This window comes from Roseofilum sp. (assembly GCF_982964205.1).
Map to the genome: position 1 here is coordinate 1 of NZ_CEZBFX010000026.1, position 48690 is coordinate 48690.

The window sequence follows — 48690 nt, forward strand, 5'->3', positions numbered from 1 at the left end:
CTGTCGCTTCAGGTATCTATTTCGTTTATGTTTGTATAGCTTAAACTTTAGGGTTTTCATGATATTATTATAACACAAGGAGTCAGGAAAAAGCCGCCCTGGAAGGGCGTTGCTCTAGACCCATCTTTTTGGTAAACTCCGATCGCCAATTCCCTATTACCAGCGCCCAGTTCTAGTAGAAATTCTCAAATCCGATCGCAAACGTAAATCGAGATCCGTATTGGGATCGATCACAAACACATCACTTTTTCCACCGCCCAAAAACACCCCAGTTAGCGCTCCTAAACCTGCACCCCCTAAGATTTCTTCCGTGGCGATCGCGCGATCGCCAGTTATCCCGGCTAAAATAGTTGCTGCACCCGCACCGATAGCCGCACCTCGGAGAACTGAAGTAGCTCGCGATCTGCCAATTTGCTCGGTTTCTGTAAACCGTCGTGAAACCGCATCCAACGGCAAACGAGAACCATTCACCAAAATCAACTCCTCAGCCACAAACCGAGTCCCTACCGTATTGCCAGCGATTGGTTGTAAAGCTCCCCTCACCTGAGATCCCTTGGGAATCAACAACTGTCCTTGACGGGAGGTAATATTATCGGGAATCGTCAACACTAACTCAAATGTTTCATCAGGAGCAATCACTACTGTTTCTGCGCGATCGTAAACCATCGGCAGAATAACCCCCTCTGGAATCACCACATCATTGGCATCCGGGAACAATTGGCTCACCAGAGGACTGGTTTGGGCGATAACAGGAAGCACTCCCACGGACAAATTCACCGTTAATAAACTGACCAAACTTAGACCCAAGCCTACTTGAGAGTGTAGTGATTTCTCTCTAAAACCGATCATATTCCCATCATCCTTTACTTAACAGCATCACCTCCATGACTGAACACGCTTTCCTCAAGTTCCGGGAATTACAGCGCTTCGCATGGTAATGGGTAATTGGAAAACCATGAATTCTACTTAATGCCCTATTCTAGCTGAGACAGTCCACTACTGAATCTCTTTTCTCTCTCTCTTAATACAAAGACGAAACTAATTTTTTCCGATACTCTTGAGTCAAAGGATGAGTGTTTCCCAAATACTCAAATAATGCTAACATCCCCTTGCGGCCAGCATCCTGCTCATAGGAGCGGTGTTGCTCGACAAAATAGAGTAAGCCTTCGAGCGCTCCTTGATAATCGAGATCTAACACTCGACGACAAGTGTCTACATATTCGCGATCTAACTCTGTTTCTACTGACAAACTCACTTGACGTTGGAAATATAATAATCCCTTCATCGACTGGGCTTTGGAAAATAATTCTATATTCTCTTTACCTACAGTCATCAGCATTTTTTCTGCCTCTTCCAATTGACCCAAATGAGTGAGAAATTCAGCTGCTACTAACACCACTCTTGGATCTTGAGGATAAGTCTCAAACAGCCGATCTAAAACGGATTTGACTTGGGGATACTGTTTTTGGGCGATTAACCCTCTAATGCTTTCCAAATCTCGTTCTAAGGAAGATTGCAGATTAAATTTAGACAACATTTCTCGGATTTGCACCTCTGGTAAGGCTCCGACAAAACCGGGAATCACATCTCCCTGATGCACCATGCGAATATCAGGGACTCCTTCCACGTGGTAGCGGTTAGCTAACTCTGGATTTTGATCGATATCAACCTTGGCTAAAATAATCCCATATTCAACAGCCAGCTTCTCCAAAATGGGCTTAATCATTTGACAAGGACCGCACCACGTAGCAAAAAAATCGAGTAATACGGGGTGTTGATAGGAAGCTTCTAAGACTTCTGGGGTAAAGTTGTCTGTGTTAATCACCATAGCGTGTTCCATATTTTTGTTCTCCTGGGTAATCGGTTATTGTCTTAGGTGCTAGTTCTCGATCTATAGATTATATAGATCATTAAGTGTCCTGAATCCCAATTTTTAAGAGAGACTTGAGACTGGAGGCGATCGCCATACCCCAGAAACCGAAAAGGAGGCTGCTACATGAGTGAAACTGCGATAGGACTTACACAACGACTCCATATATAGGAGATTGATGTCCTGTGCTTCACTAACACACCATACCGATAGAGTGAATGAGTAAGTTCTGTGCGATCGCTATTTATATCGGCGATCGCTTAAAATCACATAAGGACAACTTAAGCTCTTGAGAGCTGTAATTCATATCAGATAGGACTTTCAGGTATTTCATTACGTCCCTAATTTAGAAAATTTTGCTGGCCAGTCACATAACGATCACATAAGGATTATTTATGCAGACAATAGAAACGATAAACAACTACGCCCAGTAAGGGATGTACTTAGCGTGTTTCTTCGATTTGTTTTCAGGGTCGTAAGGTTTAATGAATCCTTCGTTAATCGTATCCGCAATAATTCGTGAAGCTGTAGAATAGTTTTTGTCATCAATCACAAATCTTTTCCGTAAGGATTCATTGGTCATTTGCTCGCGACATACATAGCGCAAACAGGCGTGTTGATAACATGCTCTAATGCGATCGCTTTTATCCATGTCCTTTAGCTCTTTGTAACTGAATAGAATCGCCTCTGTATGTTTGTCCTTGACATTAAATTCTGGAGCAGGTAATTGAAATACTTCTACGAAGATTCTATCGTGCGAGAGTTAGAACAATTTCTCCTTGAACTCGGAGCGGGCTTTACATTCGTTGCTCCTCAGAAAAAACTGGACATTGACAATGATGACTTTTACCTGGACTTATTATTTTATAACCGCAAACTCAAACGCCTGATTGCGATTGACTTAAAACTGGGTAGCTTCAAAGCGGAATACAAAGGACAGATGGAACTGTACTTGCTGGCTGGCTAAATATGAGCAAGAGCCTGACGAAAATCCTCCCCTGGGTATCATCCTCTGTGCGAGTAAAAAGCCGGAACAAATCGAACGGCTTGAACTCGATCGAAGCGGGATTCATGTGGCCGAATATCTAGCGTTTCTTCCTCCTAAAGAGGTATTGCAAAGCAAACTCCAACAAGCGATTACCAATGCCCGTAAACGAGTGCTTGGCTGAATAGGGGCGCGTTTCAAACCCGTCCCTACACGATCGCTAGACATGCCCTAGAGCGTTTACCGTTCTTTCGTTTTTAACGTTCCCCGTATTCACCGTCGAAGCAGGCTCAAAGAGCATAACGTGAACTTCTGCTGCGGCAACCGGCTTATGCTCAACGCCTCTGGGAACAATGACAAATTCTCCTGGTTTTACAACAACCTGGCGATCGCGAAACATCATGGTGAACTGTCCCTTGACGACAAAGAACAGCTCATCTTCATTGTCGTGATGGTGCCAGACAAACTCTCCCTGAAACTTAACCAGCTTCACCTGTTGTCCATTGAGTTCTCCTACGATTTTAGGATTCCAATAATCTGAAAATTGCTCAAATTTCTCAGTTAGATTAATTACTGTGCTATCCATCAATCTACTCCTTTGATGTTCTCCATTAAAATTTTAGGGGTGTGAAGGTGATGGGAAACCCAACCATTAGCCAGCCACTAGAACATCTTTAACGATGTCTGGAACCTGTTGAATTTGTTCTCGGCTCACCATTAAATTGGTTACAGCTCTAATGGAATAGGTTCCAGTAGCCAGTACCAAAACACCTTTCTCTCTGAGCTTTTCAACGAGCATTGAAGCCGGAATCGATAGGGTTTTGAATTGTATGATATTGGTTTGAATTGCTGCCGGATCAATCTCAATACCCGGAACGGTTTGTAGGCTCTCGGCGAGGAGGCGAGCATTGTCGTGATCGTCTTGTAATCGCTCTCGATGATGCTTGAGGGCATACAATGCTCCAGCGGCGAGAATACCTGCTTGACGCATGGCTCCGCCAAACATCTTGCGAAACCGCCGAGATCGCGCAATAAATTCGTTAGAACCTACCAGAGCTGAACCCACAGGTGCGCCTAATCCTTTAGAAAAGCAGACACTGACGGAATCAAATGAGCGAGCATAATCTCCTTCAGAAATGCCCGTAGCAATGCAGGCATTCCACAATCGTGCCCCATCGAGATGTAATTGCAATCCCTGCTCTTGGCATACATGGGCGATCGCCTTAATATCTTCAAGAGGATAAATATGTCCGCCCCCTCGATTGTGAGTATTTTCTAGGCAAACCAGTTTCGTTCTGGGAAAATGATCGTCAACGGGACGCAGTACTGCCTTGAGAGCGTCGGCGGTAAATACACCGCGATCGCCATCAATCAGACGGCACATCACGCCTGAGAGTGCGGCTGGGGCACCTCCTTCGTAATAATAGAGGTGGGCGTTGGCATCAAAAATGACTTCATCACCCGGTTCTGTATGGGCACGCAGAGCCACCTGGTTAGTCATTGTACCCGAAGGCATAAAGACAGCCGCCTCTTTACCGAGTAGCTCTGCCACGTAAGATTCTAGAGCTTGAACTGTTGGATCGTCACCCAATACATCATCACCCACCTGGGCATTGGCGATCGCCTGTCGCATTTGAGGGGTGGGCTGAGTTACTGTATCGCTTCTTAAGTCAATCATCATAAGCTTTAGAGAAGATGTTAGGGTTTACTCAGAAGTTTTTTACTGACTATGTCGAACCAGATGTTTAACCCAATTTTCAAGAATAGTCAAGAATTCAATACTGCTCAGGTGGGTTAACCTCCCCTATCTCCCCACCTTCTCACAGAGATTGCATCACTTGCACGAACAGAATAGTATTGAGGATGAACTAGCTTGAGAATACAACAGTATAAGGGTGTCCTTTTGGAATGATACCGCTACAATTGACGCTGAAAAACTTTCTGAGTTATCAGGAGGCGACGCTAGATTTTAGTCAACTCCATACCGCTTGCATCTCTGGTGTAAATGGATCGGGGAAGTCGTCTTTACTTGAGGCGATCGCCTGGAGTCTGTGGGGCAAAAGTCGCGTGGGTAGCGAAGATGACTTGATCCACTATGGAGCGGCGGAAGTTCGGGTTACGTTTAGTCTTATTCAGCATCAACAAACGTTTCGCGTCATGCGCACTCGTCAACGGGGACAAAGTACGAGTCTAGAGTTTCAGGTGCAGACGGAAAGTGGGTTCCGTTCGCTGACGAGTCGGAATATGCGCCAAACTCAGCAGCTTATTATTGAGAGTCTGAAATTAGATTACCATACGTTTGTGAATTCGGCTTATTTGCGCCAGGGAAGAGCGGATGAGTTTATGCTCAAAGGGGCAATGGAGCGGAAACAGATTTTGGCGCGGTTATTGAATTTGGATCAATACGATCGGTTAAGCGATCGCGCCAAAGAAATTTCTGTCCAGCATAAAGCGACTGTGGGAGTCCTGCAACCGCAACTTCAGGCAATTGAAAGCCAACTGACGACAGAAGAGGCGATCGCCCAGCAATTGCAAGAAGTAGAGCAACATCTGCACCAACTGCACCAGACGCAAACGAGAGCAAAACAACAACTGAGTAGTTGGCAAACTCTCCAACATCAGCAACAAACGCTACAGCAACAACTCCAGTGGCATGAAAGTCAACAAGAAAGCTTGGAGCGCGATCGCCAGCGTTTGCACCAGGAGCGAGACACGGCTCACACCCAAAAAGAGCAACTCGAAAGCCTTTTAGCCCAAGAAAGTGATATTACCACGGCTTACAACACCTTCCAGAACCTGCAAGCGAAAGAAGCTCAACTTGCTGCCCAATTTAGCACCTATCAAACCACCCAAGAACAGCTTAATCACTTGCGTCAGACGCAAAAAGAGCAACAACAAGCCTTAGAAGATCAACTACGTCTGATTCAAATTCAACTGGATCATCTGCAAACTCAAGAAAGAGAACTACAAGCCATCCTCGATCGCCAGCCAGAAATTGAAGCAGCTCAAGTTAAACTACAACAAGCTCGCGATCGCCTCAATTCCCTCGATCAACTTCAATTGCAAGTCTCTCCCCTGCTTCACCATCGCCAAAATCTGCAACGGAAAATTGACCAAGCCACTGCCCAATGTCGAGCTAAACTCGAAGAATTACAAAGTTCTTGGAAACAACTGCAAACCGAACAAGCCCAAACCCCTTTATTAGAACAAGCGGCTGAAGATTTAGCCGGTGAAATTGCCCAATTGGAGAAAAAACGCATTTATCAACAGCGCGTCTTAGAAAAAGGGCAAGAACGGCGTAATATGATGGAGCGGTTGCAGGCACAACAGCGCGGCTACGAAAGCCAACTCGATGCCATTAGTCAAAAATTACAATTGCTGAAACAGCGATCGAGTCCAGAAAATAGTGACGATCGAATCTATCCACCTTGTCCATTATGCGATCGCCCCCTGGATGAACACCACTGGCACTTAGTGCAAGAAAAACACACGTCCGAACAACAACAAATCCTCAATCAAATCTGGGTCATTCGAGATCAGCTTGCCACCTCTGAATTAGAAATTAAAGTGTTCCGCCAAGAATACCGAGATTTGGATCGCGAACTGGCTAGGCTCAGTCCCGCTCTGGAAAAGCGAGGACAACTCAAAGCTGTCTTAGATGTCACGGAGCAAAAACTGGAACGCCTCCAACAGTTGCAAACGGAAATTTTGGAGCTAGAGGACGCTTTGCAAACTCGCAGCTATGCCCAGGATCTCTACATTGAACTGGAAACAATCGATCGACGGATTCAGCAACTCAAATATGATGAAAAAGATCATGTCCTCGCTAGAGGTCAAGTCGAAAAATGGCGCTGGGCAGATATGAAAAAAGGAGAAATTAAATCGGCTCTCAAACAGCAGAAAAAACTCCAAGAAGAGCGTCCAGAATTACAAGATCAAGATCAACAACTGAGCCGCCGTTTAGAGAAATTACAGACAACCTCTAGCCTCCAGCGCCAAATTCAAACATTAGAAACCCAGTTAGCGGAAATTGACTACGATCCAGAGAGCCATCAAAGATTGATCGATCAGTTGAGGAAGGCTCAAAGTGCCCAATTTCGTCATCAACAATTGGAACAAGCCCAAGAACAGTATCCCCAAGTTGGTCAGACTTGTCTAGAGTTAGATCGTCGCTTAGAGGATCATCAATATCGGACGCAGGAATTGGGCGAAAGTTTAGCTCAGTTGCATAAAGTTCTGCTACAAAATCCGGATGCTACGCCTCAAGTGAGAGCTTTAGAGTGCCAACTTCAGGACGGGCAAAATCAGCGAGAAGAGTTATTGGCTCGTAAGGGTAGATTGCAACAGCAGCAGCAACATTTAAAAAGCCTCAATCGGCAGTATCAAACGATTAAACAACAACTGGAAGTTGCTCAGAGAAACTATCGAGTGTACGCTGAGTTAATGTATGCTTTTGGTAAAAAAGGGATTCAATCTCTAATGATTGAGAACATTTTACCAGAGTTAGAAGCTCAAACGAATCGGGTGTTAGCACGGTTGAGTTCTCACCAGTTGCATGTGCAGTTTATCACGCAAAAATCCCAGAAAACGAAGAAAGATAAATGGGTGGAAACCCTGGATATTTTAATTGCCGATTCCCAGGGAACTCGTCCCTATGAAACTTATTCGGGGGGGGAAGCCTTTCGGGTAAACTTTGCCATTCGTCTAGCCTTAGCGAAACTATTGGCGCAACAGTCGGGAACCGCCTTACAAATGCTGATTATTGATGAAGGATTTGGCACACAAGACGAGGAAGGGTGCGATCGCCTGATCGCGGCGATCAATGCCATTTCTCCTGAATTTGCCTGCATCCTCACTATTACTCACCTGAATTTCTTTAAGGAAGCGTTTCCGGTGCGTATCGAGGTGACGAAAACGGCGAATGGTTCGCAACTTTCGGTACAAAGTTGACGATCGATACCTGAGTCATAGAACCCCGGTTTCTTGAAGAAACCGGGGTTCTACCAGCAAGCCATCTATTCTATACTGAGGAAGCTAGCGTTTTCAGGGATTGTTTGATGCGATCGCCATCTTGTCCTTTCTGATTCCAGAGTAACCAAGATTGGATCAAGTCGGGGCCGTGGACTTCACCCGTTAAGGCGGCACGTAGACTCCGCATGACTAAACCTTTTTTCACCTTTTTCGCTTTGGTGACGGCTTTGATGGCATCTTTGAGGGTGTCTTCAGTGGCGCTTTGCCCTTCGACTGTAGCTAAAAGGGACTCTAGAATCTCTTTTACGCCCTCTTTTTGCAGTTGTTCCGTTGCTTCTTCAGAAAACTCGATCTCTTCAGTAAAGAACATTTGTGCTAATTCCACGGCTTCCGGCAAACGGGTTAAACTAGGGCCGATTAAGGCAACAATTTGTTCTAACCAGGGACGCTCTTGGGAGTCTGTGGCAAAACCGGCTTCTTTCCAGACGGGAAGGATCAGATCGGTTAATTCAGGGATGGGAAGATGATGGAGATATTGGCTGTTAATCCAGTTGAGTTTGTCCCAATCAAATTTAGCACCGGCTTGATTGACGCGATCGAAGGTAAAGGTTTTGGCAGCTTCGTCTAGGGTAAAGATTTCCTGCGTCGCATCGGGAGCCGTCCACCCCAACAGGGTCATATAATTGGCTAAACCCGGAGCAATATAGCCCATCTTACGGAAGTCGGAAATGGAGGTTACGCCATCGCGCTTGGAGAGTTTGCGCCCTTCTTGATTTAAGATGAGGGGCGTGTGGGCAAATTCAGGAACCTGTCCGCCGAAGGCTTCGTAGAGTAAAATCTGTTTGGCAGTGTTGGCAATATGATCTTCGCCGCGAATGACATGGGTAATGGCCATGTCCATATCATCAACGACTACAGCTAAATTATAGAGGGGTTGGCCGACTCCTCCGGCTTCGGCAGCACGAGCAACCACCATATCCCCCCCTAAGTCGCTGGCTTTCCAACTGACGGTTCCTCGGACTAAATCTTTCCAAACAATGGTGCGATCGTCGTCTATTCTAAAGCGAATGACGGGTTTGCGACCTTCAGCTTCAAAGGCGGCTTGTTCGTCTGCCGTCAAATTGCGATGGCGGTTATCATAGCGGGGAGCAAGTCCGGCGGCTTTTTGCTTGGCTCGCATGTCGTCGAGTTCTTCGGGAGTGCAATAGCAGCGATAGGCTAATCCTTGATCGAGTAAGGTTTGTACGGCTTGTTTATAGAGATCGAGCCGTTGGGACTGATAAAATGGGCCTTCATCCCAGGTTAAGCCTAGCCAATTGAGGCCTGCGAGGATATTATCGGTGTATTCGGGGCGCGATCGCTCCCGATCCGTATCTTCAATTCTGAGAATAAACTGTCCTCCTAGATGGCGGGCGAATAACCAGTTAAATACAGCCGTCCGTGCTGTACCAATATGGAGGTTTCCAGTGGGACTCGGTGCAATTCTAACTCTGACGCTCACAAAAGTTTTCTCTTTCGATACAACTTTTTCTCATTCTAACCCTTGAAATGCTCTTAAATCCCTATAAGGATTGAAAACTAACTCGCCAAAAGACACTTCAGGGGGGAAATCAGCCAAGAATATTGACAAAATAAGACCCAACCTTTACCCATGGAAATCAAGGCTTTCCAGAACCAAGGGGTCGTTAACACTTTAGGATTTTGAGTTAAGAAAACGCCAGTTAAATACATAGTCAGCCGCTACTCCAGATGAGGTGATGAATGACAAATCATGGATGGGAAAAACAATCGCGTGAAGTAAGCAGCGCGTTAACTTCCCCTATGCTTTACACCATAAGGAAATGCTGGAACTCGATCTATCCCGATTGTGCTAGTCTCTAAACCGCACAAAGCGCTTTGCGCTAGGGAATGGGGAATAGGTTACGGTAGCGAACTTTTTCTCTGCTATAGGACAGGGAGATCGTGTCGTTCCTGATGGGTAAGACTAGAGACACCTGGGTAACTGGCAACTTTGCTCACCAGTGGTTTCGGCATCAGAAATCCAGATTTCTGGCAATCTTCGATCAAAAATTGAGAACTCTGGGCAGACTGGTGTAGAATACTAAGAAATGTTACAGAGCGAAAAAGAAACTAAATGCGAGTTGCGATCGCTGGAGCTGGATTAGCAGGACTCTCCTGCGCCAAATACCTCACCGATGCGGGTCACACCCCCATTGTCCTAGAGCGTCGGGATGTCCTAGGAGGAAAAGTAGCCGCCTGGAAAGACGAAGACGGGGACTGGTACGAAACCGGATTGCACATCTTTTTTGGGGCTTATCCCAATATGCTGCAATTATTCAAAGAACTCGACATTGAAGACCGTTTGCAATGGAAACAGCACACGATGATCTTCAACCAGCCAGAACAACCCGGAACCTACTCCCGGTTTGACTTTCCCGATCTTCCCGCTCCCATTAATGGTCTAATTGCCATTCTCCGCAATAACGATATGCTCACCTGGGGCGAAAAAATCCAATTTGGCATCGGACTGCTTCCAGCTATCCTTAAGGGACAGAGCTATGTAGAGGAAATGGATCGATATTCCTTTAGTGAATGGCTCAAAAAACAAAACGTACCGCCTCGCATTGAAACCGAAGTCTTCATCGCCATGTCCAAAGCGTTGAACTTCATTAACCCCGATGAAATTTCTGCCACCATTATCCTCACAGCTCTGAATCGATTTCTCCAGGAGAAAAACGGCTCGAAAATGGCCTTCCTCGATGGCTCTCCCACAGAAAGACTGTGCCAGCCTTTAGTCGATTATATTAGCGATCGCGGTGGCCAAGTTCGACTCAACGCCCCCATCAAACAATTCCTCCTCAAAGACGACTACAGCGTTGGCAGCTTTTTACTGCGCGGACTCGACGGTCAACCCGATGAAGAGCTAACCGCCGATGTCTACGTTTCTGCCATGCCCGTAGATCCCCTGAAAACCATCCTGCCCCAACCTTGGCGAACCATGCCCTACTTCCAGCAACTCCAAGGACTAGAAGGGGTTCCCGTCATCAACCTGCACCTGTGGTTTGACCGCAAACTCACCGACATTGACCATCTGCTCTTTTCCCGCTCTCCCCTTCTCAGTGTCTACGCAGACATGAGTAACACCTGCAAAGAGTACGCTAACCCAGACCGCTCCATGCTGGAACTGGTTCTAGCCCCCGCTAAAGACTGGATCTCGAAATCCGATGAAGAAATCATCGCCGCCACTTTAGCCGAACTGAAAACCCTATTTCCCCAACATTTCACGGGCGACAACCCGACAAAATTACTCAAATCCCACGTCGTCAAAACCCCTCGCTCAGTCTACAAAGCCACCCCCGGACGGCAAAATCATCGCCCTTCCCAAGAAACTCCCATTCCCAACTTCTATCTCACTGGAGATTACACCATGCAGCGCTACCTCGCCAGCATGGAAGGAGCAGTCTTATCCGGCAAATTAACCGCCCAAGCTATTGTCAGAAGTCAGGAATTAGGAGAAACTCCAATAAAGTCCCCGGCTAAATCTGAGTCTGCCCTCTAAATTTCCCACCGCCGAATCTCTCTGTAACCCATGCTGCAATTACCGAAGCCTGCTCGCATGAGACCGCTTGTCTCCCTAGAACAATCCTATGAACTCTGTCGTCAAATTACGGCAACCTACGCTAAAACCTTCTATTTAGGAACCCTGTTGATGCCAGAAATCAAGCGCCGCGCCATCTGGGCCATTTATGCTTGGTGTCGGCATACCGATGAATTGGTAGATGGTAAGGAAAGTGAAATTACCACTCCAGAAACCCTTGACCATTGGGAACAACGCCTAGAAGAAGTGTTTGACGGACGTGCCATCACCGATGAAGAAGTTGCCCTAGTGGATGCCCTACACCAGTTTCCCCTAGACATTCAGCCCTTTCGCGATATGATTGCCGGGCAACGAATGGATTTATTCCAAAGTCGGTATCAAACGTTTGACGATCTGTATTTGTACTGTTACCGAGTTGCGGGAACCGTGGGGTTAATGTCTACGTGTGTAATGGGCGTAGATGAGTCCGGTTCTGTTGCTCCTTGGCATAATCGCCCCTATGTACCGATAGAAGAGGCGGTAGCCCTAGGTATTGCCAACCAGTTAACAAATATTCTCAGGGATGTAGGGGAAGACATTCAGCGCGGCAGAATTTATTTACCCTTGGAAGAGTTGGCTCTGTTTGACTATACGGAAGAGGATTTACTGAACGGGGTGATTGACAAGCGTTGGCGCGAGTTTATGCGCTTTCAAATTCAACGAGCGCGGAAGTTCTACAAACAAGCAGAACGGGGGGTACGCTATCTGATTCGGGATGCTCGATGGCCAGTTTGGTCAGCGTTGATGCTCTATCAACAGATTTTAGGAGCGATCGAACGCAATGATTATGATGTATTTAGCAAACGCGCTTATGTGTCTTTACCGAAGAAATTGGTGACTTTGCCTGTGGCTTATATGCGATCGCAAATCTTCTAATCCTATCCAATTACTTTAAGCAAGGGGCTGAGGGTCCCTTGTTTAGTAGCACTTCATCCAGTTTTGTCCTATTCTGAGATTCTTGGCGATCGTGGTAGGGCGGGCAGTTGATTCAAATAAGATTCAGATATGATTGTAGGGGCAAACAACCATTTGCCCCTACAGATCCCATTTTTGCAGATAGATCTTAATGACTATAACCCTTCTTTTCTTTTACACCTTATCCATTTTGGCGACGACGAGTACCAACTAAGGCTGCACCAACTAGACCAAGACCCAGGAGAGTTGCAGGTTCAGGTACAGCAGTAAATACAGCACCACTTAGAGCCATATCATCAATTGAACCACCAGAATTGAGAATAGCCCAAGCCTCATCAACCGTCATATTGTTCTGTTGGAAAGTCAGGTTACCTGCCCCCTTCGTTGTTTCCCCACTAATGTCAAAGGTACCAAAAAGTGCTACATCAATAGAAATATTAGCACCACTTTGCTTAATATCATATTCAGCATTCTCTAAGATGAAGACGTTAGCTCCGTCAGTAATTTCCCCAACATCACCCATGGCCACCTCAAAAGGATTTTTCGTCCCGAAATCTAGGAAAGGATTTTCATAGATATCACCACTAAAGCTAACGACTTCCTGGATTTGTGCAGTTTGGAATGGAGCAAAAACACCTTCCTGAGTTGTCAGAGCCACAGGAGTGAAGGGTTCATTATTAAAGTCTAGTGCATCTTTAGTTAAGGTAACACTCGTTAGACCGTCGATACCAAAACCACCGCTGAATTGAGTAGAGCTGAAAGCCTTGGCAGCACTGGAAGTAGCCATAACACCAGCAACGGTTAAGGGAAGAACAGCGATAGAAGCAACGAGTTGGTTTTTCATGACTTATTAGGACTCCAAATAACTTGAATGAGTGTTTGTTTAGTATTGAGCTTAGACCAATATCTTTTCGAGCTTGTAGAAACAACATTGTGAACACCCTGAGTAAACATGTTCAGTAATGTTCCTGAGTGTTTTCCTCTCATGACTCTAAGCTAGCAAGAACTACGGCGTACTTACAAGCATTTCCCGAAACTTCACGGAAACTTTAAAAAAATAGGTTCATCATGAAGGATCTGTGAAGTTGATCTGGGATTTCCCGGATCTGGGTCACGAGAGAGCTATCTTTGCCTGGATTGACCTCGTCTAAAGCGATACTGTGTATTCTTCTAGTATAATACCTTTGTCTTTATACTTTATGATCTTAAAGAAAATTTTTGAGTTTGTCTTTGATTTTGCCTCGGTTTATTGCGTAAAATTTGGGTTGTGAGTCCATTAACGTGGACCACGTGTGGAAAGATTGCTTACGAGTAGGGAGAGTGGGAAAATACCATTAGAGTAGGTTGAGTGGGAACTCGTGAGTGGGGTAAGTACAAGTTATGACCGAAACTCGAAGTTTACAAAACTATATCAATGGGCAATGGTGCGTCTCTAGAGCAACGGAATCGATTTCGGTAACAAACCCAGCGACGAGTGAGGACTTAGGAAAAGTTCCGGTTTCTCCAGCTACTGAGGTCGATCGCGCAGCAACGGCAGCTAATATCACTCAGCAGGATTGGCGCAGGGTTCCGCCTCAAGAGAGAATTCAGTATTTGTTTAAGCTAAAGGGGTTGTTAGAGCGGGATTTTGAGAGCCTTGCCCAGACAATTACGATCGAGTGCGGTAAAACGTTGAAGGAGTCCCAAGGGGAGTTACGGCGAGCGATTGAGAATGTGGAAGTGGCTTGTGGGATTCCGACTCTGATGCAAGGGGTTAATCTGGAAGATATTGCCCAGGGGATTGATGAAATCATGATTCGGCAACCGGTAGGAGTTGCAGCAGTTATTGCACCGTTTAATTTCCCGGCGATGATTCCGTTTTGGTTTATGCCCTATGCTCTCGCTTGTGGCAATACTTATATTGTAAAACCTTCGGAGAAAGTGCCCCTGACAATGGAAAAGGTGTTTCATCTGTTAGAGGAAACACGACTACCCAACGGAGTAGTGAATTTAGTCCATGGAGCGAAGGAAACCGTAGACGCAATTTTAGAGCACCCCTTGATTCGGGCGATTAGTTTTGTCGGTTCTAGTCCAGTGGCTCGATATATATATAGTCAAGCGGCGGCGCATGGGAAGCGGGTGCAGTGTCAGGGAGGAGCAAAAAATCCGATTATTGTGCTGCCGGATGCGGATCTGGAGATGACGACGCGTATTGTGATTGATAGTGCGTTTGGCTGTGCGGGACAGCGCTGTTTAGCGGCTTCGATCGCTCTCACGGTTGGTTCTGTGCGAGATTCGTTTCGGGAGGCGATCGCCACCACCGCAAGGGAGCGTAAGGTCGGGTTTGGTCTGGATGAAGGTATCCAAATGGGCCCAGTCATTACTGAAGGGAGTCAACAGAGAATTGAAGGATTAATCGATCGCGGAACCCAAGAAGGCGCTCAACTTCTTGTAGATGGCAGAAAGGCGAACATTCCCGGTTACGAAAAAGGTTACTTTGTGCGACCGACTATTTTAGATGGAGTTGAGCCAGAGAGCGCGATCGCCGGAACCGAAATTTTCGGCCCAGTTCTGGGCTTAATGCATGTGAACGATTTAGAGGAGGCGATCGCCTTAATCAACCAAAGTCCCTGGGGAAATATGGCCTGTTTATTTACCAGTAATGGCGCAGCCGCCCGTAAATTCCGCTATGAAGTTGAAGCCGGAAATATTGGGATTAACATTGGTGTTGCTGCACCCATGGCCTTCTTCCCCTTTAGTGGTTGGAAAGAGAGCTTTTTTGGGGATTTACACGGTCAAGGCCGTCATGCCGTTGAATTTTTCACTCAAACTAAAGTTGTCATTGAACGCTGGCCCAAGAACTGGTCGCGGCACTTTTAACCTCATCGGTCATAAAAAATAGATTATAATTTCCTATAAACAAGATTGCCAAATTGAGATGCCAATTAGATGCCAAAAAATCAAGATTCTGGGTTTATTCTAATTGTAGATGATAATCCCACTAATCTATCCGTACTCTCAGAAGCCCTTAGTAGTGAAGGATTTCGCTTTCGGGTAGCGATGGATGGAGAAAGTACCCTCACTCTTGTCGAACGGAATCAACCCGAACTCATCTTGCTTGATGTACAAATGCCAGGAATAGATGGTTTTGAAGTCTGTTCTCGACTCAAAGAAAAACCTCTTACCGAAAAAATTCCCATTATTTTCGCTACGGCATTATCTGATACAGAAAGCAAAACGAAAGGCTTTGCTCTAGGTGCAGTCGATTACATTCCAAAACCTTTCGATCGCGAAGAAGTCCTCGCAAGAGTACGGGTGCATCTGCAACTCAAACACTTGAGAGAATCTTTAGAAGACCAAGTGCGCGATCGCACGGCTGCTTTGCAACAAGCTCAGGTTCAGTTAGTTCAACAAGAAAAACTCTCCAGTTTAGGAGAAATGGTCGCGGGGATTGCCCACGAACTCAATAATCCAATTACCTTTCTTTCTAGCAATCTTGAACCCTTAAAAGACTATGTGGTAAGTGTAAAAGACATTCTTCATCTCTACGAGCAAGACTGTCCTAAACCCTCAACAGAATTAGAGAAAGCTATAGATGATTTAGATTTAGATTTTGTGCTGGAGGATATGGAAAAAATCATCGAATCTTTTACTCTTGGTGTCAAACGAATCAAAAACATATCGGAATCTCTGCGGATCTTTTCTCGTGCCGATAGCGAAACAAAAATTGAAGCAGACTTACACGCATGTCTAGATAGTACCCTGACTATTTTGCAACATCGTATCAAAGGGAGTGGAGATCGCGACCCCATCGAAATCATTAAAGCCTACAATTCCCTGCCCCCAGTCTTGTGCTATCCCGGGCCGCTGAATCAGGTATTTATGAATATCTTAGCCAATGGGATTGATGCTCTAGATGAAAGCCTCTTACAAGGTAAATTAGACAACCCAAAACTTGAAATCCAAACCAAATTATTGCCCTCAGACAAAATTGAGATTCAAATTACCGATAATGGTCTCGGTATTCCCGAATCGATCCAAACCCGTTTGTTTGAACCGTTATTTACCACTAAACCGGTGGGAAAAGGAACCGGATTGGGACTGGCGATCGCTCATCAAATTGTGGTAGAAAAGCACCAAGGACAACTGAGTGTAGAATCTCATCTAGGGAAAGGAACTACATTTACCATTGAAATTCCGATCCAAGGTTAAGCCAATTCAGTCGCCCGAAAATCCAGTCATAGAAGAAAAAAGTAATGATAAATTTAAATCCATGAAATCATGAAACGTCGCCACTTTATCCATACATCAGCAACGGCCTTAACAGGAGCAGCCGCCCTAGGCAGTTGTAGCCAGCCAGATCAGCAAAGTGAACCAATTGAACCAGACTCCAATGTCCTTTTTCCCGTTGTGCAATGGCGAATGGCTACCAGTTGGTCTAAAGCACTCAATATTGTATTTGGAAGCGCAGAAACCCTATCGCGCCGTGTCAAAGAAATGACAGGAGGACGATTCGTAATTATTCCCTATGGTGGAGGAGAATTAGTGCCTCCCTTAGAAATCTTAGATGCTGTTGGTAATGGCACAGTAGAATGCGGTCACTCAGGAGGCACTTACTATATCGAGAAAAACCGCGTCTTTGGTATCGATACATTACCCTTTGGCATGAATTCCCAACAGCTCACCGCCTGGCTATATCGGGGAGGTGGCTTGAACCTTTTACAAGATCTCTATGCTGACTATGGCGTGATTAATTTTCCAGCAGGGCAAACTGGGGTTCAGATGGGAGGATGGTTCAGAGAAAAAGTCTCTACACCAGCCGATTTTAACGGGCTAAAGATGAGAATACCGGGCGCTGGAGCGCAGGTAATGAGTCGTTTAGGAGTCGAGCCGGTTACCTTATCTTCCACTGAAGTCTTTTCCGCTATGGAGTCAGGAGAGCTTGATGCGGCAGAGTTTAGCGGGCCGTTTGATGATGAAAACCTGGGAATTTATCATGTTGCTCCTTACTACTACTATCCCGGTTGGTGGGAAACGAGTTTTCTATTTCAACTCTACGTTAATTTAGAGGCTTGGAATCAACTGCCTAATATATACCAAGAAATTTTTAAAGCGGCAGCTATAGAAACTCATGTGACGACATTGGCTCACTATGACACGGAAAATGGTGCGGCTCTAAAGCGATTAATCAGTCGCGGTACGGAGTTGTTACCCTTCAGCGAAGAAATATTGAATGCGGCTTATGCAATAGCGATTGAACTCCAGGAAGAAATGGCTGCTCAAGATCCCGGTTTTAAGGCTGTTTATGACCATTGGAGGGCGTTTCGCAATAATATTTCGGGGTGGCACGCAGTCAGCGAACTGAGCTATGCCAATTTTGCGTTTAATCGCGATCGCTAATCATAGCGCTTCGCGCTAGGGAATGGGGAATAGGGAATAGGGAATAGGGAATAATGGAGGAGAATGTGCGCAGGGCCTTGCTATATATTGGGAGTAACCTCAAATGACTAAACTCTCCCCAGTTTCGAGTATCTCTAAGGTCGGCAAGTCTTTGAGAGCGTCGTGGAACGATAAAATTTACCATCTCAATATTAGTCAAAAGCTCAATATCAGCTTTGGCATTCTGGCAGCCCTTACCTTTTTAGTGGCTGGACGCAGCTACCTAGCGGGACTTTGGGTCACCCAAAAAATTCAACAAACTCAGAATATACGAGTTCCTTTGGCGATCGCCTCCGGGAATGCTCAAGAAAACCTGTTAGATATGCTGCTCAATGTTCGGGGGTATAACATCACGGGAGAATCGCGATTTCGGACTCAGTACGAACAATCGAGGCTGGCATTCGAGGCCAATCTTGCTCAATTAGAGATACTATTAGGCCAGGAACCGATCGCCGATGACATCGATCTCCAATCCCTAGAGAAATTGAAAGCTGCCTATCAGCAATGGTCTACCCTACCGGATCGACTCTTTCTACTCAAAGATAGCCCCCGCAAGAATCAACCCGCTCTCAAGCACTTTATTGCCCAGGCAGAAGCTCCTGCTGAGAGGCTCAGAGCAGAAATTGACCAGATTTCTAACTGGCAGGAAGACAACGCCTCATCGATCGCAGATTTGTCGTTGTTCAAGGAAATCTTGAGGTTTCAGGGGTCATTTGACGGCATGTTAGGGGAGCTAAAAGGATATATTGCTACCCAAAATATGTCCCTGCGACTAGAATATGCGAGCGCTCTCAAAAAAAATGATGCGGCTTGGGAAGCGCTCCAAGAGCAGAAGTCCCTATTGCCCGTAGAACAGCGTCAAGCCCTAGAGAAGGTAGAAGGGTTGCGATCGCAGTTTTTAGCAGAAACGGCTGCCCTCTTTGCCCTCGTGGAAGGAGAACGTTATCGTGAAGATATTTTCCTGTTTAAAACAGAAGCTGCACCAGTAACCCGCGAAATGGTGGCCCTATTAGAAGCGATCGTTACCCACCAACAGGAACAATTATCCCAAGATTTACAGGCAGGAAGTCAAAGTTTAAGTCAAGCCCAGTGGCAAGGACTACTGGCAGGTTTAATCGCTTTATCCATGGCTATCATTTTAGCGATTGCCCTACGACGACAAATTGCCCAACCCATTATTCGGTTAACCGACGTAACCAACCGGGTGATGTCCGGCAATTTAGAAGCTCAAGCAGTTGTAGAATCGGGCGATGAAGTTGGAACTCTAGCTCAAACGTTCAATAACATGACGGCCTCCTTGCAAGCATCTCGTGCAGAAATGCAATGTTATAATGAAGCCCTAGAAGAACGGGCGGAAGAACTCAAACGCTCAAAAGAACAAGCCGAAGTCGCTAACCAAGCCAAAAGTGATTTTTTGGCCAATATGAGTCACGAACTACGAACGCCTTTGAATGGTATTCTCGGTTATGCTCAAATTTTAGTCCGCTCTAAAGTCCTTGCAGATAAAGAGCGTCATGGAATAAATGTCATTTACCAATGTGGTTCCCATCTACTCACCCTAATCAATGATATTTTAGACCTCTCTAAAATTGAGGCACGCAAACTCGAACTGAATCCCAAAGCCGTACATTTACCGTCCCTACTGCAAAGTGTGGTGGAAATGTGCAAAATTAAAGCTCAACAAAAGGGGATTGAGTTTATCTATCAACCTAGCTCTAGCTTACCGGATGGCGTAGAAACGGATGAAAAACGCCTACGACAGGTCTTGATTAATTTGTTGGGTAATGCGATTAAATTTACTGATTCTGGTTCGGTAACCCTGGGAATCGAGGTTCTCGATCGCTCTGCAACCACTGCCTCCATTCTATTCAAGGCAATGGATACCGGATTCGGTATTGCCGAAGCCGATCGCATTAAGTTGTTTGAAGCGTTTGAACAGGTGGGCGATCGCCAAAAACAATCGGAAGGAACCGGTCTAGGACTAGCCATTAGCCAACGGATTGTACAACTGATGGGGGGCAAGATTCAAGTTAAAAGTCAACTGGGAGTCGGCAGTGAATTCTTCTTCACCACAGAACTCCCCATTGCTGAAGATTGGGTGCAGCAAGTTAAAGACGATCGCAGTCATAATATCATTGGATATGAAGGCGATCGTCGTACCATTCTGGCGATCGACGATCGTTGGGAAAACCTCGCTGTTGTGCGAAACCTGTTAGAATCCGTTGATTTCAAAGTCATTGAAGCAGAAAATGGTCAACAAGGATTAGAACAACTCCGTTCAGTCCAACCCGATCTAGTGATTACCGATCTAGTCATGCCTGTAATGGATGGATTTGAATTTTTAACGCAGGTTTATTCATCCAAAGATCTGCAACAGACTATCGTCATTGTTTCATCCGCTTCTGTCTCTGAACTCGATCGCCAACGTGCCCTAGATACCGGCGGGCATGACTTTTTGCCTAAACCCGTAGATGCCAAATTACTCTTTCAGTTACTCTCGGCTCATTTAAATTTAGAGTGGGTTTATCAAGACCCTCCTCCAGATTCATCTTCACCTCAAGGAGCCGATGGAGGCCAATCGGAGCGGATGATTGTGCCGGATCGCGAAGTCTTAGAGCAATTGCTCGTTCTCGTACAAGATGGAGATATTCAAGCCATAGCCGAAGTTGCAGAAGATCTGGTGGCCAGCGATCCGCCCTTAAGTGTTTTTACCCAACAAATGTTGCAATTAGCCAACACTTTCCAGCTCAAACGCTTACAAACCTTCATCAGCCAGTTCCTTAATGAATAAGTTGACCCAATATCCCTTATCCAGTATGCTGATAACAAATGATTGTTTTTGTGTAGCATCTATACCAGCAGAAATACATGGTTTCACCATCTCTATCAAATTCTGATCGCACAATAAGGGATCGCCTAAACCCTTCCTCATCTGACCATCAAGACTCCGACCTCCTTATTTGGCGACCGCACGATTCCAAATATCAAACCTCAGAATGGTATACCGGTTACGGTGAAATCGAGCAAGAAGGAGATCGGCGCTCATTTAAAGTGACAGCCACCTATACCCTGCAAGCAGAAGTCAAAATAGTCCAAGGGATTTTAGACCCCACCATCCCTATTTTGGCCAATCTTTATCGAGAACGGGGTCGCTGCATCAGCATTATCGATCGAACCATTGATGAACTTTATGGAGAAGCCCTACGCCACTATTTCCAAGTTCATGAAATCCCCTTAGAACTCAAAGTTTGTCGTGCTTGGGAATCGGATAAAACCCCTGAAACGGTTCATCAACTCCTGCATTTTTTAGGTAAAGAAGGCTGTGATGTTTCGCGCAACGAACCCGTTTTAGTCGTTGGCGGTGGAGTTCTCAGCGATGTTGCAGGATTAGCCTGCGCTTTGCAGCATCGGCGTACGCCCTATGTGATGATCGGGACTTCAATTGTGGCGGCCATTGATGCTGGCCCTTCTCCTCGCACTTGTGTGAATGGGGAGTTATTTAAAAATAGTATCGGCGTATATCATCCTCCAGTTTTAACCTTCGTAGACCGTAGCTTTTTCCGTACCTTACCCACCGGTCATATTCGCAATGGTATGGCGGAAATTATCAAGATGGCAGTGACCGACGATCGAGAATTATTTGAACTCTTGGAACAGTACGGGGTAGACCTGATTGAAACCCATTTTGCCACGGTCAATGGGAGTCCAGAGCTAGAGAAAATTGCTGATGAAGTCATTTATCGTGCCCTGTATGCATATATGAAGCATGAAGGGACGAATATGTTTGAAACCTATCAAGATCGTCCCCACGCCTACGGCCATACTTGGAGTCCCCGGTTTGAACCAGCAGCCAAATTAATGCACGGTCATGCAGTTACCATTGGCATGGCTTTTGGCGCAACTTTATCAGCCAAAATGGACTGGATCGGTGCTGGCGATCGCGATCGCATTATCAACCTCTGTCGCACCCTTGGTTTATCCGTCTATCATCCCATTGTTGAAGACACAGAACTCATGTTCGCAGGCCAGAAAAATATGCGCCGTAAGCGCGGCCAAGGCGGGCTTTGGGCCCCCTTACCCCAAGGCAGTATTGGCTCGTGTGATTATGCTCAAGAAGTGTCTCCAGAACTATTACAAAGTGCAATAACAGAACATCAAGACATCTGTAGTCAGTTTCCCGATGGTGGTGCAGGGCAGGAAATGTATCTTAGCGATCTAGGATTAGAGTAAGGGAACAATTGTTATGAGTGAAAACCATCCAGAGGTTCAGAACCCTAGACCCGTGACTCCCCTAGGGATTTTAGTAGAACAGTTGGAAGCCATTTCCAAACAGGCAAAATCCACCAATATCCCGACAGAGCTAATCGATCAAATCGAACGAACGTATCAACTTGCGGCTGGACTTAATCCTTACATTGAAGCCAATACGACTCAAGAATCCCCCGCTTTAGCCACCCTTGCTCACAAAACCAGTCAAGAACCCTGGGAACTTCGATTTTCCGATGGCGAAACCGTGCGTCAGTTAGAGCAAGAAATGCTTTCTGGACATCTGGAAGGCCAAACCCTAAAAATGTTTGTGTCCATGACGAATGCCAAGCATATCCTAGAGATTGGCATGTTTACCGGTTATTCTGCCCTAGCCATGGCTGAAGCCTTACCCGATGATGGACAAGTCATTGCCTGTGAAATTGACCCCTATGTAGCGGAATTTGCTCAAGCCTGTTTTAAGCAATCTGCTGATGGAGACAAGATTTCAGTCAAGGTTGGGCCAGCTTTGGACATTATGAAAGACTTAGCCGAAGCCGGAGAATCCTTTGATTTTGTGTTTATCGATGCCGATAAGGGTAAGTATATTCAGTATTTGCAGATGCTATTAGAGACATCTCTGTTAGCTGAAAATGGCTGGATCTTCGTCGATAACACCTTGTTGCAAGGGCAGCCTTATCTGAAACCGGAACAGCGTAGTGCCAATGGGGAGGCGATCGCCCAGTTTAATCGCTTTGTCACTGAAGACCCCAGAGTAGAGCAGGTGTTGCTTCCCTTGCGCGATGGTGTGACGATGATTCGCAGAAAGTCGAAACCATAAAATCAACATGCTCATCATATTATTTATCCAAAACCGTGCTTATGCTCTCTTTCAGAACTTAAGCACTTTCCTGTTACTTACCCTCCTCTTACCCTTCAATCTCTTAAAAATCTTACCAGCCTTACTCTGGAATATTCTCACTTCTATCCGAGCCAAACTGCCAGGAGATGAAAAGCCTAAGAATATCCTGATTACTGGGGCAAAAATGTCCAAATCCCTACAACTAGCTCGTAGCTTTAATGGGGCTGGACATCGCGTTTTCCTTTTAGAAACCCATAAATATTGGCTCTCAGGAAATCGTTTTTCCAATGCTATTAAAGATTTTTATACAGTTCCTAATTCTGAGAAAAACTGGGACGGTTATCAGCAAGCAGTATTAGAAATTGTCCAAAAAGAAAACATCAATTTATTTATCCCCGTATCAAGTGCCGCAGGCAGTTACGATGAATCGCGACTCAAAGCAATTCTATCCCCCTATTGTGAGGTCTTTCATTTTGATCTAGATATCACTGAGCTGCTAGACAACAAATTTACATTTATTGAAAAAGCCAAAAATCTGGGTTTATCTGTTCCCAAGTCATTTTTAATGACTGACTCGAAGCAAATCCTGGATTTTGATTTTGTGCAAGATGGCAGTCGATATATCCTCAAAAGCATTCCCTATGACTCCGTACGCCGTTTGGACATGACCAAACTACCCATGAAGTCTGAGCAAGAAATGGAAGAGTTTGTCAAAGAGTTACCCATAACTGAAGATAAACCTTGGATTATGCAAGAATTTGTTCAAGGGAAAGAATATTGTACTCATAGCACAGTTAGAAAGGGGAAAATAAGACTGTATTGCTGTTGTGAATCCTCTGAATTCCAAGTCAACTACAATCATGTAGAAGAACCGGAAATTTATCAATGGGTGAAAACTTTTGTCAGAGCCTTAAATCTCACGGGTCAAATCTCCTTTGATTTTATTAAAACCGAAGATGGACAAGTGTATCCCATAGAATGCAATCCTAGAACCCATTCCGCTATTACCACCTTTCACGATCATCCCGGAGTCGCGGATGCCTATCTGAAAGATGTTGAAGATGAAACCAAAAGCCCAATTTTTCCCCTACCTGATAGTAAACCCACGTACTGGACATACCATGAATTGTGGCGACTGACTCAAATTAGATCGTTTGGGCAATTCAAGGCTTGGATTAAAAGGATGATTGAAGGTACAGATGGCATTTTTCAGCCTCATGACCCCCTACCTTTTTTGATGGTACATCATTGGCAAATTCCTCTGCTGATATTGCAGAATTTGAAAACAATGAAGGGTTGGGTACGAATCGATTTTAATATCGGCAAATTAGTTGAATTAGATGGTGATTGAAAACAAGAGTATCCCACTGAAAGATCTGAATTTTACTTTAGAAAAATAATATGTAATATGTCTCTAACTCAATCGTCTCAAAGTCTCTTAAAAGTCTTGCACCTAGCAGGTTCTCGCGTCTCAAATTTTTACTACGACTTATCGATGATTTACGCTAAAGAGGTCGTACAGCCTCCAGGAGTTAGCAGTTACTATGCAATTGTCAATCCAGATGGTTTTTGGCAGTTGGGAATGTCATTGGATTCCAGGTCAGAAAAGATATCACTTCAGGAGATGATGGCTCGACTCCCCCAGATCGATCTGGTAGTTCCCCATATGTTTTGTTTTCCTGGCATGACGAGCTTCCGGGCGTTTTTTGAGGATATTTTAGGTTTACCAATGGTGGGTTCTCCATGCTACTGTACCGCCCTAGCAACGAACAAAGCTCATACCAAAAGTGTGGTGTCTGCTGCTGGGGTTCGTGTGGCGAAGGGACAAGAGGTACGTCGAGGGGATAGGATAACCCTAGAAACGCCCTTAATTGTCAAACCGAACTCGGAAGATAACTCTTTAGGATTAACGTTGGTTTCCAGAGAAGATCGAATCTCTGAAGCTTTGGAAGTGGGCTTTGAGCATGATGAAGTCTTGTTAGTGGAAGAGTATATTCCTGGTAGGGAGTTGCGGGTAGGAGTTATTGAACACAAGGGAGAGTTATGGGTAGCGCCGACGATCGAGTATTTGGTCACTGAGAAGAACCCAGTTAGAATGGTACAGGATAAGTTAGAGCGTCGGTCTGATGGTACTCCCTATAGACAATCGAAAAATTCGCCAGTTAAACTGGTTTGTCCTGCGGATGTGACACCAGAATTATTTGAGAAGGTGGCTGATGCTGCGAAGAAAGCCCATATTGCTTTGGGGTGTCGTGACTACTCCCTGTATGATTTTCGGGTACATGCTCAAACCCATGAACCCTACTTGTTAGAGGCGGGTTTATTTTGGTCGTTTGGCAAAATTAGTGTGATTTCCCGGATGCTAGAGGCTGATGCCCAAAACATAGAAGAAGTCATCTTAGATCTATGGCACACAGCGGCTCAGCGAAATCCTGTGGCGCGTGGTTCAAGTATAGTACGACATACTAGGAGAACGGTTTTTCCTGACAGAAATTCAACAATCTAGTCAGATCGGCAAATGTCTCTCTATAGGGGATAGAGCGATCGCAATCTCCAAAAATGACAGAAGAGAGATATCTAATCATCAATCATCGCTGTATCACCATCGGGACTTTTTTCAACACCCCGTTCATCAGGGCGATCGCCCTCTAGGGTGGGTGGAGGAGTTAAATATTGGTCTTCATTTTCTAGGTTTTCATCGGCATAAAAGCGATAGAAGAGGAGGCTATCTTCAAAGCCATGTTCATCTAAAACATGATGAATAATGCCGAGGTTAACCATCATTTCTCCCATCATAATCGCTTCGGGACGGGTCGATTGTTCATGCTCCATTAACCAATCCACTGCTTCAGAACCCACAAAACAGTTAGAAAAAGCTTTTAAACCATAGCGGCGATCGCGAATCGATATGCCTTCGGGACCGCGCATTCGTTGAAGGATATCTTCCCAATTGTATTCTGGCTTAATTTTCGGGCGTTCTGGTGCAGGCACAGGTGACGGTTGCCAATCTTCTCGACCTTGTTGAGTTAACCAGGTATCCGTGACTTGTTCGAGTCCAGGTAGTTTAATATGTAAATCCCGTTGAGGAAAAGGAATTCCAATCCCATAGTGTTCTAAATATAGGGACATATAATGGAGTAAATGGGTTTTCACTTTCGGTTGTTTCAGAGGGTCTCGAATAAAGACCACAATCCGAAAGTTGAGGGCACTATCTCCAAATCCTCGAAATTGCGCTTTTGGTGGGGGATGGCGGAGAATTTCAGGATGGGGAATCTGAGCAACAGCGAGCAGGACATCATGGACGAGTTGCATGTCTGAACCATAAGCGACACCCACATAAACTTTGAGACGAGTTAAACCAGTACGATTCCAATTTTGTACTTCTCCTTCAATGAAGCGGGAGTTGGGAACCATAATGGTAATCCGGTCAATGGTGGTCATTTCGGTCACTCTAGGACCGATTCGTTGCACTAAACCTTGAAAGTCTCCCACTTGCACCAGTTCCCCGACTTGGATCGGTCGTTCAAAGATCATAATTAGACCGCTAATAAAGTCTTTGGCAATATTTTGCAAACCAAATCCAATCCCCACACCCAGGACACTGATCAGGATCGCGAGGGAACTAAAGTCTACACCGCTCAGGGTGAGAATGAGCAGAAAGCCGATGAAAAGGAGAGCATAGCGAATAAAGAACGCGATCGCCTGTTGAGAATGGCGATCTACTCCGACGAGGGGGACAATTTTTGTTTTGAGAACTTCAGTAAAAGAGTTGGTGATTAAGATTAAGGCGATCGCCATTACCCCAATTAACAGTAAATTATTCAGGGATAATGCTCGTTCACCAACGGTAAAAATTTGTGCTGAGAACAGATCCCGTAAGAAAACATAGGTGCGATATAACCAGCGACGACTGAGGGGAAATAGATGGGTTACATAGCAGATAACGATGAGCCAGGTTGATACTTGCAACAGGATCAGGACTAAAATTTTCCAGGAAGTTTTAATCAGCTCTGAATCCTGTTTCTTTTGCCGCTGTAAGCGTCGCTGAAGCCAAAACCAGAGACTTTGTAGGGCGATCGCCACAGCACTAGCCATCAGTGCCATTTTAATTGCCCAGGCTCTATAAATGGGCGTTCGTTCTCGGCGAGCGCGTTGCAGAGCTTGTTCAATCTCATTTTGCCAACGCTCGGCTTGTTCTAGGGACGGTTGCCCTGGCATCATATCCGATGCAGTCAGGGTGACGAGGTGGCGCTTATTAACTTGGAGACTAACTTGGCCGTTATTTTGGACGATTTTGACTTCAGGTGGGGTATCCGTGGCGATCGCCCGATCCAGCTTTTCCTGTAATAACTGATTCACTCGGGTGGCTCTCTCCTCAGCGCTAAAGCGCCCAGAAGCTTCTACCTCAAATAATTCATAACCATCCAATACAATTGGAGCTTGAGTGGCTATTAGTGCTGTGGGTTGAGTTTGGGCCCATCCAGGTAAGGATAATCCCAAGCCAACCCACCCCAAGAAAAGTATCAACAGCAGTTGTGCGAAAATGCTTCTGCCTCTTGTCCTTAGATAGGCTTTACGGCCGAGTCGAGTCATCTTCAATACTCCTGACTGGTTACCCAACGGTCTGATTCAGTTTATCAAAAATTTTTGCTCAAACAGCTCGAGGACGATCTCCGCTTTCGCTAATACTATGAACCTATAATGTCTATTTTAGTTCGGTCCAGGTTCTATTCCCTATTCCCTATTCCCTATTCCCCATTCCCCATTCCCCATTCCCTAAAAAATGAAGTCAATATCAAATTGGCTTAAATCTACCCAATGAAGTTCTCCTTCATCCTGCACATTAGTGGCTACCAAGAGAACCGTTTTAGAAATCATGGCGATCGCCACTGGGGAAGGGGGTCCTAAAATCCGGCCAACCACTTGGCCATACTCATCTAATAAGATTAAATGACCGCGACCGTCAGCCATAACATAGCCCCAAGAGGCGATCGCGACACATACCGGTAACTGTACTTTAATCGGAATCGGTCGCATCCGAAAAGGCTTCAAATCCATCAACAGCGGCCCATGGGTATCCCACTTAGGAATCACCAAAACTCGATAAGAAATAGCACTGGGAATAATCCGATCGACTTCTAAGGAAAGTTTCCAGTGTCCGAGAAAATTTCCCCGACGAGTAAAGACTTCGATTGCCGTTTTTCCCTGTTCCACTCGCCAAAATATTCCATGATGATCGTCAAGAATTTGGACTTGATGGACTGCCTCTCTAACGGGGACTTGAGGACGAGAGAACCAAGAGTGATGATGAGCAGTTGAATCGAGGTTTTGTTCCGAGCGATGCCAAACCCATAAGTGATTGTCCTCAGTTACTGCCGCGATCCATTGGCTGTGAGGATGGACATCTGCCTTAAAGGGAATGCGAAGATGGGCGATTAACTCAGCGGAAAGGACGGGAACTTTCGATAAATCAGGGTTTAAGTGATAAATACATTGGTTAGTCAATGCAACACAACCTTGAGAGGTTACTTTTAATTCACGAATATCTTCCGGTAAACAGACTTGAGCGACTTTAGCTAAGGTCTCAAACTGATTAGCCTCTTCCTGATAGCGTTGATAGTGAATCGAGTCTGAGATTGCCCAATAAATACAGGTGTGAGAACCACAAGGGGAATGGTTATCGTTGGTCTGTGAATGTATAGAAACGGCTAAAGCAGCGATCGCTCCTGGCAGGGCATGGGTAATAATGGGTTCATCGGTGAGAGAACGACTTGGTGGATAAGGGAGGACACTGATTGGAGTAGCCGATAAGGATAAATCAATTAACTCGGAAAGGCGATCGAGGTCACTGAGCATTTGCCTCGCGCTTTTGTAACGACGAGCCGGTAATTTTTCTAGCGCTTTGAGAATGATTTTTTGCAGAGGTAGAGGCACAGTGTCTGGAACGATGACCCGTTGATTGAGATGATAGTTCATCAATTGCTGGGGTTGTCCAGAAAAGGGCCGAGCTCCCACCACTAACTCATAAAGAATCACCCCTAGGGCATAAATATCTGACTGAAGAGAATATTGTCCATAAAAGCGCTCTGGAGCCATATAAGCTGGCGATCCCGTATTATCTGAACCTGTTTTACTGTCCTGAATTAACCGAGCAATACCAAAATCCGATATGCGAGCGATCCAACCCCTTGATTTGAGCGTTAATAAAATATTTTCCGGTTTCAAATCCCGGTGGATAATCCCTTTACTATTCGCATGTTCCATCCCTTGCAATACATCTTTCATAAATTGGATCGACATCCCCAAAGGCAGTTTTCCCTGGCGATCCATCCAATTTCGTAACGTTCCTCCCTCACAATAATCCATGATCAAATAGCGCCCTTCTCGAGAATGTTCTAGGGCGCGACACGTGACAATATTCGGATGGGAAAGTTGTAATAAAAACCTCAATTCTCGCAAAAACTCATGCGTTGGAAAACGATGTTGATCTAAATCTTTTAGGGCAACTAATTTTCCCGTTTTTCGATGACACCCACAAAACACACGCCCAAACTGTCCTTGGCCAATCAATCCTAAAATGAGATATTTACTTCTGGGACGTTTGGACACAGTCATAGGCAGATCGTTCGTTTACATTGTGATTAAGTTATTCATAAGATCTACATGAGCTGTTCCCTGTTCGATCGGTTCTTCAATTTTTCTTAAGCGTTCCTCTAAGCCAACAATAAAATGGTTACATTCTGCACCCAAAGATTCACAAGAAGTTTGGACACAATGCAAGTCTTTCCCACTCAATTGACTAAAGAATGCACTAAACACCCCTGCGTCCAGGAAACAAACAGGAATACCGAGATTGGGGCTATGGGTTGCGAAGGGAGCATTCCAAGTTTTGACAACTAAAAAACCTTGAGCAATATAACTTTGATCGAGATCAATTTTCCCCCATCCGTGAGTTTTCCAACATTCTTTAAACGATTGCAGAAAGTCTAACATGCTCATATCTGCTAACGGTTTTTCGTAGTATTCTGACACTTCTTCAGCAAACCGAGCATAAAAGTTTTTGCCCCACCAGCGACCGCAGTTATACAAGACTAATTTTGAGGCTTGTCCCGTTTCTTTATCTAAACCAGAATAGATAGCTTTGATTAAGGGTTCGGGCATCGCTAAGAGGCGATCGCCCCGGCGATTTTCTAACAATCCTAATTCTAAATCACTTCGCACATAAACATCTGTCGCAAAGTAATTACTAGGAATACGGTTATTGGTGACTAAATCAGAAACAGAAATCATAGTTAATTCTCGCAATAGGCTCCTGAACGATAAACCAATCTGTTAATTAACCTTTTAGCTTTCACTCTTAAGTAATTGGGTTTGGGCTAAAATCAACGGTGATTTGATTAATTTAATTTGCTCTGGTTTTAAGCTTTTCATTAATTGTTGATTGAGCAATTTGTATAAGGCTTTATCTAAATCTTGGGTTTCATACATGGCCATGCTTTGCGAGAGCCAATCCACAAACCTATCTTGAACCAATTTATCATTATTAATCAACATGGACATGGCGCAATATCGTAACATGAGCATGGCATTTTTAATCGATCGCTCCATATCTTCAACGGATGTATTGGGAAAATACTGAGGGAGCTGATCGGCAACGGCTTGCATAATTTCTACTTCTTTTTCTCTAATTTGACTATAGGTTTCTAGCCGTTGGGGTAAGGACTCAACATACTCGGTTAAACCTTTGAGTTCTTCAGGTTTCAGATAGCGATTTTCTGCTTCTGCAAAAAGGGTTTCTAGATCGGTGTTCATAGTCACTAGATACGAATGGGTAAAGGTTTAAAATAAACTTGAAAAGTCTTCTAACGTCACATCATCTTCGTCTTGAGTGGATGTGGAATCTACATCTAGAGGAAGAGGCTCACTCGGAGCGATCGCGCCTTGACCCTCCCAATCAATACAAGTAAAGAACTGACTAACCGTCAAGGTTAAGGATAGATGTTTGCTCGACTCTTTTCCTTCTAAACTGGCTTGCTTACTCGCTTGTTTAAATTGCTGGATCGGTTCAGGATCGTGTTCCCAGTTAATCTGGCCAAAAAAGTCACGGACTGAGACTCGACTCCAGGTTTTGGGAATCTCTTGGCCCTTTGTGCCCTTGGGTTTCGATGGGGTTTGAGAACGGGTACGGGGACTCATGTTAACCGCTCCCCTGAACGCAACCGTTTTTCAATATCACGAGCGGTTGCTCCTTCATTGAGCCAGAATGAGGCTGCATCAATGCGATCTTTGCCACCCAGGAGAAATTTACAATAGGTTTCACCCATGGAATAGCATTGAATTTCAATGCAACTGAGTTGTTTTTTGACTAATTCGGTAAAAAAGCCAGCGAATAGGCCAGCATAGATATGACAGACCGGTTTACCGACATCGCCGAGGGTTCGCGCTACGGCAGAATCAAACAAGTTAATAAACATAAAGCCTTGTTTGCGATCGCCCATATCCACTTCCCAGCGCCCCCATCCTTGGGAAGTAAAGGGCCACCACCAGGTTTCTAACAGAAACATTAAATTGGCTTGCCGGATGCTGCGATCGAACTCTTTTTCAAACCATTTTTCAAAGAAAAAAGCATCCTTTTGCCCCCACTCCACACCGATGGTATACATGATGGCAGCCGAAGCATCTCCAACTTCTTCTTCGAGACCTTCAACTAACCCAATAATAAAATCTTCACTGGTGAGGACATTTTGGGCACCATTCCAGTCTACGACGGTTCCGCGCTCTGGATCGAATTGAAAAAAATCCTGGAAGCCGTAGTGGTTGTGTTTTTTGGGCTGTTTGCTATTGAGTAAATGTTGAGTTTTAGTTGCGTTTGCCATAAGCGTTCAGATCGGTGAGTGGGGTTGGCCCTCTGACTAGAGAAGCGTTGACCTGGATGGGTTCATCTCTCCGATTTTCATTGTATCGGCTGGTGACGAATCCACGGCAAAGTTGTAATGAAAGTCAAGCAAATTTTGCCCTTACAAGGGAAATTCTTCTGTAGAAGAGGCTTGAGAGAGGATTTGGCGGTTATATTCGAGGATGGGACGCAGGAGAGCTGCTTCCTCGGGAGTTAAGAGAGATTCGACAACTTTTTGCATGATCGAGTAGGTTACCTTACAGCTATTTTGAGCATCAAAGGCTCTCATAATGGTTTGAAACCATAAGAGGAGGCGATCGCGTAATCTGTCCCGATCGTCGATCAATAGGGCTAGGGCTGAGTGACGTAGGATACGAAGGGTATCTTGTTTCCATTTAGCGCTCAAGTCTTTATTACCGCGCTGGAGCAAGTGGGGGGCCCGAGCGCGAATTTGCGATTGAACTTGCTGGACAATCAGAGCTTCTGATGTACGAATCTTGTTATAGGTGGTTAAGCGCAAGGGAAATGATTGGATATAATCCTGGAAAAATTGCAATTCTTCATCTGTGGCATAGCGGCCATCACTTTCTCGATATAGGTTTTGAGTTTGGGTCAGCATAAGCTTTTGGATACTCTTCTAAGCATCTTTTGTTTGTGTTAAATAGGCTCCTATTTCAAATTTTGTATCTTCGAGTTGTTTGAGGGTGGAGCGGGTGACGAGTTTCCCTGCTTCGACTAACACTTCCCCAGTTACCGGATGGAGCATAGCTTGATCGGCTCGTCTGCCAATGAGAGCTTCAATATCTTGTAGCGATCTCACGTACATCCCTGGAGGTAATTCTACCACCACTCCATCCATCAGTACCCGTGACTGACAGGCCAGGCGAGAATTGGGTTTACAGGAGGTGATCACCTCTAAGGTGCGCTGTTCCCTGCGATTCATAGGAGTGAGGAAGTCCATCCCATCTTTAATGTACACATGGCAGGTGGCACACATGCCTCGGCCACCACATTCTTTGAGGACATCTAAATCTTTATCGATCAAAACCGATAACAGATTGCCGTTAGTTTCTACTTCAGTCTCTTGGGCGATCGGTTCAAGTCTGACAATTTTTACCATAATTTTTGCTTCTCTCAGGGTTCTTAGGGTAAGAGTAACTGTTTATATTCAGGTTTGAGGGATTTTTCCACTAAGGCAGGAAAATCCCGGATCACTTTGATGCACCGACTAATAAAGGCGGCCACCCAAGACTGAATCGAGGCTAACTGTTCTGGGGTTACTGTTTGGGTAAGGGCTGTAGAACGGGTAAACGTCAATTCAGCAGTGCGGCTGATTTCAAAGCTCTGTAACCATTCCACATCTGGACGGGTGGATTTCCAATAATTGGTAATCACCGCTTTACCTAAATACTGGGTGGTATAAAGACTCAGTTGGTTGAGGGCTTCAAGCAATTCTTTTAGGGTAACCTGGGACGTAGCTTCTGGAATAGGAGTGGTCTTAGGAACCGTAGGTTGAGACTTGAAAGGGACACGAATAGGGGAGGGACTGGGAGTCGGAGCATCTTGCCAGTAGGTTTGGTTGGAGAGGGTTAAACTGCCAGCCAGGAGTCGGAATGTGGCGATCGCCGTTGCCGTATCTGCAATCAATTCAGTTTTCAGTTCATGGAGCGCTTCAGCATAATTGCTATAGACCAAATCCAGGGTCGTCAGCACTAACAAAATCACGCCTTCAGGGAGCTTATAAATAAACACCTGATTTTGGGCAAATTGAAATTCAAAGGACTCAAAGCCTTCTGGGGTGGTTTCGACCACCTGTCGCAAACCTTGGGCTAGGGCTTCTTTTTGCTGGAAGTTGAGGGTACTATCCACGCCACAAAAATAGGGGCGCGATCGCCGATCGATTAGGGCGACTCCCGCAATTCCTGGTAAATTCAGAAAATCCTCAACTACCTCCCGTTCCATAAGTAGATGCTTATCTGTTGTCTCCTGATGATGGGGTCATTGGTCTTCAATCTATTTATTTTGGGGCACTTTCATGTCACAACGGTAGGGGGGAGAGGTTTTGAGTCAAGATGGTTCAAGTTGTAGACACCAAGGGTATAGGTTTGCTATGGGTCAATTATCAGTTCAGTCTCAATTTTACCCAATTTCATTTTCTCATGTTCCCAAGGGTCTGTCTTGTTTTCCGTCCACTGAACTCTCCAATATCCCATTTTAGGTTGATCACTCATGTCTGACCTTCCATTCACGTTGGATCAATTACGCATTCTCAAGGCGATCGCCATTGAAGGAAGCTTTAAACGAGCCGCTGACAGTCTCTATGTCTCTCAACCGGCTGTGAGTCTCCAAGTCCAGAACTTAGAGAAACAATTAGATGTTCCCCTATTCGATCGAGGTGGAAGACGGGCCCAACTCACAGAAGCGGGTCATCTCCTCCTTCAGTATGGTGAAAAGATTCTTTCGCTCTGTCAAGAAACCTGTCGGGCGATCGAAGATTTGCAAAATCTGCAAGGGGGGACTCTGATTGTTGGAGCCTCTCAAACCACAGGAACCTATCTGTTACCTCGGATGATTGGCGCATTTCGGCAAAAATACCCAGATGTGGCCGTGCAACTGCATGTTCATTCGACCCGCCGAACCTGTTGGAGTGTTTCTAATGGCCAAATTGATTTGGCTATTATTGGCGGTGAAGTGCCCAGCGAACTCCAAGAAACCTTAGAAATCTCTTCCTATGCTGAAGACGAATTGGCCCTGATTTTAGCCCCTTCCCATCCCCTGGCAGCCCAAAGGACGATTCACAAAGAAGACCTGTATGAACTCCAGTTTATTGCTCTAGATTCCCAATCGACAATTCGTAAGGTAATTGACCAGGTTTTAACGCGCTGTGGGATTGAAACGAACCGCCTAAAGGTGGAAATGGAACTCAATTCAATTGAAGCGATTAAAAATGCGGTACAAGCTAATTTAGGCGCAGCTTTTGTTTCCATCTCAGCGATTGAAAAAGAATTGCAAATTAATTTGCTTCATCGTGCTTATGTTGAAGGGGTTTCTATCCAGCGTACTCTGTCCGTGATTGTCAATCCCAATCGTTATCGCTCTAAGGCGGCAGAAGCGTTTCGGACTCAAATCCTACCGGCTTTCACAACCCAAGGTAAAGTAGGGTTAACTCCCCCCACGGATATCGGGATCGATCTCAATGCTGCTGCTCAAGGGTCGGATCGAGAATCGTCTGTATCCTTGGATTAACTGGGGTCTATGATTGGAGTGATCGAGGTTTGCCGTCTGGCCTATGGATATTCATTGCACGCGCCCAAAATGTCAACGTCCTATCAACTCGGTTCCTGAACTCGATAGTCCGGAACACTTGAAAACGACTTCCCAGAAATTTTGTACTTGCTGTGGAATGCCTTTAATTTTGGCTGGCCGGTATTTACCCCAACGGTTATTGGGTCAAGGGGGGTTTGGTGCGGCTTATTTGGCGGTGGATCGCTATACGCCGACTCTGCGCTCTTGCGTGGTTAAACAGTTTCAACCAGCAGGTCAGTTGTCCGAGCAACAATTGGCGATCGCCCAACAACATTTTGAGCAGGAGGCTTTAGTGCTGGAGGAATTGGGCAATGAACATCCTCAAATTCCTCGGCTTTATGCATTTTTCCCGCTCTTGGTTCCGTCATCAACTCAAGGGGAAGAGAGCCAATTTTTTTATCTCGTTCAAGAATGGATTGATGGTCAAAATTTAGAGGAAGAGTTGGAGTATACTGGGCCGTTTTCAGAACAGGATATTCTGACTCTGTTGCGCCAAATTTTGCCCGTATTACAATTTATTCACGACCGCCATACTATTCACCGAGATATTAAACCGTCTAATATTATGCGGGATAAAAAGGGGCGATTGGTATTGCTCGATTTTGGTGCAGTGAAGCAAATTAGTCAAGGGTCAGGAGGTCGATCTACAGAAATCTATTCCCAAGGGTTTGCGCCTCCGGAACAAATGGCGGGAGGTCAGGTTTATCCGTCTACGGATTTGTATGCTCTGGCGGTGACTTGCTTAATTTTATTAACCCAAAAGGAGTCTCAGGATTTATATGATTCTTATAATAATCGTTGGAACTGGCGATCGGAAATTGAGTTATCAGAACCTTTAGCCTCCGCTTTAGATAAAATGCTGGCCCTATCTCCTTATCAACGGTTTGGTAGTGCCAATGAGGTCTTAGCTTTCTTGCGTTCCCAGTCTATTCAATCAATGAGTCCCTCGACTACCCTCCAGTCTCCGGCCGCTTCTGGTAAACTGGCTTCTGCTGCGACTCCAGCTCAACCATTGGTGAAGACTCTCGTTTTTTGTACTCCAGAATTGTTGAGTATTTCGGTATTTACAGGGTTTGAATCGGTGGTTTTAGCATTAGGTTTAACCAATCTACTGGGAGTCAATGGGATCAGTATGGGGATTTGGGGGGCGGCGATGGGGGGCTTGGTTTATGCTCAATTTCGCCGGTGGATTGAACGGATGGATTTAGTGATTCTGGCGGTGATTTCTTGGGGGATTTTATTATTTGTTCCCCCAGTGCGAGGAACTCATGCCTTAGATGTGATTTTAATTATTCCGGTTTGTGTGGGGGCGGGTTTAGGGTTGATTATGTCTGTTTTTCGATTGATTTCTCAGAAGTTAGTACGATAGAGCATAGAGAGATAATTGGCTCTAAGTCCCTTGTTTAGCGCAACATCATATAGGAATTTAGTATAAGGAGGTTGTCTACAGTAGTGACTCAAGAACATTGCGATCCGAATGGAATTAGTGTCCCGAATGGTTGTTTTTTTGGTTTACCCTATTCGGTTGAGGAGGCGAAACTGGTGTTTTTGCCGGTTCCTTGGGATGTGACGACTTCCTATGGAGAAGGAGCTGCTCAGGGACCACAAGCGATTTTAGAGGCTTCAGTACAGTTGGATTGGTATGATTTTGATGTGCCTAATGCTTGGAAAGTTCCGTTGGCGACTCTAGGGATTGATGGAGAAATTTTAGCCGAAAATAGTCGGATGAGGGCGATCGCCAAGCAAATTATTGCCCATCTGGAAAAAGGTGGAGCAGTGGACGATCCGGCGATCGCTTCATCTTTAGCAAAGGTCAATCAAGCTTGTGCGGATGTTAATGCATGGGTTTATACTCAAAGTAAGAATTATCTGGAGCAAGGGAAGTTCGTCGCCATTGTCGGAGGCGATCATAGTGTCCCCCTGGGATTAATGCAATCTCTGGGTCAGCAATACGAAAATTATGGCATTTTGCAGATTGATGCTCATGCCGATCTGCGTACAGCCTATGAGGGATTTACTTATTCCCATGCGTCAATTATGGATAATGCCCTCAAAATTCCCCAGATAAGTCGCTTGGTTCAGGTGGGAATTCGGGATGTTTGTGAGGCAGAAATAGACAGGGTAAAGGGCGATCGACGCATCGTTATGTTTGATGATTGGCAACTTAAACACAACACCTATGAAGGGATAAATTGGGCGACCCAATGTCAGGAAATTATCTCTCATTTACCCGATCGGGTTTATATTAGCTTTGATATTGACGGCTTGAAACCCTCCTATTGTCCCCATACCGGTACGCCTGTACCTGGAGGATTAGAGTTTAATGAGAGCCTATATTTGATGCGATCGCTCGTTCAAGCCGGTAAAACAATCATTGGGTTTGATATCTGCGAAGTTGCTCCAGGTGAACCAGCGGACCAGTGGGATGGTAATGTGGGAGCCAGAATCCTCTATAAATTAGCCTGTTTGACTGAATTAATGAAGAATTAAATAATTCTGGTTAAAAGCGTTTCTTTACAAGGGTGATATCAATTCAGAGAGAATTTATGAAAAAATAGAGATTTGATCGCCCCAAATGTCTAAGAATTGATGCATTTTTTGGCGCATCCAAGTTAAGGGGTTATTGGCTTGTTGGCCTAGAGCTTTGTTATAACTTTGATAAGCTTGATTGTATTGTTGCAAATGGTGTAGACACACGCCCCGAAACAGGTGTAGGGTTGAATCCTGAGGATTGAGGTTGAGAGCTTCTTCAAAACTCCACAGGGCTTTTTGATAGTGGTGGAGATGGGTGCAAGCGCACCCTCGCTGAATCCAAAGGTCGATGTTTTGTGGATCGAAAATGAGGGCACGGTCAAAATGGGCGATCGCCTCTACATAGTTCCCTTCTTCCACACAGCGCTCGGCTTTTTGGGTATAGTTTTGGCTCATTAACATTCTGGTCATTACTGTATTACCTCGTTTTTTATACCGATTTTCACATATATATTAAGATCCACTATTGAGCGCGACAATTTCATAGACTATATACGCTCGTGCCTATCACTATCTTACGAGAGAAGAAAAATGGGGATAAGGGTATCACCCCCCAAACGGATAGGATAAGTATAGAAATATTATTTATGAGAAAAAACGTAAATTTATTGGTACTTCTTGAGAAATTCAAGAACGATTGGGGCAGGAACCAGGGTATTCGCGCATAAAATCCCGGAAGCGGCAACAGCCGGAACCCCAATACCCGGTAAAGTGCTATCACCAACCCGATATAATCCCAGAATTGGGGTATGGCAACTGGGCCAGGTTCCTTGACCCGGGGCGATCGCCGGCCCGTAGGTTCCCCGATCGCGACGTAGATAATGGGAGTGGGTGAGAGGAGTGCCCACTAGCTCTAAGACAATGCGCTCTCGAATATCCGGAATCACTCGCTCTACAGCCCGATAAAGAGGTTGAGATTTGAGGGATTTGCGATCCTGATACTCGCCATCTCGACTCCATCCGGCAAAGGATTCTAAGGTATAGGCATGAAGACAATGATAACCTTCAGGAGCCAGACTTTTATCCCATACGGAGGGAATAGAAATCATACAAGTATTACCAGGGCTGGTAATATCCACATCGTCAGAATGGACGACTACATGATGGCCCGTTAACCCCTCTAAGCCATCGGCACGAATCCCTAAATGCAGGTGCATAAAGCTTTCTACCGCAGGGGTAGATAACTGTTCTTGGCGGTAGGTCTTGGGTAGATCTTCAGGGTCTAAGAGGTGAGTGTAAGTATCCCAAAGGGTAGCATTAGAAATCACAATGGGAGCCGTTACCCTTTGGTTGCGTCGTAACTGTACCCCTGCCACTCGTCCTTTCTCGATCAAAATTTTCTCGACATGGGCCCCGAGTTTCAATTGGCCACCCCACCGAGTTAATCCCCTCACCAGAGCGTCGATAATGGCTTCACTACCGCCTAAGGGATAGTCTACAACGGAGCGATCGCGCTCCCCTAACATAAAGGCGACTTCTGGGGCTACCGTTCCGTCAGCTTTGAGACCAGAGAGTAAAAAGCATTCGAGATCGATCAACCGTCTCACCCAAGGGTCTTGAACTGTGGAATTTAAGATCTGGCCAACTGAACCGTTAATGATACCTAAATGGGGCAGTAGTTTCCACAAAGCGGGTAAATAGCGCGTGGCCAAAATGGGGAGCAGTTGCCAGTCCGAGCGCAGAGCAATGGTGGGAATCTGGCTCAGAGCTTCGTAGAGTTCCAGTAGCGGTTGTTGAAAGGCGATCAGTTCCTTGGCTCCTTGGGAGGTAATTTGGGCTAAGGCTTCTTGGTAGAGATCGCTCTGGCAATAAATCGGTAAGGTAGCATCCGGAAAATGGTAATGTCCCAAGGGGTCATAGGCGATCGCCTCCACCCGTTCCCCCAAAATCTTCAAGACTTGGCCCAGGGGATTGAGGGAATGGCGATCTCCCAATCCACAATAAAAAGACGGCCCCGTATCAAACCGAAACCCTTGACGGACAAAGCCATGGGCGGCTCCTCCAGGAATCCCATGGCTCTCACAAATAATGACCCGTTTGCCATAGTAAGAGAGCAACGCCCCCGCCACTAATCCCCCAATTCCACTACCAATGACCACCACATCCGCGTCTGACATTATTCCATCCTTAGAGTTCAGTTGTTCCAGAAAAGGGTAACCCCGGGTTTCTCCTATTGCCTATCTATTGCCTCTATCCTTGCATACTTCACATTTACACTATGCAAATTCTCGGAAAATATCAGAAAAAAGTTGCCCTAGATACATAAGTAAACTATAATAGGAAAGATAAGTTTTAATAGCTCTTTAAGTTCAGTTAGCTATTGCCTAAACTCCCTTAAAGAACTGTTAACAAAATACGGTTACTCCCCTAAAACTGGGGTTCTAATCAAAACAGAAAGGCTCAATCAACACCTGAGCAATTCAAACTTCACTCCTATTTTAGAGTTTCAAGAGGCAACAGCGATGAATTTGCGTTATCGCGGCATACAATATCAGCGTACTCTACCTTCTGTAAAGGCTCCTGAAGAAGTCAATCTACCTGAGGAAGTCATTCCCCCATCTCCTTTATCTTCTTCCCTGGATTTACAAACCCTACAGCTCTACAAGACCCTCATCGTCTTGATTGTAGCTTTGATGGCAGGGGTGGCATCATTAGTGACTTAAACTAGCGAGTGGTTACTCTGAATCCCCATTAGACCTCCTGTTCATGTAAACCATTTTTCAATTTACCAGGGATCTAATGGAGTGGAAGAGCCTAGAACAGACGGCGATCGAAATCCTAAAGGGTATGCAGGGCCCCTTTTCGGCCAACTTCAGACATTTTCATAAAAATATCTTGCGAACTTTGAGGTTCAGCATTTTCGGGGGGTTGGCGTTGGAGATAGGTTCCATCAGACTGAAGCTCCCAAGCATGGCGGTTATCGGCAAGCATAACCCCCAAAATCTCTTGCACATCTTTTTGGATCTCTGGATCATCAATGGGGGTAACCGCCTCCACCCGTCGATCGAGATTACGAGGCATCCAATCCGCACTACCAATATAGGACTCTTCAGCACCCTGGTTGTGGAAGTAAAAGATTCGAGCATGTTCTAAAAAGCGACCCACAATACTAATCACGCGGATGGTCTCGCTCACCCCTGGAATTCCCGGTCGTAAACAACACATTCCCCGGACAATCAGATCGATTTGTACACCCGCCTGAGATGCTTCATAGAGGGCAACAATCATTTTAGGATCGACTAAAGAGTTCATTTTCGCCACAATCCGAGCATGATGGCCATTACGAGCATGTTCAATTTCCCGTTCAATCAACTCCATCATCCGCGATCGCAAACTCACCGGAGCCACCAACAACTTACGATAAGATCGTTGTCGAGAATATCCGGTCAAGAAATTAAACAAATCTGTCAAATCTGCTCCTAACTCATCATGGCAAGACAAAATGCCCAAATCTGTATAGAGTTTTGCTGTTTTGGGATTGTAATTACCCGTGCCAACATGCACATACCGCCGCATCTGATCCGAATCCCGACGCACCACCATCACCACCTTCGTATGGGTTTTCAATCCCACCAACCCATACACCACATGCACCCCAGCACTCTCGAGGGTTCTGGCCCATTGAATATTATTCTCCTCATCAAATCGAGCCTTTAATTCCACTAAAGCCACCACTTGCTTCCCATTTTCCGCCGCTGCAATCAAAGCCTTCACAATTGGAGAATCTCCAGAGGTTCGATACAACGTCATTTTGATCGCCAGCACTTTCGGATCGTAGGCCGCTTCTGTAATAAACCGTTGTACCGTAGAAGCAAAAGAATCATAGGGATGATGGAAAAACAAATCACGCTCGCGAATCAGCTCAAAAATACTAATCCCTTCCTCTTGATCCTCAGAAAAAGGATCGGTTTGTAGGGATCTGAGTCCCTGAAAATAATGGGGGACGATAGGAGACCATTCTGGATCTTTAAGATGAGGTAAAGGAAGCCCCATGAAACTCATTAAATCCCCTAGACCGACTAAGCCCTCAACTTCATAAACATCCTCTTCTTTTAAACTCATTTCCTGGATTAACATCTCGCGAATTTTAGGTGGCGTATTGACCATAATTTCCATTCGCACGATTAATCCACCAATGCGACGTTTACGCAATTCCTGTTCCATCGCCAGCAGTAAATCATCGGCTTCATCTTCTTGCACTGATAGATCCGCATTGCGAGTAATCCGGAAAGGATAATATTCTTGGATATTCATCCCCGGAAATAAAGGGTCTAGATTATGGGCAATAATTTGTTCTAATGGAACACCCATCCAACGAATTTTAGCGGGATATTCTGAAGAATAATATAACTCAGGAGGTAAGGCTAAAAAACGAGCCAGTGCCCTCGGAACTTTGACCCGAGCAAAATGATCTTCATCGGTTTCTGGGTCATTGACTAAAACGGCCAAATTGAGGCTGCGGTTAGAAATATAAGGAAAAGGATGGCTGGGGTCAACAGCTAGAGGGGTTAAAACGGGAAAAATTTGCTTTTCAAAATATTTTTGGTAATAGAGGCGTTGCTCTGGAGTGAGGTCAATATAATCAACCAAATAAATCCCTTCTTCAATCAACTTGGGTTTAAGAACTTGGTGAAAATGTTGATGTTGTTTTTCAACGGTTGGATGTAATTGTTGACTAATCTCTAGGAGTTGTTGTTCTGGAGTGCGTCCATCGGGAGTTAATTTATGGACTTCCGCTTCCACTTGTTTTTTTAATCCAGCAATTCTCACCATGAAAAACTCATCGAGATTACTGCTGAAAATTCCGAGGAATTTTAATTGTTCTAATAAAGGAGTTCGCGGATCGAGTGCTTCATGTAAAACTCGTTTGTTAAACTCCAGCCAACTGAGTTCTCGATTCAAGTAGTATTGGGAATCTTTGAGATTTAAAGGTGGGGTTGTTTTCTTAGATTTAGCCATTATCAATAAGTGAATTAACAGAGCAAAGTTAACCCCGTATCCCACGATATGAAAATTGTTTTTTTCGGTGAGGTGGGGGATTGGCTTGTATTTTACCTTATTCAGAGAGAAGTACAAAAACTAGAGTTTAAGGGAGTAAGTGAGAAGATAATCTGCTAAATCTGAGCCGATCCCAGATAATGGCTTGCTCGGCTTGGCTGAAGGAGAAACAGATACCGATCCATAGGATTAACCGGCGATCGCCGAAATCCCGAAAACATGGCCTTTCCAAGCGGCAATATCTAAATAGAGTCCTTGGCTGGATAACTCCTCCCCTTGTCGTTCATAATAGGCGGTGCTGATTAAATCTTGAAGAGCATAGGAAACCGGTTGCCAATCCCAGGGAATATGGACATAGCATTGTCCGGGATAGGGTGCATAATTCACTACAACCAACACCTGTTCATGGCGATCGTTGTGCCAACCAAAGGCAATAAAATTAGCCCAAGTGCCGTTATATTCCCATGCAGGAGAGCAGTCCAAGAGCTGCCAGTTCCCTTCCCGCAGTACAGGATGAGACAAGGATTGTAGCAGTTGCTCATAGAAGTGTTCTAAAGCAGGATTGGAGACTTGTTTAGCACTGCGACACAGATGGATAGAAACTTTTTGTGTCCATCCTTGCAACTGCCCATGGTGGAAAAATCGGAGTCCAGGACACAGATAGGTCAACAGAGCCGCTGCTTGATGACTGCCCAAGGGAAATATGCCCGCAGCGCGGGGTTCATCATGGTTTTCCAGGAAGCGTACAGAGCGCTCTTGATAGTCTAAGGAGGCACTAAAATGTTCGCGGACGGGATGGGCTTGTTGGCTATGGAGGCGATCGTAGAGGCGCTTGTCGTAGGTATAATCAAAGCCTTGTTGTTGCAGCGTCCATTCTAAACCCCAATAGACTTCCGCCATGAAGGTAAAGGTGGGGTGTTGTTGTTTTACGGTCTGGATGGCTGAGGGCCAAAAGGAGTGGGCAATAATGCCCCAAGTACGATGAAAAATGTCTGGCAGGATTAACATGGCCATGTCACAGCGTACTCCATCACAGACTTGGGCAATGGAGAGTAATTCATCGGTCATAGCTGTTAAGACTGCAGGGTGACCATAGTTGAGTTGTAAGGTATCCGGCCAACCGGTAAAGTAGGGGTCTCGACCATGGGCGAAGATGCCTTGGTGAGGAATTTCCGTGTAGTTTTGGGGTTCTCGTTGGCGATCTTCTGGGCTTCCTTGGATATAGAAATCCGGATGCTCTTGTATCCAGGAGTGATCGGGGGCAGTGTGGTTGGGGACAAAATCGAGCATCAGTTTGAGACCCCGTTGATGGAGGCGATCGCCAAATTCTTTCAGAGCAGATGGATCGCCAAAGCTGGGATGCAGTTGATAGGCTTTGATCGCAAAACAAGAGCCACAAATATCGCTCTCGGTTAGATCGGGCAGGAGTTCTTTATATTCCCTCACCCAGTCGGGGTTGGTGCGCGAGACTTCTCGTCCTAGGGTTCCCGTTTCCCAGATTCCTAAGGCATAAATCCAATCAAACCCTAGCTTCGCCCATCGATCGAGTTCGCGATCGGGAATATCGTTGAGGGTGGCTGGATGGTTTAATTCTTGGGAGAGATTATGGAGCCGCAGACAGATATTGAGTTGGTAAAGGGTTGGATTCACAGTAAAAGATATTAAAGGGTGTTGAATCAGACAAGCGTATAGTGAAGCAAGACTTAAGTTTCTGGATTTATTGTATCGTGGTGTACTGCACAAAGGCGCGCGATCGATATGAGACGTATGGATCTTGAGGCTAATCCCGATCGATGGGGAGTAAGTTTGAACAAAGAAAGGTGCAACTTGCACTTGAGTGGCGCAATCGGTACGATTGATGTCGGCGATCTCTAGCATCAGTGATGCCCAGAGATACACTCTAGTGCATGATTCAATGGCATTGATAAAACTTTCCCCATGAATGACCCTCTTTCAGTTTCCCAATCTATGCTTAAACCTCGTCATCAGAGGAAAAAATTGTTTTTGAAATTGGCTCTCCTGTTAACAATGCTCTCATTTGCCTACAAAGGAATTAGGAGTTATTTTCAAGAACCTGACGCGATTTTAGTCTTGGGAGGTTCGGTAGTCCGGGAACAGTTTGCGGCTGATTTTGCTCGCCAGCATAGTCATTTGGATATCTGGATTTCTGGGGGAAGTAATCCAGAATATGCACAATGGCTATTTGCGGAAGCGGGGATTAGTTTGCGGCGACTCCATTTAGATTATGAAGCGGTGGATACGGTGACGAATTTCACGACTTTAGTCGATGAGTTTAAGGCTAGGGGAATTGATAGTGTTTATTTAATTACTTCAGACGATCATATGCGCCGCGCTCAAGTCATTGGCCAAATTGTGTTTGGCAGTCGGGGGATTGAATATAAACCTTTATCTGTACCTTCTGGACGAGCACCAGAACCGATGGAAAAAGTTTTTCGGGATGGGGCAAGGGCCATTTTATGGGTAATGACGGGAAAAACTGGATCGAGTTGGAGAGACTGGTTTTGAAGAATTCAAGAGAAAAACGCTAGTGGGTAGGGAATAAAGAGTAATGCAGTAATTCTAGGTTCTGATGATGATTGCCATTCGTGCCTATTGCCTATTACTTTGTGCCGGTCTTCTACAACAAGTCTATGACCTAAATTGGGTGAAAATTCACCAGGTTTGATACGGTTTGCCCTCCTGTGTCAAAGGGTTCCAACCTTTAGGATAAGAGCAGTAGAAATCACTTACCCAAGGTCAACAGGAGGGTAACTATGATCGCGATGATGCATGTCCAACCGATGGAACAAAAAACACTCTATCAACCGGCGATCGCCTGGCAAATCACATCCGAAGGTCTGATGCTGCACGTTGAAGCACCGGGAATTCAAGCCAAAGATCTCGATATTGAAGCAACAGAAAAAACCCTAACCGTGCAATGGACTCGTCATCTTCGTTCTGACTCGGTTGCTCTCTATTCTGAAGTGAAGTATGGGCAATTTCGGCGCTCTGTAGCTCTACCGTTTGCCATTGAGCGCGATCGCATCGAGAGCCAATTAAAGCACGGCATCCTGACTCTGAACCTGCCCAAAAAGCAAAAACCCCAACCGGTCAAAATCACCTTGGGTAAATCGACTCTCTCTCAACCCGAACCCACCCCCTTAGAAACACCCGTCAGTTTAGACGAAGACCCTTGGGCAGCTTAAGTGCAACTGCTCCCCAGGTTCGGTAAACCGCCCTTCATCGCAAGGGCAAACCCCCCTCAGTATAGGGCAAGAGGTCTTTATACTGAGAACGGCCCATCCTCAAAGCAAAAGATTTATAGAGCGCTCTCAGGCCCAGGCCGGAATCCTTAGTAGTTAGTAAAGTTGGAGTGCAAAAACTCTTATGGCTAAAGTAGTTGGAATTGACTTAGGAACAACAAACTCTTGTGTGGCAGTAATGGAAGGGGGAAAACCCACTGTTATTGCTAACGCAGAAGGTGGACGCACCACTCCTTCTGTCGTTGCTTATGCTAAAAATGGCGATCGCCTCGTCGGACAAATTGCCAAACGGCAAGCCGTAATGAACGCCCAAAATACCTTCTATTCCGTCAAGCGATTCATCGGCCGGCGCTACGACGAAGTCGGAACCGAATCCACCGAAGTTTCCTACGAAGTCATCAAAGAAGGCAACAACGTCAAACTCAACTGTCCTGCTGCCGACAAAAAATTTGCCCCCGAAGAAATCTCCGCCCAAGTCCTGCGTAAACTCGTCGATGATGCCAGCAAATACCTCGGCGAAACCGTCACCCAAGCCGTCATTACCGTTCCCGCTTACTTCAACGACTCCCAACGGCAAGCCACCAAAGACGCAGGTAAAATTGCTGGAGTTGAAGTCCTGCGGATTATCAACGAACCCACAGCCGCATCCCTAGCTTATGGATTAGACAAAAAGAGCAATGAAACCATTCTCGTCTTTGACTTAGGGGGGGGAACCTTCGACGTATCGATCCTAGAAGTAGGCGACGGTGTATTTGAAGTCTTATCCACCTCTGGAGATACTCACCTGGGTGGGGATGACTTCGATAAGAAAATTGTTGATTATCTGGCTGCAGAATTCCAGAAAACCGAGGGGATTGACCTGCGTAAGGATAAACAAGCCCTGCAACGGTTAACCGAAGCGGCTGAGAAAGCTAAAATTGAACTCTCCAGCGTTACTCAAGCAGAAATTAACCTACCCTTTATTACCGCTACCCAAGAGGGCCCCAAACATTTAGACTTGACTCTAACACGGGGTAAATTTGAAGATTTATGTGGAGACCTGATTAAGCGCTGCGCCATCCCTGTAGAAACAGCCCTCAAGGATGCCAAACTGGATAAATCTGCCATTGATGAAGTGGTACTGGTTGGAGGTTCCACTCGGATGCCTGCGGTTGGAGAAGTGGTGAAGAAAACCCTTGGTAAGGAACCCAACCAAACCGTAAACCCCGATGAAGTGGTGGCTGTTGGCGCTGCCATTCAAGCTGGGGTATTGGCTGGGGAAGTTAAAGATATTCTGCTGCTGGACGTAACTCCCCTGTCCCTTGGAGTGGAAACCCTCGGTGGTGTAATGACCAAGATTATTCCCCGTAACACGACTATTCCTACCAAGAAATCGGAAACCTTCTCTACCGCAGTTGATGGTCAAACCAATGTAGAAATTCATGTTCTGCAAGGGGAGCGGGAAATGTCAACTGACAACAAGAGCTTGGGAACCTTCCGCTTGGATGGTATTCCGGCGGCTCCCCGTGGTGTTCCCCAAATTGAGGTGACATTTGATATTGATGCCAATGGTATCTTGAATGTGACAGCTAAGGATAAGGGAACGGGTAAGGCTCAGTCGATTAGTATTACCGGAGCTTCGACACTCGATGAGCGGGAAGTCGATCGGATGGTGAAAGAAGCAGAAGCGAATGCCGATGCGGATAAGGAGCGGCGCGAGAAAATCGATCGCAAGAACCAAGGGGATCAACTCTGCTATCAAGCTGAGAAGCAGATGGAGGAACTCGGTGATAAGGTTCCCGCAGAAGATAAAACCAAGGTCGAAGGTTTGGTTAAAGACTTGCGTGAGGCGATCGCCAAGGAGGAGGATGAGAGCATCCAATCTCTGACCACTGAACTGCAACAAACCCTCTATGCTATTGGTAGCAGTGTCTATCAACAGGCTGGCGGTGATGAAGCTGGCGCACCAGGTGCTGATGCTCCCCCTCCTGGAGGTGATGCCGGTTCCAATGGTCCTGATGATGATGTAATTGATGCTGAGTTCTCGGAAACGAAGTAATTTTTCTATGATTTCTGAGTCAAAGCGTGTAATCGCTTAAAATCAGGTATAGGGGGCGCTGCCCCCTATTTGGGTTAAACACAGTCTAAAGGCAAGTAATTTTCCAGTTAACAAGGGGTTCTCAGCTCCTTGCTTCTCAAGGAGCAATTAATGTAAGCATCTGAGTAAAAGGATATAGGTCTACCATGGAAAAAATGGAAAATTTCTCATTACTTGCAGGACGAGCATTTCTGGTTGCTATTTTTCTCAGATCTGGGATTCAGAAAATTCTTGGCTTTAGTGGCACTGCATCAGTGATAGCGTCCAAAGGAATTCCTGTCCCAGAATTCTTCTTAATTTTTGCCATTCTATTTGAGTTGATTGGTACAATATCGATTCTCGTGGGTTATAAGTCTCGGTGGGGAGCGCTGCTTTTGATGATCTTCCTAATCCCCACTACCTTAATATTTCATCTTGACTTTTCGGATCAAAGTCAGGTCATCGCATTTATGAAAAACTTATCGATTTTGGGAGGACTCCTCATTATTTTCTCACAAGGTTCGGGTCCTTTGAGTTGGGATTCCAGAGAAAGTAAATGAGGGAGGATCTAAAGAGCGATTGTCTCCTAACTTATTTTCGTATTAATTATAGTTGATTTGATTAACAGTGAGACAGGATTGTAGGGGCGAAAAATTTTTCGCCCCTACAGATACCGCATCTCTCAGTACAGGACAAAAGTGGCAAAGGGAGACAGGAAGAGGGTTTGAGGGAAATC

At 45.4% G+C, this 48690-nt stretch carries 38 protein-coding genes and 1 pseudogene; 20 read left to right on the forward strand and 19 right to left on the reverse strand.

The window, feature by feature from the left end; genetic code table 11:
• Nucleotides 1-156: 156 nt before the first annotated feature.
• Both AC3A14_RS09035 and AC3A14_RS09040 read right to left on the reverse strand, forming a co-directional pair.
• On the reverse strand, nucleotides 157-849 hold the full coding sequence (locus AC3A14_RS09035; protein WP_318699193.1) for a hypothetical protein: 693 nt from the start codon (nucleotides 847-849) through the stop codon (nucleotides 157-159).
• A gap of 172 nt (nucleotides 850-1021) precedes the next feature.
• Nucleotides 1022-1840 carry a tetratricopeptide repeat protein gene (locus AC3A14_RS09040; RefSeq protein WP_318732762.1) on the reverse strand — a complete coding sequence of 273 codons (819 nt, stop codon included), beginning with the start codon at nucleotides 1838-1840 and terminating at the stop codon, nucleotides 1022-1024.
• A gap of 772 nt (nucleotides 1841-2612) precedes the next feature.
• Here AC3A14_RS09040 and AC3A14_RS09045 point away from each other — a divergent pair.
• Nucleotides 2613-3039: pseudogene (locus AC3A14_RS09045) on the forward strand (PDDEXK nuclease domain-containing protein); the annotation flags it as partial.
• A gap of 36 nt (nucleotides 3040-3075) precedes the next feature.
• Here the strand turns inward: AC3A14_RS09045 and AC3A14_RS09050 are convergent.
• Nucleotides 3076-3441, reverse strand: a complete 366-nt coding sequence (locus tag AC3A14_RS09050; protein ID WP_318732764.1) for a cupin domain-containing protein — start codon at nucleotides 3439-3441, stop codon at nucleotides 3076-3078.
• A 66-nt stretch (nucleotides 3442-3507) separates the two neighbouring features.
• Complete coding sequence (ltaE, locus tag AC3A14_RS09055) at nucleotides 3508-4536, reverse strand: low-specificity L-threonine aldolase (protein WP_318732765.1); 1029 nt, start codon at nucleotides 4534-4536, stop codon at nucleotides 3508-3510.
• Nucleotides 4537-4763: 227 nt separating this feature from the next.
• On the opposite strand from ltaE, the gene AC3A14_RS09060 reads away from it, so the two are divergent.
• A complete protein-coding gene (locus tag AC3A14_RS09060) occupies nucleotides 4764-7805 on the forward strand; it encodes an SMC family ATPase (RefSeq protein ID WP_318732766.1) in 3042 nt (1013 codons plus the stop codon).
• 70 nt (nucleotides 7806-7875) lie between these two features.
• On the opposite strand, the gene gltX is transcribed toward AC3A14_RS09060, so the two are convergent.
• Entirely contained in the window at nucleotides 7876-9327 is a 1452-nt protein-coding gene (gene gltX, locus AC3A14_RS09065) for a glutamate--tRNA ligase (RefSeq protein WP_318732767.1), read from the reverse strand.
• A gap of 633 nt (nucleotides 9328-9960) precedes the next feature.
• Between gltX and pds the strand changes: the two genes are divergently transcribed.
• Entirely contained in the window at nucleotides 9961-11385 is a 1425-nt protein-coding gene (pds, locus tag AC3A14_RS09070) for a 15-cis-phytoene desaturase (protein WP_318699200.1), read from the forward strand.
• A 30-nt stretch (nucleotides 11386-11415) separates the two neighbouring features.
• Entirely contained in the window at nucleotides 11416-12339 is a 924-nt protein-coding gene (crtB, locus tag AC3A14_RS09075) for a 15-cis-phytoene synthase CrtB (RefSeq protein WP_318719583.1), read from the forward strand.
• Nucleotides 12340-12559: 220 nt separating this feature from the next.
• Here the strand turns inward: crtB and AC3A14_RS09080 are convergent, their stop codons facing one another.
• Nucleotides 12560-13222, reverse strand: coding sequence for a PEP-CTERM sorting domain-containing protein (locus tag AC3A14_RS09080; protein WP_318732768.1), 663 nt, complete (start codon nucleotides 13220-13222; stop codon nucleotides 12560-12562).
• Nucleotides 13223-13758: 536 nt separating this feature from the next.
• Here AC3A14_RS09080 and AC3A14_RS09085 point away from each other — a divergent pair.
• The 8 genes from AC3A14_RS09085 to AC3A14_RS09120 all read left to right on the forward strand — a co-directional run bounded on the left by AC3A14_RS09085 (nucleotide 13759) and on the right by AC3A14_RS09120 (nucleotide 25409).
• Complete coding sequence (locus tag AC3A14_RS09085) at nucleotides 13759-15237, forward strand: CoA-acylating methylmalonate-semialdehyde dehydrogenase (protein WP_318735210.1); 1479 nt, start codon at nucleotides 13759-13761, stop codon at nucleotides 15235-15237.
• Nucleotides 15238-15306: 69 nt separating this feature from the next.
• Nucleotides 15307-16569 (forward strand): sensor histidine kinase, encoded by a 1263-nt coding sequence (locus AC3A14_RS09090; RefSeq protein WP_318732769.1) that lies wholly within the window; start codon nucleotides 15307-15309, stop codon nucleotides 16567-16569.
• Between the two features lie 69 nt (nucleotides 16570-16638).
• Nucleotides 16639-17757, forward strand: a complete 1119-nt coding sequence (locus tag AC3A14_RS09095; protein WP_318732770.1) for a TRAP transporter substrate-binding protein — start codon at nucleotides 16639-16641, stop codon at nucleotides 17755-17757.
• A gap of 103 nt (nucleotides 17758-17860) precedes the next feature.
• Complete coding sequence (locus AC3A14_RS09100; protein ID WP_318732771.1) at nucleotides 17861-20587, forward strand: ATP-binding protein; 2727 nt, start codon at nucleotides 17861-17863, stop codon at nucleotides 20585-20587.
• Between the two features lie 77 nt (nucleotides 20588-20664).
• Nucleotides 20665-22026 carry a sedoheptulose 7-phosphate cyclase gene (locus AC3A14_RS09105; protein ID WP_318732772.1) on the forward strand — a complete coding sequence of 454 codons (1362 nt, stop codon included), beginning with the start codon at nucleotides 20665-20667 and terminating at the stop codon, nucleotides 22024-22026.
• A gap of 13 nt (nucleotides 22027-22039) precedes the next feature.
• A complete protein-coding gene (locus AC3A14_RS09110) occupies nucleotides 22040-22882 on the forward strand; it encodes an O-methyltransferase (RefSeq protein WP_318732773.1) in 843 nt (280 codons plus the stop codon).
• A gap of 7 nt (nucleotides 22883-22889) precedes the next feature.
• Nucleotides 22890-24254: an ATP-grasp domain-containing protein gene (locus AC3A14_RS09115; RefSeq protein ID WP_318732774.1), complete on the forward strand. Its 1365-nt coding sequence runs from the start codon at nucleotides 22890-22892 to the stop codon at nucleotides 24252-24254.
• A gap of 57 nt (nucleotides 24255-24311) precedes the next feature.
• Complete coding sequence (locus AC3A14_RS09120) at nucleotides 24312-25409, forward strand: D-alanine--D-alanine ligase family protein (RefSeq protein WP_318699210.1); 1098 nt, start codon at nucleotides 24312-24314, stop codon at nucleotides 25407-25409.
• Between the two features lie 71 nt (nucleotides 25410-25480).
• Here AC3A14_RS09120 and AC3A14_RS09125 read toward each other — a convergent pair whose 3' ends face one another.
• The 9 genes from AC3A14_RS09125 to AC3A14_RS09165 form a co-directional block, all read right to left on the reverse strand.
• A complete protein-coding gene (locus tag AC3A14_RS09125) occupies nucleotides 25481-27496 on the reverse strand; it encodes a mechanosensitive ion channel domain-containing protein (RefSeq protein WP_318732775.1) in 2016 nt (671 codons plus the stop codon).
• Between the two features lie 183 nt (nucleotides 27497-27679).
• The gene (locus tag AC3A14_RS09130) at nucleotides 27680-29518 is read right to left on the reverse strand and encodes a serine/threonine-protein kinase (RefSeq protein ID WP_318732776.1); all 1839 of its coding nucleotides are present in this window, start codon (nucleotides 29516-29518) and stop codon (nucleotides 27680-27682) included.
• A 15-nt stretch (nucleotides 29519-29533) separates the two neighbouring features.
• Nucleotides 29534-30193: a V4R domain-containing protein gene (locus tag AC3A14_RS09135; protein WP_318732777.1), complete on the reverse strand. Its 660-nt coding sequence runs from the start codon at nucleotides 30191-30193 to the stop codon at nucleotides 29534-29536.
• A gap of 54 nt (nucleotides 30194-30247) precedes the next feature.
• Nucleotides 30248-30715, reverse strand: coding sequence for a globin family protein (locus tag AC3A14_RS09140; RefSeq protein ID WP_318732778.1), 468 nt, complete (start codon nucleotides 30713-30715; stop codon nucleotides 30248-30250).
• A gap of 27 nt (nucleotides 30716-30742) precedes the next feature.
• Nucleotides 30743-31099, reverse strand: a complete 357-nt coding sequence (locus AC3A14_RS09145; protein ID WP_318732779.1) for a hypothetical protein — start codon at nucleotides 31097-31099, stop codon at nucleotides 30743-30745.
• A complete protein-coding gene (locus tag AC3A14_RS09150; RefSeq protein ID WP_318732780.1) occupies nucleotides 31096-31779 on the reverse strand; it encodes a V4R domain-containing protein in 684 nt (227 codons plus the stop codon). Before AC3A14_RS09150 ends, AC3A14_RS09145 begins: the two co-directional genes overlap by 4 nt.
• Nucleotides 31780-31920: 141 nt before the next feature.
• A complete protein-coding gene (locus AC3A14_RS09155) occupies nucleotides 31921-32418 on the reverse strand; it encodes a globin family protein (protein WP_318732781.1) in 498 nt (165 codons plus the stop codon).
• 18 nt (nucleotides 32419-32436) lie between these two features.
• Nucleotides 32437-32919, reverse strand: coding sequence for a 2Fe-2S iron-sulfur cluster-binding protein (locus AC3A14_RS09160; protein WP_318699218.1), 483 nt, complete (start codon nucleotides 32917-32919; stop codon nucleotides 32437-32439).
• Nucleotides 32920-32942: 23 nt separating this feature from the next.
• Nucleotides 32943-33761: a hypothetical protein gene (locus AC3A14_RS09165; RefSeq protein ID WP_318732782.1), complete on the reverse strand. Its 819-nt coding sequence runs from the start codon at nucleotides 33759-33761 to the stop codon at nucleotides 32943-32945.
• Between the two features lie 267 nt (nucleotides 33762-34028).
• On the opposite strand from AC3A14_RS09165, the gene AC3A14_RS09170 reads away from it, so the two are divergent.
• From AC3A14_RS09170 to AC3A14_RS09180, 3 genes are all read left to right on the forward strand, one after another.
• A complete protein-coding gene (locus AC3A14_RS09170; RefSeq protein WP_318699220.1) occupies nucleotides 34029-35045 on the forward strand; it encodes a LysR family transcriptional regulator in 1017 nt (338 codons plus the stop codon).
• A 43-nt stretch (nucleotides 35046-35088) separates the two neighbouring features.
• Nucleotides 35089-36474 (forward strand): serine/threonine-protein kinase, encoded by a 1386-nt coding sequence (locus AC3A14_RS09175; RefSeq protein ID WP_318732783.1) that lies wholly within the window; start codon nucleotides 35089-35091, stop codon nucleotides 36472-36474.
• A gap of 83 nt (nucleotides 36475-36557) precedes the next feature.
• Nucleotides 36558-37595: an agmatinase family protein gene (locus AC3A14_RS09180; RefSeq protein WP_318732784.1), complete on the forward strand. Its 1038-nt coding sequence runs from the start codon at nucleotides 36558-36560 to the stop codon at nucleotides 37593-37595.
• Between the two features lie 54 nt (nucleotides 37596-37649).
• On the opposite strand, the gene AC3A14_RS09185 is transcribed toward AC3A14_RS09180, so the two are convergent.
• Entirely contained in the window at nucleotides 37650-38048 is a 399-nt protein-coding gene (locus AC3A14_RS09185; RefSeq protein WP_318699223.1) for a tetratricopeptide repeat protein, read from the reverse strand.
• A 194-nt stretch (nucleotides 38049-38242) separates the two neighbouring features.
• Nucleotides 38243-39754, reverse strand: coding sequence for a phytoene desaturase family protein (locus tag AC3A14_RS09190; protein ID WP_318732785.1), 1512 nt, complete (start codon nucleotides 39752-39754; stop codon nucleotides 38243-38245).
• A 345-nt stretch (nucleotides 39755-40099) separates the two neighbouring features.
• On the opposite strand from AC3A14_RS09190, the gene AC3A14_RS09195 reads away from it, so the two are divergent.
• Entirely contained in the window at nucleotides 40100-40300 is a 201-nt protein-coding gene (locus tag AC3A14_RS09195; RefSeq protein WP_318732786.1) for a hypothetical protein, read from the forward strand.
• A gap of 115 nt (nucleotides 40301-40415) precedes the next feature.
• On the opposite strand, the gene ppk1 is transcribed toward AC3A14_RS09195, so the two are convergent.
• Both ppk1 and AC3A14_RS09205 read right to left on the reverse strand, forming a co-directional pair.
• Nucleotides 40416-42596: a polyphosphate kinase 1 gene (gene ppk1, locus AC3A14_RS09200; RefSeq protein ID WP_318732787.1), complete on the reverse strand. Its 2181-nt coding sequence runs from the start codon at nucleotides 42594-42596 to the stop codon at nucleotides 40416-40418.
• Between the two features lie 228 nt (nucleotides 42597-42824).
• Nucleotides 42825-44513 (reverse strand): alpha-amylase family glycosyl hydrolase, encoded by a 1689-nt coding sequence (locus AC3A14_RS09205; protein WP_318735240.1) that lies wholly within the window; start codon nucleotides 44511-44513, stop codon nucleotides 42825-42827.
• Between the two features lie 60 nt (nucleotides 44514-44573).
• Between AC3A14_RS09205 and AC3A14_RS09210 the strand changes: the two genes are divergently transcribed.
• From AC3A14_RS09210 to AC3A14_RS09225, 4 genes are all read left to right on the forward strand, one after another.
• Nucleotides 44574-45161 (forward strand): YdcF family protein, encoded by a 588-nt coding sequence (locus tag AC3A14_RS09210; RefSeq protein ID WP_318735243.1) that lies wholly within the window; start codon nucleotides 44574-44576, stop codon nucleotides 45159-45161.
• A 248-nt stretch (nucleotides 45162-45409) separates the two neighbouring features.
• Nucleotides 45410-45841, forward strand: coding sequence for an Hsp20/alpha crystallin family protein (locus AC3A14_RS09215; RefSeq protein WP_318699229.1), 432 nt, complete (start codon nucleotides 45410-45412; stop codon nucleotides 45839-45841).
• Between the two features lie 181 nt (nucleotides 45842-46022).
• A complete protein-coding gene (gene dnaK, locus AC3A14_RS09220) occupies nucleotides 46023-47936 on the forward strand; it encodes a molecular chaperone DnaK (RefSeq protein ID WP_318732789.1) in 1914 nt (637 codons plus the stop codon).
• A gap of 194 nt (nucleotides 47937-48130) precedes the next feature.
• Entirely contained in the window at nucleotides 48131-48514 is a 384-nt protein-coding gene (locus AC3A14_RS09225; protein WP_413039063.1) for a DoxX family protein, read from the forward strand.
• Nucleotides 48515-48690: the final 176 nt, after the last annotated feature.

Bases quoted from the DNA above. Each gene is read 5' to 3' on its own strand.
- AC3A14_RS09035 (WP_318699193.1), bottom strand. From the start codon at position 849: ATGATCGGTTTTAGAGAGAAATCACTACACTCTCAAGTAGGCTTGGGT.
- AC3A14_RS09040 (WP_318732762.1), bottom strand. From the start codon at position 1,840: ATGGAACACGCTATGGTGATTAACACAGACAACTTTACCCCAGAAGTC.
- AC3A14_RS09050 (WP_318732764.1), bottom strand. From the start codon at position 3,441: ATGGATAGCACAGTAATTAATCTAACTGAGAAATTTGAGCAATTTTCA.
- ltaE (WP_318732765.1), bottom strand. From the start codon at position 4,536: ATGATGATTGACTTAAGAAGCGATACAGTAACTCAGCCCACCCCTCAA.
- AC3A14_RS09060 (WP_318732766.1), top strand. From the start codon at position 4,764: ATGATACCGCTACAATTGACGCTGAAAAACTTTCTGAGTTATCAGGAG.
- pds (WP_318699200.1), top strand. From the start codon at position 9,961: ATGCGAGTTGCGATCGCTGGAGCTGGATTAGCAGGACTCTCCTGCGCC.
- crtB (WP_318719583.1), top strand. From the start codon at position 11,416: ATGCTGCAATTACCGAAGCCTGCTCGCATGAGACCGCTTGTCTCCCTA.
- AC3A14_RS09080 (WP_318732768.1), bottom strand. From the start codon at position 13,222: ATGAAAAACCAACTCGTTGCTTCTATCGCTGTTCTTCCCTTAACCGTT.
- AC3A14_RS09085 (WP_318735210.1), top strand. From the start codon at position 13,759: ATGACCGAAACTCGAAGTTTACAAAACTATATCAATGGGCAATGGTGC.
- AC3A14_RS09090 (WP_318732769.1), top strand. From the start codon at position 15,307: ATGCCAAAAAATCAAGATTCTGGGTTTATTCTAATTGTAGATGATAAT.
- AC3A14_RS09095 (WP_318732770.1), top strand. From the start codon at position 16,639: ATGAAACGTCGCCACTTTATCCATACATCAGCAACGGCCTTAACAGGA.
- AC3A14_RS09100 (WP_318732771.1), top strand. From the start codon at position 17,861: ATGACTAAACTCTCCCCAGTTTCGAGTATCTCTAAGGTCGGCAAGTCT.
- AC3A14_RS09105 (WP_318732772.1), top strand. From the start codon at position 20,665: ATGGTTTCACCATCTCTATCAAATTCTGATCGCACAATAAGGGATCGC.
- AC3A14_RS09110 (WP_318732773.1), top strand. From the start codon at position 22,040: ATGAGTGAAAACCATCCAGAGGTTCAGAACCCTAGACCCGTGACTCCC.
- AC3A14_RS09115 (WP_318732774.1), top strand. From the start codon at position 22,890: ATGCTCATCATATTATTTATCCAAAACCGTGCTTATGCTCTCTTTCAG.
- AC3A14_RS09120 (WP_318699210.1), top strand. From the start codon at position 24,312: ATGTCTCTAACTCAATCGTCTCAAAGTCTCTTAAAAGTCTTGCACCTA.
- AC3A14_RS09125 (WP_318732775.1), bottom strand. From the start codon at position 27,496: ATGACTCGACTCGGCCGTAAAGCCTATCTAAGGACAAGAGGCAGAAGC.
- AC3A14_RS09130 (WP_318732776.1), bottom strand. From the start codon at position 29,518: ATGACTGTGTCCAAACGTCCCAGAAGTAAATATCTCATTTTAGGATTG.
- AC3A14_RS09135 (WP_318732777.1), bottom strand. From the start codon at position 30,193: ATGATTTCTGTTTCTGATTTAGTCACCAATAACCGTATTCCTAGTAAT.
- AC3A14_RS09140 (WP_318732778.1), bottom strand. From the start codon at position 30,715: ATGAACACCGATCTAGAAACCCTTTTTGCAGAAGCAGAAAATCGCTAT.
- AC3A14_RS09145 (WP_318732779.1), bottom strand. From the start codon at position 31,099: ATGAGTCCCCGTACCCGTTCTCAAACCCCATCGAAACCCAAGGGCACA.
- AC3A14_RS09150 (WP_318732780.1), bottom strand. From the start codon at position 31,779: ATGGCAAACGCAACTAAAACTCAACATTTACTCAATAGCAAACAGCCC.
- AC3A14_RS09155 (WP_318732781.1), bottom strand. From the start codon at position 32,418: ATGCTGACCCAAACTCAAAACCTATATCGAGAAAGTGATGGCCGCTAT.
- AC3A14_RS09160 (WP_318699218.1), bottom strand. From the start codon at position 32,919: ATGGTAAAAATTGTCAGACTTGAACCGATCGCCCAAGAGACTGAAGTA.
- AC3A14_RS09165 (WP_318732782.1), bottom strand. From the start codon at position 33,761: ATGGAACGGGAGGTAGTTGAGGATTTTCTGAATTTACCAGGAATTGCG.
- AC3A14_RS09170 (WP_318699220.1), top strand. From the start codon at position 34,029: ATGTCTGACCTTCCATTCACGTTGGATCAATTACGCATTCTCAAGGCG.
- AC3A14_RS09175 (WP_318732783.1), top strand. From the start codon at position 35,089: ATGGATATTCATTGCACGCGCCCAAAATGTCAACGTCCTATCAACTCG.
- AC3A14_RS09185 (WP_318699223.1), bottom strand. From the start codon at position 38,048: ATGACCAGAATGTTAATGAGCCAAAACTATACCCAAAAAGCCGAGCGC.
- AC3A14_RS09190 (WP_318732785.1), bottom strand. From the start codon at position 39,754: ATGTCAGACGCGGATGTGGTGGTCATTGGTAGTGGAATTGGGGGATTA.
- AC3A14_RS09195 (WP_318732786.1), top strand. From the start codon at position 40,100: ATGAATTTGCGTTATCGCGGCATACAATATCAGCGTACTCTACCTTCT.
- ppk1 (WP_318732787.1), bottom strand. From the start codon at position 42,596: ATGGCTAAATCTAAGAAAACAACCCCACCTTTAAATCTCAAAGATTCC.
- AC3A14_RS09205 (WP_318735240.1), bottom strand. From the start codon at position 44,513: ATGCTAGAGATCGCCGACATCAATCGTACCGATTGCGCCACTCAAGTG.
- AC3A14_RS09210 (WP_318735243.1), top strand. From the start codon at position 44,574: ATGAATGACCCTCTTTCAGTTTCCCAATCTATGCTTAAACCTCGTCAT.
- AC3A14_RS09215 (WP_318699229.1), top strand. From the start codon at position 45,410: ATGATCGCGATGATGCATGTCCAACCGATGGAACAAAAAACACTCTAT.
- dnaK (WP_318732789.1), top strand. From the start codon at position 46,023: ATGGCTAAAGTAGTTGGAATTGACTTAGGAACAACAAACTCTTGTGTG.
- AC3A14_RS09225 (WP_413039063.1), top strand. From the start codon at position 48,131: ATGGAAAATTTCTCATTACTTGCAGGACGAGCATTTCTGGTTGCTATT.